This is a genomic window from Ningiella ruwaisensis, from assembly GCF_004798935.1.
GTDB lineage: Bacteria > Pseudomonadota > Gammaproteobacteria > Enterobacterales > Alteromonadaceae > Glaciecola > Glaciecola ruwaisensis.
On sequence record NZ_RAHT01000006.1, the window covers coordinates 173,015 to 230,685 of the forward strand.

Consider the following 57,671-nt stretch of genomic DNA (forward strand, 5'->3'; position numbering starts at 1 on the left):
TATCAATCGATTTTTGATTACAGTACTATTGTAAGGTCAAGCTAGCAAGATGTGAGAGGTTATGCTTCATTTTTAGTTGACCTTTGCTAGATTCAGGCTTATCCGCCCAAAAGACTTAATGTCTGTACTTAATAACAATCATGAAAAAGGATGCTTCAGCGAACCTCACGTGAAGTGCCATCTCGTTGATTAATGTGGCGGTTGAGCACGCGCGCCAAGTACTTATTCGGATTGTTTCGCACTTGTTTATCTAGATTGATAGCGGCTTGAATTTGCGTATCATACTCGGTGGTATCAACATTTAGCTCATCCAATATTTGCGCCGCATGCAATCGTAGCCACACATTCTCATGGGATAAATCGCCTATTAATTCTGGCAAACAGCGCGTATCGCCATTGATGAGGCTAAGTTTAATAGCCTGCTGTTTCACAATGTCATGTGAACGCATGGCTTGAGAAATGATTTGTTGCAAGAATTGCTGGCGCGATTCATCCGCCATGTTTTGCATAGCAGCAAACTCCAAAAACCAATATTGCGCGCTTATACTTTTTGGAAAATCCGCCGTATCCATTTCACCGTTTTGAAACATTGGTCCTTTAAGTATCTGGTCGTGAAAGGCGTATAACTCCTCGAGTGTCTGCGTCATTTCGGGCTTTTGTCTGACGTATTCATAAATACTAGTTTGTTCTTGTGATTCAATTTCTCGCATGAGCGCTTCAGGAATAAGCATGAGATCCTGCGTTTCGTTTCGCCAATCGATATGGGCTTGCCTCAAGCGCAAAAGAACGTCTCGATAGTCAGGGTTGAACGCGAGGTTATTTGATTGGTTTGGGTCCTCTCCAATGTCATAAAGCTCTTCTTTTGGTTTGTATAAATCGCTTAGCAAAGACATCAAATAAGGCGAAAGCTCCTTTGCACCAAATTTCTGTCGCATAACCTTCATCAACTCGCCTTGTTCAGCGGTATTCATAAACTGTAAATAAGGTTTGTTAAATTGATAATTTCGAACGTAATGAAAGTGCTCATCAGTTACGGTTCTTATCATGTCGTATCGCTCATCCATACGATCGCGGTGCGCAAAAACATATTGTCTGGGCGACCAAGCTTCATTTTTTTTCGGCTTAAACGATTTGCCTTGCAAAAATGGTGGCGCTTTAATACCGATTATGTCCAACATTGTGGGGTACAAATCAATAAGTGACACCAACTCTCGAGTCCGTTCGCCAGCTTCATGATAAAAATGAGATTTAAATTCATCTGGAACAGAAACAATCAGTGGAATGTGCAAACCCGATAAATAAGGCCAACGTTTTGCGCGAACAAAACCCGCACCGTGATCACTCCAAAACACGATAATGGTATTGTCGAGGAGATCTGCTTTCTTAAGCTCTTCAATGATTTGCCCTACTCTAACATCTGTGGCGTGCATATTGTCGTAGTATCGAGCCCAAGCCTTTCTAAATTCAGGTGTATCTGGGTGAAAAGGTGGGATGCTTACATCTTCTGGACGGGTAAATTTAAGCTTATCGCCTTGCATATTTTTTAATAAGTCAACATTTTCGGCGTATCGCGACTCATTCCAGATTCGGCTTTCATGACTGGTGGTGAGATTAAATACGGCAAAAAAAGGCGCGCTTGGGTTGGGATTATTGCGCCAATGTGCGCTTTCACTGCTCTCATTCCACGCATTTTTAGGCGTTTTAAAGTTGTAATCTTCTTTTACGTTGTTGGTAGTGTAATACCCATGTTCTTGCAAAATTTGAGGTAGCAATTGCACATTGTCGGGTAAGGTCCCCTGCCCGCGCATGTGCGCTGTGCCAAGTGACGTCGCATAAACACCAGCTATTATCGCTGAGCGACTTGGGGCACACACTGGCGCAGTCGCATAGGCATTTTCGTAAAGCAAGCCACGCGACGCAAGGGCATCTATATTCGGTGTTTCTGCAAGCTGATCGCCGTAAGCACCGATATTGGCGCTCGCATCTTCTATAGATATCCACACGATGTTGGGTTTTTGTGCATCCTGCAGCGTGGATGCACTATTATTACCACTATATTTAACGCTCTGACTACTACCTGTTGAAATGTCGGTTTGAGGCTTCTCTGGCTTCTTTGGCGGCGCTGGATTATCAGCGCATGCAGACAAGCACAAAAACAAGGCCACAAGCAGGCTGTTGCAAAATAAAGCACTTGGCGTTGAAGCTATTTTGAAAGGCGTGTGATTAAGCATCAATAAAAAACGCCTTTTTTAAATTATTTCCCATCATATTGCGTGCTCCTGCTGCTTTATTTGCCTGGCATTTTTTGTCCCGAACTCTTTTCATTGTATTAAGATTGTAAGTTAGCTTGTTCCGGGAAGCTGCGGTAGTACTGACTTAAAAAGCGCAAACCAAATGAGGTAGCAATGCCGCGCACAGCGATTTGAAAGCGTCCATCTCGTCGTTTACGACGCGTCTCTAAAAAGCCGCCTCGAAGGTTTTCATCTGCATGGTCTTCGGGAAAGCGATTTTCCATTACGAATTGCACAGCTGCTTTAATATTATCGTCAAACTCAGAGGTACCAGTACGTGCTTTAAGTTCCATCCATTGCAATGCCGCAAAAGAAACTGCCGATCCAGTAATACTGTCCTCAAGGTTCGATACATCAGTAAACTGAAAATAATAGAGCTCACCCAATCGGTTAATTTCCTGAAGCTTTGCCATAAATTGCATCGTGCGCATTGCAGCTTCCATGTAACCTTTGCCTTGCACATAGTCCTCGCATCTAAGTAAACTCTCGGCATACCAGATATTAAATCTTGGGTGTAAACGATTAAGCGCGGGATTATTTGGTTCATAATCTAACCACAAACCAAACTCATCTTGTTTTTCAACAAGCGAATCACACAAGGCTAAGTGCACTTCCAAGTGACGCTCGTCACCGGTAAATTCATACATGTCGCGAAACAAATAACCTTCATTATTTGGCCGAGCCACTTCATGTAAGGTAATTTTGCCGTCTTCATTGTGCTGTCCGTGAGGACTCTTATCCTTCCAGATTTCACCGGTTTCTGGGTCTACAATGTTGTAAATTAATCCTTCTTCTTTGATATACAAATTGTCAATTGCCCAATTTCCGGCATCGGTAGCCACCTGAGCATAATCAAGTCTGTTTAATTCTCTGGCAAGTTCGAACACGCCGTTACTTCCATCGGATATTGTCGTAAAGTTAATATAGTCACCCACGCGATCACCGTGCTCAGCGCGCAAAAATCCTTTTAAAACAGGATGATCGGTGTAGGTCAAGCTTATCCACCAATCAGCTGCTCTCTTAGCGTTGTCTATCAAGCTTTGTTCACCCGTAACGCGATACGCTTCTGTTAAACCAAAAATCGCCTGTCCGGTATGCCACGCGGGCTCATACTGACGCCATTTGCCCGTAACCCAATCGTAGTCCCCTTGTGAGCGACCGAGATCATCTAATACCACATTGCCTATATAAGCACCGCCAGATAAAAGAGCCTGCCTTATTTCATCTTGACTGTATTTTGTTTCAACATGAGCAAGCTTTGGGTCATAGGCAGGACTGACAGGCTTAACCGAAGTAGGCGCTAAGCGATTCATTTGCTCGGATGACTGTTGAGAACAGGCTGTTGTGCTGACACTCAGTGATATCGCTAAAAATAACGAATAAGCAAAACGTTTAGCTTGCAGTGCATGAACTACTGTATTTTGATGTGATTGCATGTATATCTCGTTTTTCATGTTTAGACGTCTTTAGTGTTTAGGAGTCTTGATTTTAGGTTGTGCTTTGGCTAATTCTGTGGTCAGCACGTTTCCATTCACTCGCACGTTATCCATAACCAGATTTTCGACATGCTCAACCTGTGCAACTACATCAGATTGTTTAATTTCTATATCTCTGAGCGTGACATTTTTAACCGGTGCGGTCTCGTTACCGAAGACGTGGATACCAAGTTTTGAACGCTCGCAAATCACGTCTTCCATTACTATATTTTTAAAGCTGGTTGGGTAGTTTCCGCCGCGATAGCTATGATAATCGTTGGTAAAGATAATTACCGTTTCGGCATAATCTGAACGAATGTTTCGAATATAAATGCGCTCAATTTCGCCACCGCGGTCATTATTTGCTTTAAAGTACAGCATGTGACGACATTCAGGGATTTTATAGTTTTCAACATAGACATCTGTCACGCCACCTGACATTTCACTGCCTATTGCCATACCACCGCCTTTAGAGCCTGTGTATTCGCAGTTTCTAACAACAATATTTTGTGACTTTCTTCCAACTCGCCAACCGTCCTGATCTCGACCTGCCTTAATTGCAACGCCATCATCATCTACATTAAAATTACAGTTTTCAACTAGGACATTAGTGCTGCTATCAGGGTCTACCCCATCGCTGTTGACGTGGCGGCTGTCTATTTTCACGTTACGAACAATCACTTGGTCACAGTACACCGGATGGATACACCAAAACGGAGAGTCCACTAAATGTGGTCCATCAACCAGTACCTGTTTGCACTCATAAAATTGCACGAAATGCGGTCTTAAATAATGACCCGGACCAAATCGACGCTGTTCAACTGGTACACCATCCCGTCCCATGTTTCTTAGCAGTCGCTGGTCTGGTTTTTGTTTCGGTCTGAGTATCAGAAAATTATCGCGCCCTTGGCCGTCAATCTTCCCTTTACCCGTTAAAGCAATGTTATGACAGGCTAATGCATATATGAACGGCGAATAGTTGTAGCATTCTGTGCCTTCCCATCGCGTTTTTACCAGCGGCATATAATGGTGTGGGCCGCCTGAAAACTGAAGGTGCGCATCTTCAGACACGTGCAGTTCCATGTTACTTACAAAGTGGATAGGGCCTTTAACAAACCAAAACCCAGCAGGAATGACAACTCGACCGCCGCCTTGTTCAACGAGTGAAATGATTGCCGCTCGAATTGCAGGTAATGCATCGTTATCTTTGCCGGGCTTTGCGCCAAAATCAGTGATATTAAAGTCACGATTGGGTATTTGTGGCGTTTTTATATTAGCCACAATCTCATCAGCCCTTGTCCAAGCTTGAGCAGGGTTGAACTCTTTTGGAGGCAAATTAGTCGATGTTGTAGAAAAGGTTTGAGTACTCGACATTGTTTTTGACGCGTTTGAAGTGCATGCCATCGTTGCAAGCGCTGTTGTTGAGACCGCTGCAAAAGCAAAACTCTGTTTTAATAGTGAGCGTCTAGACTCATTTATTGCTAAGGATGATTCGCCATCTGCTATGTGCAGGTCAGTATTCGTTTCCAACGGTGCTGTTACATGCCGCTGCTGCGCGTGTTTTGCCATGTTTTATTCTCACTTTACTCTTAAAGGATAATTCAAACAGATTTCGACCTTACTTAAGTGCTTTACATGATTAACGAGTAGCCTCATTAAAGCGTTATGTCGTGCTTAAGATGTTTCGCAGCATATATACAACTGCTACAAGCCAAAATCTATCTGATAGATTTTTGAAAATTGGTAATACAGATAAGATTTACAAAAAAGTATGTGTTAGTCAACAAATCATTCACATATAGACAATAAAACACTAGGTTAACAGTGGGTGAAACAGGTTACCGATAGCGGTAACACTTAAAGCATGTGGCCTTGAACACTGTGATCGACTATTAAAGAAAGTATGTTCTATAGTGCCTGAAAGCGGTTGTGTTGGGGCTAAAAGCTACATTGATTGAATATAAACTTGGCTAAAATCCAAAAAGGCTCGGCAAAAACAGAGTGATAGATGGAATGTATGTTACAAGCATCAATCCAACCAGCATTGCAAAGAAGAACGGCAACATCGGTTTTACCACATCCTGAATTTTCAGTTTTGCCACTGAACAACCAACAAATAAAACGCTTCCCACAGGAGGCGTACAAAGACCAATACAAAGATTAAGCACCATCAGAATACCAAAGTGCACAGGATCAACGCCTAAAGCAGTTACCACAGGCAAAAATATGGGTGTAAAAATAAGTACAGCGGGTGTCATATCCATAAATATACCCACGCAAAGCAAAATGATGTTAATGATCAATAAAATTAGAATAGGATTATCGCTGAGCGCCAGTAAACCTTGTGAGATTGACTGAGGGATATCCTCAAACGCCATGACCCACGACAAGGCGATGGATGTTGCAACCAACATTAACACGATAGCGGTAGTGTGAATGGTCTCCAGACATATTGACGGCAAATTGCGCACACTTACCTCTCGATAGAAAAAGGCAAGTAACAGTGTATAGAGCACTGCAATGGCAGAGGCTTCTGTGGCTGTGAATAGTCCACCCACAATGCCTCCAATTACAATTACTAATAACAACAAACTGGGCACAGCATCAATAAAGGTGAGCGCCACCTGTTTTAATTGAACACGTTCACCGGCCGGATAGCCTTTGCGCTTTGCAATTACCCCGGCAACCAGCATCAATAGCGCACCAATGAGTAAGCCTGGTAAATATCCAGCAATAAAAAGTGCAGCAATGGAAACGCCACCAGACGCTAAAGAATAAACGATAAGGATGTTGCTTGGCGGAATAATCAAACCTGTTGTGGAGGATGTGATATTTACTGAAGCTGAGTAAGCTTTGTCATAGCCTTCTTTTTCCATCCTCGGTCCCATGACACCGCCTATTGAGGATGCAGCAGCCACAGCACTTCCTGAAATTGAGCCAAACAGCATGCTTGCTATGATATTGACAAACGCCATCCCGCCGGGAAGCGAGCCGATAAGCGCTTTTGCAAAATTGATAAGCCGTGTAGCTATACCGCCTCGATTCATCAACTGTCCTGAAAGTATGAAAAAGGGAATAGCAAGCAAGGTAAAGCTGTCGAGGCCTGTTGCCATACGTTGGGCAATTGTGGTGACACCTGCTGTGAAAGGGACATTAATAAGAATAGTCAATGTTGCAGCTAAACCGATGGCAAAAGCGATAGGTAAACCAATACCCAATAGGATGATAAAGCTTAAAAGTAATACGAGTACTTCAATTAAATCCATTTACTTTCCCTCTTTAAGCATTATGAGAATGTGATGAATCGAAAAAAAACTGATCAATAATCCACTGGCTGGCAAAACCAGATATACATAACCAAGCGGAAGTTCAAGGGCGGCTGACACTTGCTCAAGTCGCAAGGTCAAATGGACCAGATTACTTCCTCCGTAGACTAAAACGCCTAATGCAAAACCTAAAATCAACAGTTGTAGTAGTACTTGCAAGCGTATCGCGTAAGCGGGCTTTAGCCGTTCCGACAGTAAATCAATTGCCAAATGGGCTTTAATTGCAGTAACCCATGCAGCGCCAAGTAGCGCAACCCAAATCATCAGATAACGGGATAATTCGTCTGTAAAAGATGAGGGTGAAGACAACAAGAAGCGACTGGCAACCTGCCATAATACCAACATAACGAGTGCCGCTAGTAGTATTACAAGCACTGCTTCCAAGCCCTTTTGAATTAATCCTGCTAGTTTATTCATTACTCTTCAACACGCTCGTTAGTGGTTTTCAATGCTTTTAGCTCTTCGCCCAACGCTCTTATCCGCTGTATGTAATACATGGTCTTGGGTTCGTCTTTATAATTATCAAACATAGTGGCTACAGCTTGAGAAAATGGCGCTTTATCGGGGTATGTAACTGTAACACCAGCTGCTTTGACCTCAGCGAGTGCCAGTGCTTCAGCTTCTTTCCAAAGCTTTCGCTGAACTAACCGGGATTCATCAGCAGCTTGCTGCACCCACTTTTGCTGTTGCTCGTTTAGACTGTTCCAGACATGGGTAGAAATCACGAGCACATCAGGAACGAAAGTATGTTCATTGAGCGTGTAAAAGCGACTTACTTCGTAGTGTCGAGACAAGTAGAAACTTGGAGGATTGTTTTCTGCCCCATCGACCACACCTTGCTGCAGTGCAGTGTACAACTCTCCCCATGCGATGGGCGTGGGCGAGCCACCCATTTGACGCACCATGTTCATGGCAGTCACCGAGGGCTGAACTCGGATTTTCATGCCTTGCAAATCTGATGGGGATTTTATTGGTTTATCAGTACTGTAAAAACTACGGCTACCTGCGTCATAATAGGTTAACCCACGCAAGTAAAAAGGTTCGCTCTCTCGTAAAAGCGCTTTCCCGATTTCGCCATCATAAACCGCATATGCATGCTCCAAGCCAGTGAACATATAAGGCAAACCGAACACTTTCATATCAGGAGCAAAGTTTTCCAGCACCGCTGCTGACACTTTTGTCATGCCCACACTGCCTACTTGCAATAACTCCAGGGTTTGGCGTTCGGTACCTAACTGTTGGCTGGGGTAGATGCTTATTTGCATGTTTCCGTCAGATAATTCGTCCAGTCGCTTTGCCATATGTTCCATGCCTTGATGCACAGGATGCTGCGTATCTAATCCATGACCTAGTTTTATCTCAACTATTGATTGTGAGCGCTCGCAAGCGCTTAGTAAAAACACAGCGCTCAAAATTAATGCTATGCGAAAAAAGCATTTATCGTTCATAGCATTGCCCCTAGCTGCCAGGGAATAAATTCATTGTCGCCAAATCCCCACTCTTCGCTCTTTGTTGGCTTACCTGAAGCGACATCAATAATAAAGTTAAAGATTTCTTCACCCATTTGCTGTACATCAACTTCACCATCAAGAATTTTCCCGCAATTGATGTCCATATCGTCTTGCATATTATTAAACAAAGTAGAATTACTGGCTAATTTGATACTTGGAGCGGGTTTAGCGCCAAAAACACTGCCCCTTCCAGTGGTAAAACAAACCAGGTTCGCTCCAGATGCAATTTCACCCGTAACCGAACATGGATCAAAGCCTGGCGCATCCATAAACACAAAACCTTTGTTAGTTATTTTTTCAGCGTAGTGATAAAAGCCGTTAAGTGGCGTAGTGCCTGCTTTAGCGACTGCACCTAATGATTTTTCTAAAATAGTCGTTAATCCGCCCTTTTGATTCCCTGGTGAGGGATTATTGTTTAGCTCAATATCATGCTTTACAGCATGCGCTTTCCACCAGTTCAGGCGGGCTATTAGCTTATCAGCGGTTTCTTTGTTACTTACACGGTTAAGTAACAAATGTTCAGCACCATAAATTTCAGGGGTCTCACTTAGCACTACGGTGGCACCCGCTTTGACGAGTAAGTCAGAAGCTGCACCTAAAGCCGGATTAGCGGTAATGCCTGAATAACCATCAGAGCCACCGCATTGAAGTGCTAATGTGAGATGAGACAAAGGCGCAGGTTTTCGTACACACGAATTCGCATCTTCAAGCATGGCCTCAATCGCTTTAATACCTCGGTCAAGAGTAGCTCTCGTACCACCTTGGTCCTGGATGGTCATCCACTTGAAGGTATCGGAGCTTTTGTAGTTGAACTTTTTCATCCATGGCTGAATTTGATTCACCTCACAGCCTAAACCCAACATTAAAATATTAGAAAAGTTGGGATGTTCTGCATAGCCGGCCAAGGTACGCTGCAAATTTTCCAATCCCTCAGAGTCCTTTGCTGCCATGCCACAACCACCGCGATGAGTAAATGCAACAACACCGTCGACATTTTTATAAGGTTTAAGTCTTTCATCTGTAAAGTGAGCAGCAATCATTTTCGCAACTGATGCTGAGCAATTCACGGAGGTTAAAATACCGATATAATTGCGTGTACCTACATCGCCATTGCTTCTATGAAAACCTAAAAAGTGCCTGTCATTATTTTCAGTCGAAATCTTATCTGAATCTGATGGAACGATGCGAATATCAGAGTCTACCTGGGCTACAGGCATCGATATATTGTGAACATGAACGTGTTCGCCAGCGCAGATATGTTGTTTGGCCTCACCAATAATTTGACCGAATTTAAGTATGTAAGCACCTTGTTTGATGTCGCACAATGCTATTTTATGACCTGAGTTTATGTCTTCAGATACAAATACCTCGCTAGTACTGAGCCCCTCATTTTTTGCAGGCGCACTTTGGAGTGCGAGTGCGTCGCCTTTGCTTAAGTTTTTTACCGCGACCGCAATATTGTCACGTGGATGCACTCGAATGGCATTAAGCGATGCGCTAGACATAAGCATTTAGACCTTTAAAGACTTGCATAAACGGTCAACACTGTCGATTACGCCATATTGTTTGATGGATTGGTAAGCCTCTGTAATTGCATCAACAAGCTCAGTGTGTTGCAGAAAGCTCGGTTTAAATATTTGCCTTATCTGTAAATAGGCGAGCACCTTTTCGCGGACTTTCTTTTGTGCACTGTCTGCATCCGTGTTTGACTCATTAATCTCATATCGCGCCTCGATTTTTTGAAATTCACCTAACAGAGGATCTTGCACTTCAAAAGTGTTTTTGCCACTAACAGGCTTTTTACCACTAACGGGCTTCTTACCACTGACGTAATGCATCCAGGTTGCCAATACAAAAGCGATGCGCTTGAATGGGTGATTATGTTTCAGTAAGTAATCAAGCGTATTGAGCAATCGCTGGGGCAATTTTTGCGACCCATCCATCGCTATTTGATAGGTACGGTGTTTAAGCGCTGCATTTGAAAAGCGAGAACGCAAGTCGGCTTTATAGGCATGTATATCGATTTTGTCTGGTTCTTTTACTGCCAAACTGATTTCTTGCTCCATAAGGTCGCTTACAAATTGATTAAGAACAGTATTTTCCATCACATCAGATACGTATTCGCAATCGCTTAAAAAGCCAAGATAAGCAATGCTGGAGTGGCTTCCGTTAAGTAGGCGAAGTTTCATATCTTCGTATTCCGCCACATTCTCAACAAAGGTTGCACCTTGTGCTTCCCATTTTGGCCGAGGTGAACAAAAGTTGTTTTCAATAACCCATTGCTTAAATGGCTCAGCTTTTACCATGGCCATGTCTTTAAAACCTAAGTGTTGTTCCAGGGCCTCAATGTCATCAGGCTGAGTGGCGGGCACAATTCTATCGACCATGGTGCATGGACAGGCCACTTCATCTTTTAACCATGTGCAAAAATCATCATTTAGTTCAAAGGCAAATCGTAACAACAATCCCTTAAGCAACTTCCCATTGTCGGGTAAGTTATCGCAGCACAGCACGGTGAATGGAGCTAATTTGTGCTGATAGCGAACATAAAGCGCGCTTATCAGATAACCGATGGCCGACTTTGGTTTGGACAGATTGTTTAGGTCATGCTGGATATCAGGATGAGACAGATTAAGCTCACCGGTCGCCGGGTCGTGACAATAGCCTTTTTCAGTGACCGTTAAAGAAACAATATGCGTTTGCTCATTGGACATGAGTTCTAAGACTTCTTTCGGACTATCCGGTGCCACTAGCACTTTTTTTACAGCCGCAACGAGTTCGTATTGGTTACCATCATTCGACTGCTCTACTAAAGTATACAAACCATCTTGAGGGTTCATTTGTTCGGCAACATTTGGACGTCTCAAACTCACGCCAATAATACCCCAATTTGAATCCTTAGTATCATTCATCGATAAGTGCGTGTAGTAGGCCTGATGCGCCCGATGGAAAGCACCAATACCAAGATGTACTATCCCGCAACGAAGACTGTCTACATCATACTTTGGCAAGCTGATGCTTTGCCCATTTAGTGCTGATAAAGCATTTTTTGACAATCGGCTCATAAATTATAAGCCTTTTTGGCAAGATTATAGGCCAAGTCTTTTGCTACCTCATGTGCGTCTTCCATATCAAGCCGATGCTCAGCAACGAGGCGTGCAAGGTAATTACAATCTATTCTGCGAGCGACGTCGTGTCGTGCCGGAATAGACAAAAAGGCTCGCGTATCATCGTTAAAACCAACCGTATTATAAAAACCTGCTGTTTCAGTTGTCATTTCTCTGAACCGCATCATGCCCTCTGGAGAATCATGAAACCACCATGCAGGCCCGAGTTTCAAACAGGGATAGTGCCCTGCAAGAGGCGCAAGTTCTCTGCTATAAACGGTCTCATCCAGGGTAAATAAGATAATACTTAGATCAGGGTTATTGCCGTATTTATTTAAAAGTGGTCTTAGCGCCTGCACGTACTCAGTTTGAGAAGGTATGTCTGCGCCCTTATCCCGCCCAAAGCGTTTGAAAAGCTCTGGGTTATGATTTCTGAAAGAACCTGGGTGAATTTGCATCACTAAGCCATCATCAAGGCTCATGCCTGCCATTTCAGTAAGCATTTGCCCTCTAAATAGTTCTGCCTCTTTTGCACTGCATTTTCCACTGCGTGCTTTTTGAAAGAGTGCTTCGCAGTTATCCTTTGACAGGTCAGCAGTTAGTGCAGTGCTATGCCCATGGTCTGAAGCAGTTACACCTGTCGATTTAAAAAATGCACGGCGGTCGCGCAAGGCATTTAAATAGCCTTGATAACTGTCACAATTTTGCTTTGATAAGGCTGCGAGCTTATCTATATTGTCTGCAAAGCCTTCAAAATCAGGGTCTACAACCGGATCTGGTCTAAACGCTGAAATAATGCGGCCTTTCCAGCCACTGTCTGCAATGTTTCTATGATGAATAAGCTCATCAAGCGGAGACTCAGTGGTTGAAATGACTTCAATATTAAAGCGTTCAAACAAAGCGCGGGGTTTAAATTCATTTGTTTCTAATTGACTTTGGATGCGGTCATAAAAACTGTCTGCGGTTTTTTCACTGAGCTTTTCTTCAATACCAAACACTTCTTTAAATACGATATTTAACCACATTGCAGAAGGCGTACCTCTAAATAGATAAAAGTGCTCTGCAAACACGCGCCATATCTTTCTGGAGTCAGTTTCGTGCGGCGTACCATCGATACTTTTTACACCGAGAGATTCCATACTGATGCCTTGGCTATATAACATACGCAGCACGTAATGATCAGGCACAAGTAACAGCTTTGTAGGATCAGGAAAGTTTTCATTGCGGTCAAACCAGGCAGGGTCGGTATGTCCATGCGGACTAATAATGGGTAAATCCTTTATTTGGTAATAAAGCTCCTGCGCAATTTTGCGCTGCGTGGGATCAGATGAAAACAAACGATTGTCGTCAAACGCACTCATTGAGGCTCCTGTCTGATAGAAAATTTTAATTGGTAAGGCCAGATTCTGTCAAAGAGATATTAAGATGTCAATGCAAACTCCGCAGTATAAGGTCATTAAGCGTTTATGAAATTTGCTCTATTCACTGTAACAAACTACCCATTATCGGATATAAAGTTATTTCCACGGCTTTAAAAATTAGCACTTCTTATTATCTGATGTTCATGAAGTGCCATAAGATTTATACTAAAATTCAAGTAATCATTTTTGAACGTAGTAAGGTTATCGATCACCGTCACTCATTCTCACAAAATATTAGTTTAATACATTTCTTCACAATATTTATGCACTGATATGCTTTTTCCTGGCTACTTTACTAATACTTTGTTTACGTGCAAATTGGGCTTGGCATCTTACCTATATTACCAGTAAAGCAAATCACCAACTGGGAAAAAACATTTTTAAACGAAAAGAAGTCGTTTTTGTTGCTTTTAATTGACTGAAAAAATTTGTTTTGCCTTACGTTTGTTGCAACTTAAAAGCCTCTACAGCCCGTAAAATAAAGCGTATTCAAAAAGCACCGATATAAAACAAACCCATCATGGTCAAGCACCTTCTTCAATTTTTTACAATATTGGTCAAGCCAATAATTGACTTCACTAATTTTTTGCAGTAATTTAACAAAAAATAAACACACATAAACACTAAGAGGAAGTCAATGACGTATCCAAAAAATCGCGTTTGGCTTGGGGTTGTTTCAGCATTAATGATGTCAAGCCATGCTGTTAACTTACATGCTCAAGAAACGCAAACTCAATCCACTCAGCCACAAATCGAAGAAAATGCTACCGAAGAAGAAATGGTTGAAATAATCGAGGTGGCGGGAAGACGCGGCGCGATACAAAATGCAAATGAGTTAGAGCGCATGGCGGATGAGTTCAAATCAATTGTGACATCTGATGATATCGGTCAATTTGGTGACCCAACGGTAGCTGAGTCTTTGCAGCGAATAGCGGGTGTTTCAATCAACCGCTCTGGTGGTGAAGGCCAGCAAGTCTCTGTTCGAGGCCTCCCCACTCAGTTTGCTACTGTTACATTAGACGGCGCACGCTTGGGCAGCAGCGACCCAGAATTAAACTCTACTAACTTGGATATTTTCTCAGCTGACAATTTATCTTCGATTGAAGTTATTAAAGTCTTGTTACCTGAAATGGATGCAGATGCTATTGCAGGCGCAATTAACTTAAATACAATTTCAGCGATTGCACGTGGTAAAGATTCTTACGGATTTAGAGTTGAATCAGCTTATCAGGAAAAAGCTGAAGCATGGAACCCTAAGCTTTCTGCTGATTTTACCAAGCTAGTAGATTTGGATTCTGGACGATTAGGTTTTGCTGGGGGTATTACCTATCAGGATAGAGAAACTATTACTGATGAAGCCTCAATTGGTGATGGACTTAATTATTTTACCGTTGAAGAATACGAAGACGATGGCGAACTCGTCAGAGAATATTTTCAAGGTGGTGATGTCGATGATTGCACCGATACTCAGGAAGACGGCAGAATTGTGGAGTGCTATCTCATTCCACAAGAATTAGATTTGCGCTCAGAAGAAGAAACTCGCGAGCGTTTATCTCTTAACGGGCAAATAGAGTACCAGACAGATAACCATCTGTTTCAAGTTCGCGGTAGCTATTCTGATAACAAAGAAACGTTTTATACCAATCGTGCAACTTACGATTTTAGCCGTTCAGACGGTGATTTACCCATGGGATTAGGCACAGACGACCCCGATGTAGATGAAGTTGTTGAAATTGGTGTGGATGCCAACGGTGCAGTGTTTGGCACCTTTGAAGATGCACGCTCTGAAAGACGCTTACGCCCGGGTGTTGAAGATGAAAAAGTCTGGACCCTGGGACTGGAGGGTACCAGTACACTTGGAGATAACTGGGAATTAAACTACGGTGCAGATTTCTCTCGAAATGAGGTTGAGCAAGATCGTTCAGAGGCGCGCTTTAGATCCGACAATATAAGCATGACCTTCGCCAATTTAAACGATTCGGGAATTGATATTGATTTAGCCAGAGAATTTTATGATGACGATGATGATGATTTGGACCCTACCACGGGAGAAGGCTTCCCTATTCGTGCTGAAACATTCGATGGTGAGCTTTTAGGAACACCCAATCGCACCTTCGATTCCTCCATCGATAAATTTAGCACCTATTATTTTGATGCAAAACGCTGGATTGAGGTAATGGATACTGACGTTGAGCTTAAGTTTGGTGTAAAGCATCGCACGCGAGAGCGCGAATTTGACTTTTCGCGTGTAGAGTATTTGGTAGATGCTGACATCAGGATGGCAGACTTTCCCAATAAAGCGTTTGCCGACCGAAGCGATTTCCCTATTCCGATTGACATTGAGCGTAATGACTTATTACCCGTACTGAATGAGCTCATTGCCAATGGTCGAGTAGCAACCGTCGCCGAGCGGGGTGATTTCATCACATTGGCAGATTTACAGGATGATTTTACTGCCGAAGAAGATGTGACGGCGGCTTATATTCAATTTAAATTCGAACCGGTAGAGGATTTACAAATAATTACCGGTGTTCGTATGGAAGACACTGAATATACCACAACTGGTAGCTCGGTTCGACAGCAAAGCTTTGACACAGGGATCACCGATACTTTGGCCCAGGCACTGGCAAATGGGGGCGTGGATGAAGATGAGATTGATGCGTTTATTAGCTCAAGACAAAGTCCCGCACCTTTAATTGAACAACGAACAGGTGGTAACGATTATCGGAACTGGTTCCCTCATTTGAGTATGAAGTGGGAAGTCACGGAAACGGTTCAGGTGAGAGCTTCTTACACGGAGGGGATCAAGCGCCCTGAATACGGCGAGGCCGCTGCCATTCAGTTTCTTGATACAAATGAGCTACTTGATGATGATATTTTATGCTCCGTAGTTGTGTCTCAATTTGGTGGTACGGGCTCTACAGAAGAATGTCCGCTTGAAGCAGAGGACTTTGCCGGAATCTTAAGCAGTATTGAAGAGGCAGAGGCAGCACTGGCAATAGCTAATGAAGAGGACAATGGCCCTGCGTTTAGAACCGAAGCAGGGCCTGCCAGAAATCCATTTTTAGAACCTCTTACGTCGCAAAACTTTGATGCCTCGATAAGCTGGTTCCCAAGCGAGTCGGTTGCCTTTACTGTTGCCGCGTTTCATAAGTCTATCGACAACTTTATTGTCCCTATTGTACTAACTGGTGATGATGTAACGCGCTTAGGCTTTGAAGTAGATGATGGCACGGCGACGAGCTTTGGTATCTCTGAAATTGACACCGTTGCAAACGGTGATGAAGCAGAAATTCAAGGTTTGGAAATCAGCTATTATCAGGCCTATACATTCTTACCTGGTATTTTAAGCAACCTTTACGTACAGGCAAATGCAACCTTCGCAGACAGCAGTGCATCATCAGACTTGGTTGACAGGGATTTTCAATTCCCGGATCAGTCTGATGCCATCGGTAACTTTTCAATTGGCTGGGAAGACGAAGTGTTTTCAATTCGAACCGCGATTGTTTATCAGGGAGAACGCCTACGAGCCATCAACGAAGCAGGCCTTGAAGATGATGATCCGGCAGGTGACTTGATTGAAGATGCAAGAACGCAAGTTGATATTAACGTTCGCTATAATATCACTGAAGAAATTCAGGTGTATCTGGACGCAATTAATATCAACGATGCCGAAGACAATCGACTCTTCAGAGGAGGCGCAGCGGGTATCCTTAACAATGGAAACTACTTCGCCACCCTCGAAAATTATGGACCTACTTATCAATTAGGTATTAGAGGGCGGTTTTAAAGACTGACGAAAATAGCGATTATATTTAAAGTGCGCTCAGCCCAAACCTCGGTTTGGGCTTTTTTTTATTGTAAATGCGCAGCTAAAAATTGCTGCAGTTCACTGAAAAACTGATGGCGATTTTCTTGCATCGACAAATAGTGGTCTCCATATTCAAATTCAATATATTTCACCGCTTTGTTCTTGTCTTGGAGGGCGTCAACAAACTCACGTGACTGTTTAATATTGACCGATACGTCTTCTGTACCGTGCATTATTAAAAGGGGTGTCTTAATTTTGCTCACGCCGTAAAGAGGAGAACGCGCTTCTAAATCATCTGCATCATCCCCAAATTGCTTGTCACTTTGCAGGTCACCTCCTAGGAACCAACCTTGCTGTTTGGCCAAAAGTTTTAAATCAAACACGCCTGCAAAAGCCACGGCACACTTGAACAAATCAGGCGTTTTAACGGTTGCCATTGCTGCTGCATATCCGCCATAACTTCCTCCAACAATACAGAGCTTTTCGGCGTTGGCTATTCCTTCTTCCACCAGCCAGTTGGTGGCATCTGTAATATCATCCTGCATCTCAAGCCCCCAGGCTCGCATCTGGGCTTTTGCAAACTCATAGCCATAACCTTTTGAGCCTCTAAAGTTTGGCCTGAATACGGCATATCCTTGGTTACTCATAAACGCTACCCAAGTATTAAAACCCGAATAATCGCGCGCGTTCGGCCCTCCATGTGGGAGGATCACAGTAGGATAAGGAGCTTCGCCCGTAAGCGGCAAGGTTAAATACCCTTCTATTTCCAAACCATCTCGAGCTTTGTACTTTACGATTTTGTGATGAGATAATTTGGTGCCTTCCATTTCTGGGTAAGCACTGAATAAAAAGTCGAGTGTATTTTCGTTTCTGTTGCCAATAAAAAAGTCGTCAGGCAGGTTATCTGCTTGCGTATGCAGTACATAAACACTTTCATCTTTATTAAAGCTCAATATGCGATTAAATGAGGTGGGGAAAATTTTATTGAGCGCGTCGTGAAAGGGCATTAGATAATCATCAAAATAGTATCGGCCGTTTGGTGAATGGGCATCATATACGCCAATAACGTCCTTAAGCTTTCTTGAATAAATTAATCCACCCGAAACATCGTAATCATCATGACGAAGCAAAAGCGTACTTTCTTTTGTAGTGAGATCCATTGAAAACAACGACAGTTTATCGTCCTGATAAGCTTTGTAATACATAATGTTCGGATCGGCATCAAAGCCCAGTATTTGCATGCTCGGTTGTTCGTAAGTCTGGTATTCTATGAGCTTTTCAAAATCATCATCGTTTGTCTTTCGATGATATATCCGAGATTCGCCTGTATTATAATTATAAGAAATTCCAATTCTTAAGTTGTGTTGCCTGTCTAGCACCCAACGGCGAATAGACAGTTTGCCTTTTTCAATACGGCTCGTTCGGCCCGTCCGTACATTGAGTTTATACACCGAAGGCATGTGAGGCACGTCTAAATCGACTGCGATAATCACATGCTCAGGGTCTTCGGGCATGAAATCGAGAACCCTATCCTGATATTGCGATGTGTAGGTACCAAATACCTGTACACCTGCATCTCTTCTGGGTTTTACTAATTGTTTAAGCTGAGGATCTTCTTCGCTTAAGTCAATACTAAATAATCGTGTTTGATAAAAACGCGTCCCCTTTACGTTGTCTTCATAGGCTGCGCTTATCAGTAAAACTTCATCATTTGCCCATTCATACCAATTCAGTTTTACTTTTTTATTGTCTGAAGTAAGCACCATCTGGCTTTTACCATCACTTAAATTAGCGACGGTAAGAAGCGTTAAAGGCTCTGGCTCTATCAAATTTTGAGTGAAAGCCAAGAACTTGCCGGAATAGGATAACTCGGGGTCAGCAAAGGCAGGCAATCGGCTGAATGCGAGGGGCTCAAGAGGCGCGTTCTGCACGTCTTCGCTGGCAAGGCCATGGTGAGCACACAAAAGTGCAATGATAATTAACAAAGAGCTGAAAAAACGCATACTAAAGTACTCCCTTACCTGCGTTAATAACTGTGGTGGTAGATTAAGGCGCTAAAATCACCTTCGTTAACAAAGTTATTACATTATTAATAAAGACGTCAAGCATTTGATCATTGGCGCTCGGCTTATTTTCAGCTTTTCAGACTGGGGTTTTATTTTTAGTCCGATTTTGAGGAGCTTAAATTTGATTTCCAAGCTCTGTTTAAGAGGTAATATTTAAGTTGCGCTAGCTAGAATACAAAGAATCCTGAAAATACTTCACGTAGTGCTCAATAAGTTTGTCGTAGCATTTTGCGTCAAATTCATTCAAGTGCAATCGCCGACTTGTTCTTAGCAGTTCAGAAAACCGTTTAATAGCACCGCCCAATCGATTTCTGCGAATAAGCACAAGGTTGTTGTCCATATCATCGCACTTTAGCCCTATCGGAAACTCATCAATAGGCTCGTCAAGCTCCAAACTAACTACATCTCTTTGCTTAACGACTTGCTGGACTAAGCCATTGTTATATTTTTCACCTTCGCTGCTTAATGTGCGCTCTATTTCTGACTCTAAAAGCAGAATAAAGTCAGCGATGTGAACTGGTACTTCAATCGAAATATGCATGAAATGGGAAAACAACGATTCTTTGCAAAAATTTATGCTAAGCATACGCAAATAATGTCTACAGCCAAGTAAAAAATGAGATTAAGTTTCTTTGCTTATCAGATCGCTCACTTAAAGCCTGCTGACGCTTTGATTTTCTTGCCAAAGACTATGGAAGATATTGATTTAAATACCTAAATAACTGTTGGATTTTTAGGCTCTTGCGCTTAGGTTTGTTTCCTAACGTCTCAGTGTTGTGCTTGCGCTGTGGACTGATTAATGTTGTTAGGCATTTCTGCAAACATTTTAATATCTGCTAAAGAAATCCTGATGCTGAAAAATGTTTATGGCATGGTGTTGAGCCAGCAATTTTTGATATTTGGCTTTGTGAATAGCATGTGCTCCCTCTTCTCAATAACCCAAAAACAGTTTGAGTGCCTTTGATAAATCTAAGAATTAAACCTAATCATGTATTTTCATACCTTGCGGAAATTGAGATTTGATAAGTTCTGGTTAAATAGCGCAAACAAGCATGTATATGTTCAAACATGTAAAAACACTCTCCTTCATCCTTATTTTGTTTATTTTCAGCCTGCTGCTGGCAGTTCATTTAGACAATAACAAAATTTCTTTACCGTCTTTTATATCAAACTGTTTATCATCGATAGAGGCCTTATTTAGCCGTACAGGCGATGTTATCAGCGCTGAGATAGTTGAAGAAGAAACACCCAATAAACAAAGCGAACAAGCGGTGCCACCTGAAGAACTTTCTAAGTCTAGCAAACATATGCAACTGCCAAATGAACTGGGAGCTTATTCGGTTGCTTGTACCGACAAAATTAATGCACCTCGAGCAAAAACTATTTTCACATGGGTAGATGAACAGGGCGTTCGCAATGTAAGCGACACACCTCGTAAAATTGATAATGCGACGGAATTTAAAATTTTAAAACACATTCAACCCCAGAAAGTTTCGATACAGTATTCGGGGGACAGCAATCTAAAAAACATACACTATAAAATAAGCCAACGCATAGTGTCAGCCAAAGCGTTTTTTGCCAAAGTAACGCCTGAGCACTTAATTGTACCAGTGCAAATTAATTTGAGTTTGGTCTCAGATATGCAGGCGTATTCGCGCTTAAGTCATTCAGCTTCGGTTAAAAATGCGCAAGGCTTTTACCAAGCGGGTAAGAATAAAGCGATAGTGTTAGCTCAAAATGATGTGCAAACCATCAACACTGCCGTTCATGAAGCGATTCACGCTATAAATCGTCACTGGTTTGGTCGTATGGCCAGGTGGTTGAACGAAGGTATTGCTGAAAATGCAGAGCTTGATTGGCAGCAAGATGCTTTAAATAGCGAATGGCAAAAGCATTTACACAAGCAGACGCTTGGTTTAAAGCAAGTGTTTGAATCTACTGAAAATGATTGGTCTAATTTGGCAACTCGCCCGCACTTGTATAACACAAGCAGAGCTTTTGTCGCCTTTTTAATGGATAAGCATCGAAGCACCCTGATCAGGCTATTATTGCAAGAATCTGAAAATGGCTGCCAGACTATTAATACAGCAGACATAGAGCGTATCTACGGCGCTTCGGTTATTAACATACAACGAGATTTTGATAAATGGAGGAGGATAAAGGCGTAGGTTTATTAAAAAAATCCCGTCTTTGCAGGATATTGATTATTTGGAGAAGAGAGGCATGAATCACAAAACGCTTATGCGTTTTGTTCCCCTTCGGGCTTCGCGCTAACGCGCTCATTTCAAGTTACTTGATCGCAACTTGTCGAACCTCAGGCTTCAAACCAAATCATCCCTCTCAACCAGATACTAAAAACCCCGCTAGTGCGGGGTCTTTAGTATCTGGCGGAGAGAGAGGGATTCGAACCCTCGAAGGGCTATTAACCCTTACACACTTTCCAGGCGTGCGCCTTCAGCCACTCAGCCATCTCTCCGGAATTTGCTTTGCCTTTTTAAGCGAGCGCGAATGTTAGTCAAAACGGCCTAAACTTGCAAGACAAAATCGCGTAAACCATTAGGTAAATAGAAAAAACAGCAGTACTATATGCACCTTTTTTAGGCATATAGATTAGGCGCTAAATTGAACACTGATGAGCCAGTCTTTCACTATCTTTTTTTGTGAGCCAATTTATCTATGAATCACCCCTCTATCAAAAGCTATTTTGACTCAAGCATTTGCCAGGCTGAAATCGACAGTATGTTTAGCAAAGGATTATCATACGCCGGTCATCAACTTATGGTCCCTGATAAATACGCCTATCAGGTGCTTCCCTATCAGCACGATCGCTACGTGCTATTTAATCAGGGTGAGCATTTCGAACTAATATCAAACGTATGTTTGCACCGTCAGGCAAAGCTGCTTGAAGGCTCGGGCAGAGCGCGAAACATTGTATGTAAAGTACACTGCTGGGGTTATGATCACCTTGGCACACTAAAAGGTGCGCCGCAGTTTAAGCCGCAACCGCAAGGTCAACTCGATAAAACACCTTTAAATGCGTGGAATGGACTTTTGTTTAAAGGGCGCACGCCAAATTTTGACTTGGCGGAACACGGATTAGATACCTATATTAATTTTGATGAGTATTTTTATGCAGGTTGTGAAAGCGCCCAGTATAACTTTAACTGGAAAACCTTTGTTGAGATATATCTGGAGAATTATCATGTTTCGTCCATGCACCCGGGGCTTCGTCATTATGTAACTCCCGACGAGCTGGAGTGGGCGTTTGGAGACGATTTTTCTGTGCAAAAAGTCGGCCTTGGTAAAAACCTGCAAAAACCTACAACTCCATATTACCGCGAATTTCAAGACGCGCTTGTAAAACGTTTTGGTGATGCTTTGCCAAAATATGGTGCAATCTGGTGTTTCATTTACCCAAACATCATGATTGAATGGTATCCAGATGTTCTGGTAATCAGCACCATTTTCCCTAAGGGTCCTCGTCAATGTGTGAACCACGTTGAGTTTTACTACCCTTCGGCGCTGTATCAGGCTTCACCCGATTACTTTGCATCAGAAAAGCAGGCGTATATGGAAACCGCAGCTGAAGACGAGCAAGCTTGTCTTTTATTAGAGCAAGGCAGAGAAGCACTGTATTTATCGGCTGAGGAAGCTCACGGGCCAATTGAAGGCTTTTTAGAAGCTGGTGTGTCGCATTTTTATGCGTTTTTGGCAAAACAATCCTAACTACTGAATAAGCGAAGTGATGCTACCAATTTTACGAATTTTAATTGTTGAATTAAACGAATCTTCATTGGAACTAACCGCTGACAATCTTAAAAATGCCGTTCGTTCTTTTGAACGAAGCGATGTAGACATTGAAGTGGTTTGTGCACAAAAACCCCAGGAAGCACTCGATATTATTAGAGAAGACGGCGACATTCAGGCTGTGCTGCTCGGCTCTAGCTTAAACGATACGGCTGAGCGTTCTTTACCTTTGTTAAATCAAATAAAAGAAATCCGGCACGAGCTACCCGTTTACATAGTAGATGATTCTGACAAGGGCTTAGATATCGTTACTATTTCAAATAAAATTGAAGCGCTGTTTTATCATGATGATGTAGTTTCAGACCCTGAAGCCATCTTGGGCTATATTTTAAATGATTTTGATGACCGCTCTGAAACGCCCTTTTGGACAGCCTATAAAAAGTATGTAGCCGAAAACAACGATTCATGGCATACCCCCGGCCATAACGGCGGCGCCAGCTTTAGAAACTCGCCCTACATCAGCGACTTTTATCGCTTTTACGGACGCAATATGTTTGTCAGCGATTTATCGGTGAGTGTTGATTCATTAGGCTCGCTCACCGACAGTACAAACGCGATAGGCAAAGCACAAAAGAGCGTGGCGCAAACCTTTGAGGTGAATCATTCGTTTTTTGTCACGAACGGCTCATCTACCTCCAACAAAATCATTTTGCAAACTCTGTTACGCGAGGGTGATAAGGTCATTGTTGACAGAAACTGCCATAAATCAGTGCATTACGGCATGATCCAGGCGCGAGCCATGCCGATTTATCTCGACAGTGTCCTTAACAAAGACTACGGCATTTTTGCACCGCCTTCATTAACGCAGTTAAAAGAGAAAATTCAGCAGCACCCTGACGCTAAGCTTATCATTCTGACCGGCTGTACTTACGACGGTTTGCTAACTGACTTAAAACAAGTGGTAGATGCTGCGCACGAGCACGGCATGAAGGTGTTCATTGATGAAGCCTGGTTTGCTTACTCTTTGTTTCACCCTGCATTCAGGCATTATTCTGCCATTCAAGCAGGCGCAGATTATGTGACGCATTCTGCGCATAAGGTGGTTTCGGCCTTTTCTCAAGCTTCCTACATTCATATTAAAGATCCTGATTTTGATTTGGATTTCTTTAAAGAAATTTACGCTATCCATACCAGCACTTCACCTAAATATCCGCTGATGGCCTCACTTGATGTATGCAGTAAACAGCTAGAAATGGAAGGATATAAGATTTTAAATAATCTGTTGCGCAACGTCGAAGAGCTAAGGCAACAGGCTAAACGCTTTAAGCGGATAAAAATATTAGACAAAAGCGATTTTGCCAACGCATTTGAGCATTTTGAGACTGACAATATCGGCCACGACCCGCTGAAAATACTCATTGACGTGTCTCAACTGCAATATTCTAATCATGAAATTCACCGTTTTTTAATGGATGAAGTTGGCCTGGAAATTGAGAAATTTACCCATAGCACCTTATTGGTCTTGTTAACTTTAGGTGGCATGAAAGCAAAAATCGTCAGGCTCTTTAATGCACTTAATAAACTCGATGAAGGCCATGTAGCACTTCAAAAAAGCAAGCGCAAATTTCAATTGCCCGATACCATTCCGCCAATTGACTTAAGTATGTTACCGGCCACCGCATTTTTTGGTGAGCGCGAGTCCATTTTACTGACTGAAAGTGTAGGACGAATTGCCGCAGCGCTTATCACGCCCTACCCGCCTGGAATACCGCTATTGGTACCCGGCCAAAAAATCTATAAAGAGCATGTGGATTACTTGCATTCTTTGTCGAGTCAAAAACTTACCATTCAGGGCGTTAATGACGGTGAACTTTACGTGCTGGCGGGAAATTAATAATGTAATCATTTCCGATTTGCAAACATAATCTCGGCTAACAGCAAGGACAGTATAAAGATGCCAACTGGTGCCGATACTTTACTTACGTCAGCGTAGGAATCGGTCAAAACCTAATATTTAAACAAGTGACTTTGCTCAGCATTAAACCAAAATGCAATTACATTTTTCCTGCATGCTCACCAATTCTATCCCATTGTAACTTCATCTCTTTTAGCACAAGCTTTAGCGGCTGGTATTCTATATTATCCTTGAAAAACGGGGCATGTCTTGTAACAAATGGAAAGGCACAGAAGCCGAGTTTGACCGCGCTGTTTAACCACAAAATCGCTTCGTCAGAATCGCCAATGTGCGCGTAGGCAAACGCCAGGAAGCGAGCAAACATTTCATTTGTTTTGGCAGTCTCAATTTGCTCTTGACTAAGATTTATTTGCCTGCCTGACTGGTCAGGTTCAGTACAAAAAACCCTAGCTAACATAATGGCGAGCGATGGGGCGCATTCATTTTGCATTTGAAGCGATAATACCTTTTGCTTATCGTACCGATTGTTTAAAGCGTAGACCCATGCTAAAAACATCTTCGCAATATCGTTTTGCGTATCCATTTCAAACATTCGCTCGTAATGAACTACGGCGGCATCAAATTCACCTAGTATTATATGATACCAACCGGGCAAGCAGCGGCTGACAGGCGTGAGAGGATCAATTATTTGTAAACGCCGTATAAGAGGAAGTGCAAGTCTGGCATGACCACTGATCAAATAGCAATTTGAAAGCAGTCCAAGTACGTCGGGATCATTATTGTGCTTGTATACTGCCAGTTTCAGCGATTCAATGGCCTTTATTGTTTTTCCACAGGCATATTCAAACCAACCGCTAAGCATAAAAGTGTAGTATTCATTTGCTTTGTCAACCTTAAGTTGTTCAAGGATTGTTTCGACTTTATTTAGCGGCGTCAGAGAACAGTCAATGCCCGCTTCTCGGAGTTGTAGATATGTCCTTCCCAAGTTTGCCAGAATGATACCGTTTTTACCCACCAAATGCTGTGCACAATGCAATAACTCCAATGCTTTTTTGATGGATTCTGGTTGCCATCTCATCGATTCTTGTCTGGCTTGGTGTAAATATTCCCAAGCACTCTGATTAAAAATACGATTATGAGATTGTGACAGGAATTCTCCCTCCACATCAGAAATTGCTAAACATGATACAATGTCGGCCGTTGATCTTTCTCGCAGTGCTTCATAGCTTGATCTTGTTTCACTATAGGACTTGCTCCACTGAACACTATGTGTAGTGGCATTTATTAAACGAAGCTTTAGCGTTATCTGCTCTTTATCAAGCCTAATGCTTCCTTCGATAAAGAAGTTTAGATTCATTTGTTCAATAGTTGCCTTTCGTTTTTCGTCATCAGTAGGTAAGTATTTCATAGAAGAATAACTAATTACGGTGAAAGACTGCAGTGAAGCAAGATCGCTGATAATATCTTCGCAGAGCGCATCACGTATGTATGACTGCTCGGTAGCAGCATCTCGCAATTCAAAAGGCAAGATCGCGACTTTATATGTTGACTTATTAAGACTTACAAGTTCGTTGCTTTTTGAACTTTTGGATTCAAACCAAATGTCCAGTTCATGCTGGTAAGCAGCAATCCTGGCCCCCCTTATATGACTGTGGCGATGGACTGGCATTCCTTCATTCGCTTCCCAGCGCCGCACAGTTCTTTCACTGCAATCGAAATAGCGAGCAATCGCTTTCCAGGATTGAAGCTTTTTATTCATCTTAATTCGTGTCCATTTCGCTAGGTTTCCGCTTAAATTATGCATTAATCTCAGGTTTTTCTTTCAACCTTTATCATATAAAGAAACGAAAAGAGTGACTACCATTTGTCCGCTTGTGTCCGCTCTTGTCCATTTTAAAGAGCCTGCATCGGCGTTAATGTATTCATAATCAACTATGATCACAGAGCAGGAACTAATATGTTGGATTCATTTGGTATAAAAAAATTTTTAGTTTTTTCAATCGCGCTTTTTTTTGTTCAAAGTTCGATGTCTCAAGCTGAAGAGTTGTCGCGCTTTCAGCGAGCGAAATGGCAACTAGTGTCTGGCACCGCCACACATTATTTTCCAGGAAGTATTTTGCACAGCTCAACGGCCACGGAGAGAGGTAAAGTAGATATGAGTACCGAAACAATTGATCTCTTCGGTGATCTAAGCGGACGTATTTTATATCACGTTCGTTCAGAGTTTGATTTCGTCAATGGCACCTTAAAAAATACAGGGATTCAAGTGTTTTCAGGCACAGTGAATGGCTCAGAACCCATACTACTTCTGGACGATGACTTTATCTTTAAAGTTAATCTGGATTCAGGTGAAACGCGAGGTAAAGTTTTTCTTACTAAACGCCTAGATGGACATAAAACAGAATGTTTTCTGAATGTGATTGGCGTTGGTTTTGATGATCAGGGCAACGGCTTGGCAAACTACTCCGGGCGGTGTCGTGTTAAATAATCAAATTATGGCAGATTAACACTGCCTTTATTTCGGATCGCAATTTACTGCGGATTGGCGTGGTTTCTCATTTAACAAGGGTAATATGTTTTCAAAGCGAATAATTTCAGCGTAAACCAGCGCAATGAACGGCAGGTTGACAGCGTTAGTTAAAGTTTTGTACTAGGGTAAGTAAGCTGCTTTGATCACTTGCTTCCGTCAATCAACTTGATATTGTAAGCGGGAAAAGCCGCATCACAGGTCATCAGCTCCAGACCCTCAGCTTGCGATTGAGCTACAACATTCGATCGAAAGGATCTTTGTGTATTCTGTTTGTTTTTGGGTGGATTACATCAAGCATAGAGCCTGCTTTTTGAGCATGGAAAAACGAAATAGGTAATTTTAGAAAACCTTTGTCCTCGCTTATCTGCTCAATATCTTCAGGCGCATTTAGTGCACCAAGATCCGTTTTAATTCAAATTTCCCACACACTTGCAGCACTCAAGTAAACCTCATTTCTAGGGTTAGCAATGATTGATTTTGAACGTGTCCCTAGACGCTCATGCTCTGAGTTAGATATCCACCAGAGAAATATGTGAGTATCCAATAGCACTCGCTTCAAAGCTTATTCTCCCGAAAAGGAAGCCGCTATCTCGTCATCCTTACTTTCAAAGCTCGACATATCAATATCATATCCACCAGGAGTTCTTTCTTTAACTTCGGTATGAGGCACAAGATCAACAAACGGCTTGCCAGCCTTAGCGATGACAACCGTTTCACCGGAATTAGCAAGTTCCGCCAACTGAGACAGCTTGCTTTTTGCTTCATGCATATTTGCTTGCACAATGATAAACCTAACTTCGCTATACTTAGCTACAATATAGCCTGATCGTTCAATTTGTTCAGTAAATTATTATGACGAGCATGAACAAAAATCATTAACTCGATAAAAGCTATTCTCCACTCTACGCATTTTTTTGCCAGGCTCTGATTTGTAGATAAAAATCAGATGGGGAGAGAACCAACATGTAATCGCCTTTGCCATCCATTCCACTTTTATGCTTCAAAGTCAGACAATGGCGCTTATATGAGTCTGTGTTTATGCTCAATAATTAAATTAGTCTTTTTTAACGATCTAGTCTTTAATTAATATCGATTTATAAAAGGAGATGACTATGAGTTACACAGATGGTTTTGTTGCCGCCGTGCCAACAAATAAAAAATCCGAATATATTGCCTTTGCTAAGAAAGCCGCTGATATATTTAAGGAATATGGAGCACTATCCGTTGTTGAGAATTGGTCGGATGATGTGCCGGAAGGAAAAGTGACGGACTTTGCTCGCGCAGTAAAATTAGAAGAAGGTGAAGCAGTCGTTTTTTCCTGGGTCACCTGGCCAGACAAAGCCACTCGAGTGACTGCATGGGAAAAGGTCATGCAGGATCCAAGAATGCAAGATGATGAAATGCCTTTTGACGGCAAACGCCTTATATATGGTGGTTTTGAAAACGTTTTGGACGTGTAAACGCTTCTAATATGCTAGCGTTTAGCTCGAAACAATGAGTTATCGATAAAGCGCAGCGCCATACAGTCGCTGTCTTTATTGATGACTTTTTTTGTGTCCACTCGAGTGCAAGCACCTGCATAGGTGCCACCCGCCGTAAATGTGCAAAGCTGTACATAATGCTGCTCCAGTTTAGGTAGTAGATAAAAAGCCTGATAAATCTGATCTTGTGAGTCGAATTTGCCTCCGGTACTTTCAAGCACTTGTTGATTGGCATCTACTACTGAAATATTTGCGCCACATCGGCCCACTATTGGCTTGGCAACATAACCGCTTTGTTTGAGCTCCGGAGTCAATTGAAAGCTTGCGTTCAAGAGCCACTGATTTTGTGGAAACAACTGCGAAAGTATGGGCAAAATCGCCTTGTTGCTGGGTATTAGTGACCATAAAGGCTCATACACCATAATATCATCATGAAACAGCACATCACTTAACTTCACAGCGTTTGGATTGGCTAAATGCGATGATACGGGCTTTGTCGATGCGCTTTGAGAACTAATGTCACTTACACTTGCGCTGTTTGCAGTCAACTCTTCTCGAATTTGATCCAGGGCGGTTTCCCAGGCCCACGTTTTCCAAACGCGTTTTACTTTACGCTTGTTTGCGTCAACAATGTCCCCATCAATAAGCGCAAGACCTTGCGTTTTAAGTACCATCGTGGTTTCAATACCGGCGCTTTCAATAATACTTTGCATGTAATATGCGTGATAAAGCTCTTCAGGGTCATCATCATACATAATATGCACATGGCCTTGCTCTTTACTTTCGCGCCATTTTTTAATTAACGATTGCGATAAACCAGCCCCTGCATCAGTACCGGTATCCAAGTGATGATGCTTAGCCCATTTGCCCTGTATTTTCGCTGTTTCCATGTAGCAGGAAGCAGAGTCACAGTTATACTCATACACTTTTAAACCTTGATCCGACAAGGCAAAGTCAAAGCGACTGGTAACAAGCTCTTCTTGCCTGTTTTCCCAAGAGCGACGCAATTTGGGCAAAATTTCTTCTGGTAAATTAAACTTCGACAGCAAATGAGCTTGCGACAATACGTAGTGCGTCGCATAAATAAACATCTCATGCAATTCATTCGTAGCGTGTTCTAACTGCGTCGCAGTACGCCCAGAGACACAAAAAAATGCATGTTTTCGGTCTGGATGCTCAGATAAGCCATGAAACCCGTAAGCTTTAACGTAAGCATCTTCATCTTCGTTTGCGATGTTGAGCCAACTGTTATTTGAATTGGGATTTGCCAGTCGGTGCAGCTGAATGCCCTGAATGCTTGGATCTTGCGTCTCATTTTGCGTGCTAAGGCTTGCATCGCTGGTTTGCAACATCCAGCCCAGTATTTCAGTATCGGCAAAAGTACAGGATATCCAATATCGCCCCTGCTCGTCTTCTTTAGCCCTAAGCTCACGCGAATACTTGGTGCCTTTCGCCCAAGGTGTAAAATGAACGTTCTGTTCAGCCACACGCACAAAATGATCACTTACCTCAGTGACAATCGCAACATGGCCGGTATGTTCAAATTCACCGCCTTCTTCCCAAATTAACAGAGCGCCAGCTTGCGGTCGCTTAAGGCTTCCGTTCTCATAAGCCTGAAGCGGCAGTTTTTGTTGGGTTTCGACGTGGGTAAGATGCCTGAATTTGAAAATTTCGTAGGCCATTCCCACATCATCAAAGATGCAACCGGTATTGACATACAACCAGCGTCTTGCAAATTCAACGCACTGCCATTTATAGCCGAAATAGAGATTGCCCGCACAGTGGCGAAGCGAAGACCGTGAAGGATATTGTGATTCATCTAGCGTATCATAATCGCAGCAATAAGCTTCCACACCGCCTGGCGCGATGCCCAAAACCTCACCAAATTTGGCATCAGCCTTTGTGTGTTGAGTCACTAAGATCTTAAGCTGGCAGAAAAATCAAGCATGCGATTGAGCGGGATCATCGCACGTTTGCGCAAAGCTTCATCTACAAAAATTTCTTTGCCTTGGGCATTTAGTAAAGCTTGATGCATGGCCTCTAAACCATTCATTGCCATCCAGGGGCAATTTGCACAACTTTTACAGGTTGCACCATTACCTGCGGTAGGCGCTTCAATAAGCGTCTTATCAGGCGCTAGCTGCTGCATTTTATAGAAAATGCCCTTATCTGTTGCAACAATAAAAGTATCGTTAGGAAGCGTTTGAGCGGCCTTTATAAGCTGAGAAGTAGACCCTACGGCATCAGCCATCTCCACCACGCTAGCTGGCGATTCAGGATGCACCAGAACAGCAGCATTTGGATAAAGATGCTTTGCAGTTTTAAGTGCTTGAGCAGAAAACTCATCGTGCACAATACACTCACCGTTCCACATGAGCATATCCGCGCCTGTTTCTTTTTGAATATAAGCACCAAGATGCCTGTCAGGTGCCCAAATAATCTTTTTGCCCTGGCTGTCGAGATGCTCAACAATCTCCAGTGCTATTGAGGAAGTAACCACCCAATCAGCACGCGCTTTTACGGCTGCTGAAGTATTTGCATACACAACAACGGTTCGGTCTGGGTGTGCATCACAAAACTCGGTGAACTCCTTCTCCGGGCAACCTAAATCAAGCGAGCAAGTTGCTTCCAGGGTTGGCATGATCACTTTCTTTTCAGGACTCAGTATTTTGGCCGTCTCACCCATAAACTTAACGCCTGCCACCACAAGCGTTTCTGCACTATGGTCTCGACCAAAGCGCGCCATTTCAAGCGAATCAGACACACAACCACCCGTTTCCTCAGCCAAGGCCTGGATAACCGGGTCGGTATAATAATGCGCAACCAGCGCAGCATTGTTTTGTTTAAGAAGTGCTTTGATATCCGCTTTTAAAGCATCCGCCCTATCCTGAGTGAGCTTTTTAGGTTTTTCAGGGAAAGGAAATGAAATAGGCGCAATGCGCTCAGCTACATTCATAATCAGTAAATGTTTTTAAGTGGTCCGAGTATTATACCCGTGTGTCATAAAAAGTTCACCTTTAGCGCTTTAAATTTCATTTTAATTACCGCTGATAAATGTAATTAGAAGAAATGCTATTAAATTGTTAAAGGAATGCGGGATAAATGCGGCAAGAACAGCTATCCAGAACCCTTTGGGATACCAATTCACAAACGCATAATTAAAAATTATAAATCCACACAAAGTACCTAAAAATCGCTCTACATCAAATAAACCATGCAATATAGCCCATAAAAGAGCTGATAAATAAATGATTTGAGTGGGACTTAACTTACTTCGAAGGAGAAGGCAAACAAATAAACCGAGCAAAACCGATTCAAACATCGGTGCAAAAAGTATTAGCTCAATAAAACTTAATTCAAATAAAGGTTCATGATCTGCCGTTTGCACTTGCGTTGTAAATACAAGATGTGTAACCAAGGTCGCAAAAAAAGAAGCTAACAAGTTGCCTGCTACAGCCAAAATAGAAGCGACACAAGCATACTTAAAAAAATATTGCTTATTTTTATTTTGAGTTGATTCAAGAGTGATGCAGATCATATTTAGTAATTTTGAGTGTTTTAAAATATAAAAATTAAAGTGCGGTACAAACCGCACAACTTGGATCTTTACTCAATTCCATTTGATACGTCGATTAAAGTTGTCCATTTGACCTCCACTACTTCGACGGGGAGGCGGAGTTATCTCACTTATAGCTGTCTCTAATACACTATAGGCTGCTCCGCTACCCAACCATTTAAAGAAATTCTTTACAAGCGCAGCGCGTGCACCAACTACCTTCTCTATATCTGCATGTTGAATAATTTCCATATTGATGTTTCCTTATTTAATCCACTGTTGGAAAAAGCATAATAAGCCAAAAACAGTATGATTAAACTGTACCAAATAATTGAAATCATGATCGCTTAAGAGACCACTTTCTTGGATGGACATAGATGGTGCAATAAGAACGTTAAGAACGAGCGTATTCCATTTTAATGTGCCTCATTGCATTTGAATGGAGCGCTGAAAATCACTTATTCGCTATAAACAGCCTAGATATAAAAGTGTCGAAGTACATGGATGTACTTCGTCAAGCGGTCATGGACGACGCATAGCGTCTTTTATATCTAGGCTGTTTATAGCGAATAAGTGATTTTCATAAGCGGAATGAGTGGTGGGTCGTGCTGGATTCGAACCAGCGACCAATTGATTAAAAGTCAACTGCTCTACCAACTGAGCTAACGACCCACTTAAATCTTTGCGCAGGCTGCAAAGGGCTTGCATACTGCGTTGGTTGTTTTAGAAGTTTCTGGCCTTCGCCACAATGACGAAAAGGTACGTCAAACAATGCACTTCTAGAGATTGGTGGGTCGTGCTGGATTCGAACCAGCGACCAATTGATTAAAAGTCAACTGCTCTACCAACTGAGCTAACGACCCAATCTTTGTAGTGAATACGAGGCTACTTCTTAGCGGTGTATAACTACACGTTTCAACATCTGCCGCAACGGGCGCATATAATACTTAAAACGAACCTCGGTGCAACCTTTTAATGCGATTTTTACGATAAAAATCAGCAATCGTGCGGAAAGTGAACAAAGCACTTGGCTAATCGATTAACCGTTAGCCAATTGCTCGTTGGATAAGCGTGCAGGTGTACTGTTCGGATATTCCGATACAACCTGTTCAAAATAGCGCTTTGCCAGCGCCGCATTACCTTGAGATTTGGCAATCATGCCAAGCTTCAACAAAGAATCTGCCCGCTTTGGTGAGTCTGCAAATTTATTTGCTACTTGCTCAAACTGTACCTTTGCTTCTTCCCAACTCTGATTATTGTACAACAGCTGGCCGAGCCAATAATGCGCATTATCGGTCAAGTCAGATTGTGGATATCGAGATAAAAAACTTTGAAAGGCAGGAATTGCTCGTTCGTAATCGCGCTCTTGCAATATTAAATTTACTGCTGCTTGATACGCATCTTGCTCGCTTTGTGCAGGTACAGACACGGGCACTTGAGATGCGCTTCCTTGTCCACTGCCGGCAGAGCCGATATTGCCAGCAACGTTAGCGCTTTGTTGCTGCAAATTCTCAAAGCGTCTGTCGAGTTCTAAAAATAACTCTCGCTGTCGCTCCAGAATTTTTTCCAACTGATGATTATGGAGCTCAATTGAGCCTCGTATACCATCTACATCAGCTTGGAGCATATCTAACTGTTGTTGCATACGTTGCTGCGTATTTGAACGGGATTCGACAATTCGCTCAATTACGGCCAAGCGGGTTTCCAAATCAGAAACTGTTGGCGTCGCAGAAGTATTTACGGAACTTGCAGGTGTTTGGCTTTGACTATTGACATCAACAACCGGTGCCTGCGCAAGGCAGGCACCAGAAGCGAGTAACAATAGTGTACTTGTTATAGATAACTTCATCTATTACTGGTAAACCACTACAGCGCGACGGTTTTGAGCAAATGCATACTCAGAGCTACCCATTACCGCAGGCTTTTCTTCACCGTAAGATACAACAGAGATTTGTGAGCCAGATACACCTTCATTCATCAAAAAGGTTTCAACGGCTTGTGCTCGACGCTCACCCAAGGCAATATTGTACTCAGGCGTACCGCGGCTGTCGGTATGACCTTCAATTACCACGTTTTGATTTGGATTTTTTACTAAAAACTCTGCGTGTTTTCTCAAAACCGGGAAAAACTCAGATTTAATAGTAGAGCGGTCAAAATCAAAATAAACGGTTTGTTGCGCTTCAAGCTCAGCTTTTTCTTGCTCTAACATTTCTTTGGCGCGACGCATTTGTTCTGCTGCAGCGGCTTCTGCCTGTGCTTTCGCTTCTGCAGCTTCACGCTCTGCCTGAGCAGCTTGTTCAGCGGCTACGCGGTTACGTTCTGCTTCTAGCTCTTCTTCAGATGGACCTGATGAACACGCCATCAAGGTAATGGCAGGTAGCGCAATTAAAAGCGTTTTAAATTTGTTTTTAGTAAGCATGCTAATAAGTCCTTATTTCTAACGTTCTTTATATTGTTTGCTATGATGTTTTTATCATAACAATATTATAATAAAAATGGTGACCAACTTGGCGATTTTACCTGCCCATTCGCTGCCGGTAATAGCGCTTTAAACCGACCATCTAATGATACAAGTGATAACACTTGCTTCCCTTCATGCAACGTAGAGTAAATAATCATACTCCCGTTTGGTGCAATACTGGGTGATTCATCCAGATAAGTCCTAGTTAACACCAACATATTACCATTTTGCAAGTTTTGTCGTGCAATATGATAATCGCCTTGCGTTCTATTTACGACAACTAAATTCTGGTTGTCGGGTGAAATAGAAGCGCCAAGATTCATTTCCCCTTCAAAAGTAAGCCTCCGCGGACGCTTAGTATCTAAATCTACTTGATAAATCTGCGGTTTTCCACCCCGTTCGGAACTAAATATGAGGCTTTTACCGTCTGGAGACCAACTTGGTTCAGTATCGATGGTCCGATTTCGCGTAATTCTTTCCAATTGCCTGGTGGCCAAATCCATCACGTAAATTTCTGGATTACCGTCTTTGGAAAGCACCATCGCAAGCTTTTTTCCATCCGGTGAAAAGGCCGGTGAACCATTGATACCCGGAAAATCCGTTACCAACTGTCGCTGCGTCGTATAAATATCCTGAATAAAAATCTGCGACTTTTTGTTTTCAAAAGATACGTAAGCCAGTTTATTGCCATCTGGTGACCAAGCAGGCGACATGAGCGGCTCAGGCGATGATAATAAACGGGTTTCGTTTTCACCGTCGTAATCTGAAATGACTAATTGGTATGGTAAGGCATTCGTTTCTCGGTCTCGAACAATGACATATGCAATACGTGTTAAAAATGCTCCGCGCTCGCCGGTAAGCGCTTCGTAAACCACATCGCTGATAATATGTGCGTACTGTCTGAAATCTTCCGCATTGATAATTTTTTCACGTGATTCAATGATGTGATCTTTACTCATCACCAGCTGGCCATTTTGTAATGCTTTTGATTGCCCGCCTGTAATTTGTGCACGAAGCACATCAATCAGCTGAAACGACACTCGATACTGATTATTGCCGCGCGCTTCTATGCTGCCAACAAGTACGGTATCAATACCCTTATCTGCCCAGGCATTGTAGTTCACCTCATCATCTGCTGTGGGGAATTGAGGCATATCTGACAAACCCATTGGGTTAAATTTGCCGCTGCGACGCAAATTGTTTGTGATCACCTCAGAGATATCCTCGGGCAGTGTAGAAGTGCCATTCCATTTAAACGGCACAACTGCAATAGGACGGGCATTGTTCATCCCTTGTGTGATCACAATTTCCAATTTGGCATTGGAAAGATTCGAAAAACTCAACAAAGACAAGACGCATAGCAGCATCAACAATGGTAGAGATAAGCTAGCGCGCGAAACCCCTTTTGTATTCATTATAACTCCGGACTCACTGTAATATTAAAATCTCTAAACTCGGCATACACGGCAGGGTCTTTCGACATCGGCAGTGTAGCAGGACGCAACACGGCGGCACTAGAGGCGCGACATAAGGCGTCGTTACCATCAAGCACACGCACATCTATGACCAATCCATCAGGCGCAAGACGCACATTCAAACGGCAGGTTCTGCCAACAAAGCTCTCAAAATCAAATAAATTCTGAACAATCGTTTGATGAATAAGCGCTTGGTACTTCTCAACCTCACTCATTACCCTGCGCTGATTCGCTGCATTAAGCGCAGCTTGCTCTTGAGCAAGCTGCTCTTCCATTTCGCGCTGTTGCTGCGCCTGGCGCTGTTTTTCTTCTTCTAATTTCCGCTGCATTTCAGCTTCACGCTTGCGCTGCTCTTCCAAGGTTCTTTGACGCTCGGCTTCAGCGCGCTCTTGTGCCTGTTTTTCTTTAAGCGCCTGTTCTTCTCGCTTCTTCTTGGCCGCAGCTTCTGCCTTGCGTTTACGTTCACGCTCGGCAGCTGCTTGTTGCTCTTGCTGACGCTGTTTTTCCAATGCTTTTTGCCTGGCGGCAGCTTCAGCCTGCGCTTGCTGTCGCTTTTGATCCGCAATAGCCTGCGCATCTATAAACACCGCTTGAATCGGCTGGGCAGGTGCCTGGGATGCAAAACTTACGGTGGCCTTTGGCGAAAAACTAACAGACACCACTAAAAGCACCACAACAACAGCATGAAGCGCAATAGAAATCATCAGCGCCTTATTTTCATTCATGAATGAAGCACTAAATAAAGAATCTTTTACATAAGATGAGTCGTCCGCAAGCTCTCTCTCAACCGGTTCACTTATGACCGATTTTGGCGGTTTATTCATCTCATTTAGCTTATCGCTCATTGCGTTTTTGCTTATCGTTTAACATATATTGTTTGCGCCTGCACTCTCGTACACTCATATCCATTTAGGGATTATGCATTCGGGTCGGTCATCAGGCCAACAGAAGGCGCGCCTGAATTTTGTAACAACACCATCAAATCAATCACTTTCTCGTAAGAAATATTTCTATCGCCGTTAACCACCACTGGAATACTCGGATCAACCTGCAAGCGGGTTTTGACAATAGCTGCAATATCTTGGGGCGGCATGGGCGATTCAGGGTTGTCGCCCACATTGATGTAATACTGACCTTGCGCATCAATAGAGACAATCATGATGGTTTCTTCGTCTGTTTCAAGCGTTTGTGCCTGCGCTTTTGGCAAATCGACATTTACGCCTTGAGCAATAACCGAAGCCGTTGCCATAAAAATAATTAGCAATACCAACATAACATCGATATAGGGCACTACGTTCATTTCTGACACTGGGCGGCGTCTGCGTCGTTGATACATGGTAATAGCCTCTGCTTAGTTTCGGCTCGCCATGGCTTGGCGATTAAGAATGGCAGAAAACTCTTCCATGAAATTTCCATACGCGTTTTCAAGCTTTTCGACCTTGGTCGAGAAACGATTGTACGCTACATAGGCCGGAATGGCCGCAAAAAGACCGATGGCGGTTGCGATCAGTGCTTCTGCAATGCCCGGCGCAACCATTTGTAGTGTTGCCTGTTTGACTTGCCCAAGCGCAATAAATGCAGTCATGATCCCGTAAACCGTACCAAGCAAGCCAATATAAGGAGAGATAGAGCCAACCGTCGCTAAAAAGGGTAAGCGAGTTTCCAGCTCGTCAACTTCGCGCGACATTGCAACGCGCATCGCGCGATATGTGCCATCTGTTATCGCTTCTGGCGTTAAATTACCCACCTTTCTTGCACGGACATATTCTTTGAACCCTGAGCAGAAAATGAGTGAGCAACCGAAAATATTGTCTCGCTGTGATAAGTCTGCATAAAGGTTATTGAGGTCGGCTCCCGACCAGAATGAATCTTCAAATTCCCGAAGTTCTGCCTGCGCGGATTTAAGCGCGGCATTTCGCTGAAATATAAACGCCCAGCTAGTAATTGACATGCCCAACAATAAAAGCATGATAAGTTGAACAACAAGGCTGGCTTCCAGTATTAGACTGGCAATTGACATATCAGTGGTCACTGCGCATTTCCCTCAAAAGTTCGCTTGGTATCTTACAGGGCAATTTGGTGCGAGTATCAATGCACCCAATTTTTACCCTTGCTTCAACCAAACATTCATTTTTATTGTTATAAACAGCCTGATCACAAACCAGACTGACACGCTTAATTGTAACTGGCTCACAAGTAACTGTTAAGACCTCATCCAACACAGCGCTTTTACGATAATTAATATTGAGTGCTTTGACGACAAAAGCGATAGATTGTTCCAACAATTTTTGTTGGTCTCCACCGATTGCTCTCACCCAGTCTGAACGCGCCCTTTCAAAGTAGCGCAAATAGTTAGCGTGATACACAATACCACCGGCATCTGTGTCCTCAAAATACACCCTAAATTTTGTATCAAATTTTTTCATGTAAAATTTTTAATAATTTCTGGAAATATGTTAATAAAATGCTAATCACTTTACTATATGCGGACTAGATGAAATTTAGTATTTTATTAGCATTAGATTTTTTAATATCTAAATTAAAATTTATTCACTTGTCTGACCATCAAAAATTCGTAATATACGCATCAAGACGAAGTGAGCAGCTATCTGTTTGTTCGTGTTTCATGGATTCCCTTCCGTTGATTATTTTTAGCCCGCTTTTTGCGGGCTTTTTTTGCGCTTTCTTTGCTCTTTTTTTACGCCTTATTCGGCACACCTTGCTGCGTTTTGGATTTTTGCGCGATTCATAGAGGTTTCAGAGCCTTATCTTCACGTAAAATCAACGCTCTTAAGATCAAGGCTTTTTAATATCAAAGCCTAAATGCAGATACGCGTGATCGGTTGCTATGCGACCTCGGGGCGTACGTTGCAAAAAGCCTTGCTGAATGAGAAAAGGCTCAATCACATCTTCAATGGTTTCTTTTTCCTCACCAATCGCAGCCGCTACGTTTTCTAATCCCACCGGACCACCCGAAAACTTCTCGATGATGGCAAGCAAGAGCTTGCGATCCATAAAATCAAAACCCTGCTTATCAACATCCAGCATATTAAGCGCACTGGCTGCAACTTCGCTGCTTATCACCCCATCAGATTTGATTTCTGCATAATCCCGCACCCGTCGTAATAAACGATTTGCGATTCGTGGTGTTCCTCTACTGCGCTTGGCTATCTCAACCGCGCCTTCCTGATGCATATTTAAATTGAGATAAGAGGCACTTCTGATGACAATGTTGGTCAAGTCTTTAACATTGTAAAATTCAAGTCGCTGGACAATACCAAAGCGATCTCGCAAGGGCGAGGTCAGTGAGCCTGCGCGCGTGGTTGCACCAATAAGTGTAAACGGTGGCAGTTCCAGTTTAATGGAGCGAGCGGCGGGACCTTCACCAATCATAATATCCAGTTGATAGTCTTCCATTGCAGGATATAGCACTTCTTCAACAACCGGACTTAAACGGTGAATTTCGTCTATAAATAATACGTCGTTTTCTTCAAGGTTTGTTAAAAGCGCGGCTAAATCCCCTGCTTTCTCGAGCACCGGACCGGAAGTAGTTTTAATATTCACGCCCATTTCGTTAGCGACAATATTAGCAAGCGTCGTTTTACCTAAGCCTGGAGGGCCAAAGATCAAAAGGTGATCAAGCGCATCTTCTCGCTTGCGTGCCGCTTGAATAAATATTTCCATTTGCTCGCAAACATGATCCTGACCGGCATAATCTTCGAGCATTTTTGGCCGGATGGCTCTGTCAACGGCTTCGTCTTCACCTTGAGCATTTGGCTGGATTAATCGATCCGCTTCTATCATGCATGTCTCACTGTATATTCACCAAAACTTTTTCGCCTAATGTTAGCCGCCTAATGTAAACATCTTAAGGTTTTTTAAACCATCGATTTTAGTGCATCTCGAATAAGCTGTTCACTCGACGCATCATCATTTTCATAAGCACTCTGCGCGTTAGAAACTGATTTTTCTGCCTGAGGGCGTTTGTAACCTAGCGCCATAAGTGCACTGATTGCTTCCTCTTTTGCAGATGCCATCGGACTAAGAACAGGCGCTGTCTGTCGAGGAGAAAGCGATTGCTGAGAAATCGCCGTCGCACTCGGCGCATCTAAATCTTTTAATTTGTCTTTTAGTTCTACGACCAAACGCTCCGCAGTCTTTTTCCCCACGCCGGGCATTTTTACCAAGGCGGTGATATCTTCAATCATCACTGCATGTACAAATTGAGAAGCCGACATGCCTGACAAAATCGTGCAAGCAAGCTTAGGTCCAACGCCGTTGGCTTTAATCAATACACGAAACAAACTCCGCTCTTGCCTTTCAATAAACCCAAATAAGAGCTGTGCATCCTCCCTCACCACAAAATGCGTATACAGGGTAGTTTGCGCTCCGACTTCAGGCAATTGATAAAAACTCGTCATCGGCAATTGGATCTCATAGCCCACGCCATTCACATCGAGCAAAATATCGGGGGGCAGCTTTTCTAAAATCGTTCCGCGCAATAGTCCAATCATTCTATCCCATACCAACTTATTCTTATCGTTTTACTGTTTTATTTTACGCCAGCAAGTTATACGTTTAGCTCATATATAAGGGTTGAGTGCGCCTAAGCTCTCACTCAACGAAGCCTTCGGCGTACGGTTTTTTTCGCCTGCCCTGCCATGCGCACAAGACTTTGCTCAGTATGCAAGTGACAAAGCGCAACTGCAAGCGCATCTGCAGCGTCTGCCTGCGGCGTTTTTGTAAGCTTGAGCAAATACGTGACCATGTGCTGCACTTGTGTCTTATCTGCCGCCCCAATTCCTACGACAGACTGCTTAATTTGCCGTGCAGAATATTCCGCGACCGAAAGCCCTTTATTGGTCGCCGCAACAATCGCAGCGCCTCTTGCCTGTCCAAGTTTTAGGGCAGAATCCGCATTTTTTGCCATAAACACCTGTTCGATAGCAAATTGCTCAGGTTGGAACTGCCGAATAATTTCGCTCACTCCCGTAAACACATTATGTAAACGTTTGGGCAAATCATCATCCTGCACACGAATACATCCGCTTGCGACATACACCGCTTTATTTGCCACGACTTTAATAATGCCATAACCGGTCACGCGAGAGCCCGGGTCAATGCCTAAAATGATACTCATTGCGTCTGTGGCCCCTTAAAGGAATTATCAGCATCCATCAGGGAAGGCTCTGGAACGAATTTATCAATAGCTATACGATTGGATTCGGACCATGCTTTGTTAATGGCAGAGCGTTTATTTGTCCATTGATAGCTTAAGTGCTCAGTGAGCGTAATGCGATGAGTTTTATCGATGCAGGCGCAGAAGACGTGCTCGTTGTTGTAGATAGTGCCTTTAGGGTAACGGTATAGCCATTGTTCCCGTATTTTATATTGATTGATATGACGACAGTCTAAAATGGCGTTATCTTTGGGATTGAGTATCAATCCTGTTTCTTCCTGCACTTCACGGTATGCCGTTTCAATTGGACTCTCACCAGACTCAATCGTCCCCGTTACCGATTGCCAAAAGTCGGCATCATCGTCACGCTGTAATAACAGAACATGAGAATCCGTGCTATAAAGCACGACTAATACCGACTCAGGCCGTTTAAATGCCACCTTCTATTCATCACCCGTTGTTGACGGGTTTGCTTGACTCTCGGTGAGAGTGGCTATGGCAAGTTCTTTTAACTGCTCCGGGTTCGCTTTTCCTGGCGCACCGGTGAGCGGACAGGCTGCCGTAGTGGTTTTAGGAAAGGCCATTACGTCGCGAATGGAATCGGCACCGAGCATCAGCATCACTAAGCGATCCAGTCCAAAAGCCAGTCCGGCATGAGGCGGCGTACCGTACTTTAATGCTTCAAGCAAAAAGCCGAATTTTTCCTGTGCTTCCTGCTCGCTGATGCCAAGTAAATCAAACACTAAAGCCTGCATATTCATATCATGAATACGCACAGAACCACCGCCTAACTCAACGCCATTTAACACCATATCGTAAGCATTGGACAAGGCCTTCTCAGGCGATGCCTTTAGCGCATTTAAATCATTGTCTCTTGGCGCGGTAAATGGATGATGCAGCGCGTATAAATGTCCATCTACTTTTTCAAACATTGGGAAATCCACCACCCAAAGCGGCTTCCACTCACCTTCCAACAAGTCAAAGTCTTTGCCAAGCTTCAATCGCAATGCGCCTAAAGCTTCGGTGACAACATTGTATTTGTCTGCGCCAAATAAAAGAATGTCACCATTTTTAGCCTGAGTTGCGTCAATAAGCTTTTCAATACTTTGCGCATCGAAAAATTTAGCCACCGGCGACTGCACTCCCTCTGCTGGGCTTGCGGCATCATTTATTTTCATCCACGCAAGGCCTTTTGCTCCGTAAATGCCAACAAATTCAGCGTAGTTATCCAATTGTTTGCGCGAAAGTGATGCCCCATTAGGCACACAAATTACCGACACACGACCTTCCTCATCGTTGGCCGGGCCACTAAATACTTTAAACTCTATGTCTTTAACAATGTGATCCACATCGACAATTTCCAGTGGATTACGCAAATCAGGCTTGTCGCTACCATAACGCTTCATTGCTTCTGCGTAGCTCATGCGAGGAAATTCGCCCAAATCGACCTGGAGCATTTTTTGGAATAAATCGCGAATAAGGCTTTCGGTGATCGCCATCACGCCATCAGCATCTAAAAAAGAGGTTTCGATATCAATTTGTGTAAATTCTGGCTGCCTATCTGCCCGTAAATCCTCATCTCTAAAGCATTTAACAATTTGATAGTATTTGTCCATGCCGCTCATCATAAGAAGCTGTTTGAACAACTGTGGGGATTGCGGCAACGCAAAAAACTCGCCTTTATGCGTACGGCTAGGTACGAGGTAATCACGGGCACCCTCTGGTGTGGCTGCAGTCAGAATGGGTGTCTCAATATCTAAAAATTCATTGTCTTCCAAAAAGCGTCTGACGGCAGCAGTGACTTTGCTTCTAAAGACTAAGCGCTCGGTCATAATAGGGCGACGCAAATCCAGATAACGGTACTTTAAGCGCTGCTCTTCGCTATTTTCCTGATTCCAGTCTAAGGGCAAGGCAGGCGCGCGATTGATGATGTTGACTTCTTTGCCCAGTAATTCAACTTCACCGGTGCGCATCTCTTTGTTAATTTGGCTATCAGGACGCGCGCGCACAAGACCAATGATTTCGACACAAAACTCATTGCGTAACTGAGAGGCATTTTCGAAAGCAGATTGTGTATCAGGGTCAATCACCACTTGCAAAATGCCTTCACGATCTCTCAAATCGATAAAAATAACGCCTCCAAGGTCGCGGCGCTTGTTTACCCATCCTTTCAGGGTGACCGTTTGTCCAATGTATGCTTTATCGATTCGTCCACAATAATTCGTGCGCATGTATCTGCCTTGTTTATTTTTATTTATTTACTTGCCATCGCGTCTGTGTGACTGCTTTCTGGCGTAAGTTGAATGGTTAAAATTGCAAGCGTCGCATTATAAACGAAAGCGCTAATAGACAAAACCTTATTACTTGGTTTACGGTTTGTTTTGTTAAAGAAACGTCTGTAAAAAATCGCTGTTTGTTAGACTTTAGCTTAGTAAACAAGATGAAGGGGCTACCGAAATAAAGACGCTGCAAGCTCATCCATGAGGCGCTTGACGAAAAACATCCTTGTTTTTCGACACTTTATTTCGGTAGCCCCTTCATCTTGTTTTTCGCTCGAAATCCAACAGACAGCGATTTTTTAAATACAGAATATAGTTTAGCCTTCAAACACTATTTGAAACAAATGACATGTTGAATACTCATGCGGATACCAAATGACTCACCAAGTTCATGGTCGTGATGACTTGGCGCTAAGCAAAGAACCTGCTCATCAAAATTCGGCAAGGCCAGCCGGTACAGAATATTGGCTCCTCTAAATCGTTTATCAATCACCGTCGCTTTTAAAGGGCTTGCGTCCTCATGAGTAATATCGTCCGGTCGTACAAGCACCTCAACTCCTTGTCCCTCAACCGCATTGGCAAGCACCGTGGCATTTTGAGAGGCCTTTAACATGAATCGACCAAGCTGCGTATTAACATACCAGTTTGGCGAGTCATACAGCATTTCGCCTGAGATAAAGGTGCTTTCACCAATAAAATTGGCAACAAAACGCGAGGCGGGCTTATGGTAGAGCGCATAGGCATTATCCCACTGCTGACAGGCCCCTTGCGCAAAAATCCCAATAATATCAGCCATGGCAAAGGCTTCGTTTTGATCATGCGTAACGAGTAACGCGGTGATCCCCAGTTTTTTAATGATTCGCCTAATCTCAACGGCAACGCGTTCCCTAAGCTCAGGATCAAGACTTGAGAATGGTTCATCCAATAACAACAATTTAGGTTTTGGCGCAACCGCTCTGGCAATCGCCACGCGCTGCTGCTGGCCGCCAGAAAGCGAGTGTGGATAAGCATTTGCAAACTTTTCAAGACCTACCAGCGCGATATTCTCTTTTGCAATTAGCTTTCGATCTGTCTTGGATAAATCTTGCAAACCGTATTCTACATTTTGCTGCACGGTCATGTGAGGGAACAAGGCAAAGTCCTGAAATACAACTCCAACACCGCGCTTGTCAGCACTGATGAAGTGGTTTGCATCGCTTACGCAGCGCCCGTCAATATTAATCGCTCCTTGCTTAGGCTGCACAAAACCGGCAATTGCCTGGAGCAATGTCGTTTTTCCACAGCCCGAAGGACCTAAAATGCAGCCAATATCGCCGCTTTGAAGCGTAAAATTGATATTGTTAAGCACAGCCGAATCTGAGTAGGCAAGACACAAATTAGAAACATACAGCATAGGTTCAGACATCTCAGGCGCTCAATTTATTTAGTTGACGAGTTAACAAGATAACCGGGATGAGCCCCACTAATACAATGCTTATGGCAGGAAGCGCTGCATCAATTAATCGCTCATCTGAAGCAAGTTCAAACGCTCTCACTGCCAGCGTATTAAAATTAAAAGGCCGCAAAACCAAGGTCGCTGGCAGCTCTTTTAAAATATCCACAAACACCAATAACGAAGCGCTTATCAAGCTGCCCGAAAGCATAGGAATATGAATTCGTCTAAGCATTGTCCACGCGCTGCCCTGAAGTGAAAGCGCGGCATTATCGACTTTGTTTGGAATGCGGGCCATTCCTGTTTCTGTGTTTTGCAAAGCCACGCTAACAAAGCGAATTGAATAGGCAATAAGCAAAGCTCCCAAACCACCAGATAAAATCAAACCTGGTCGATAGTCAAACCATGTCATTGTGAGACGATTGATATTCTGATCAAACCACCCGCTTAATATTAAAACGCCAACGGCAATAACAATACCCGGTAGCGCATAGCCAAGGCTCAAAATGCGTTCAGAAGCTGACACCGATTTTGGCGAAAATTTATCGCTAAGACCATTATGCGTCCGGATCTTATTTAACTGCATTCGCTTGGCATAGGAAACAATCAAGGCAATGATCACAATAATAACGGCCCCCATCAAGGCGAGTGTGAAACTGTTTTTCACAACATCAAAAAAGGCAGGCCAGTCTCCAATGTCTGCGTAATTAATACTCCAGATAAGCAATTGTGTAAAAGGAATGACAAATCCAAACAGGACTGGCAGTAAACATAGCAGGCACAAGACAATACCTTTTACGCCGCTCGTTTTTTTTGCCCGAAGCTTTTTATTCAGGCTTGTTTGGTACTGCTGTGCATCTTTACGGCTGCGCTTTTCAATTACCAATAAAACAAGCACAAACATGCAAAGCACGGTAGAAAGCTGAGCCGCACCCTGAATATCTCCCATTCCAAACCAGGTTCTAAAAATACCGGTACTAAAGGTGCTTACGCCAAAGTATGCCACTGTGCCATAGTCAGCAAGCGCCTCCATCATCGCCAGAGAAGCCCCGGTTAGAATGGCAGGGCGTGCAAGTGGAAGGGCCACCTGACGAATATGCTGCCAACGCGTGCGCTTTGCAAGCGCGCTTACCTGCTCAAAGCTGCTGGATTGCTCGGAGAATGCCGTTCTCGCTAAAATATATACATAAGGATAAAACACCAAAATCATCATAATGATAGCGCCTGATAGCGAGCGAACATCCCAAAACCAGTACTCGCCTCGCTCCAGCGAAAAAAGTTGTCGCAAGGTACTTTGAACCGGTCCTGTAAAATCCAGCAATCCGGTGTAAGTGTAGGCAATGATGTATGCCGGCATGGCAAGAGGAAGCAGAATAAGCCATGACAAAACGCGATGACCAATAAAACGGTAATTGACCATGATATAGGCGAGATAGCTGCCAATGACAATGCTACCTAAGCCAACAGAAATGGCGAGGATCAGACTGTTTGTTACGTACTCTGCAAAAACGGTGTTAAGTAAGTGCGACCAAAGCTGCGTGTCGATCGAAAAAAGTGAAAAAGCAACAATACACAAAGGCATCACAAGCACAGCAGTGATGCTTAAACTCGTGCCTGTGAGCCAGTTTGTTGCTTTCATGTTTCTCTAAGGGTTCGTATTAAGTCGAATTAACGCCAACCTGCTTTATCCATCAGCTTAAGCGCATCACCGTTAAGCTCACCCATTTTTTCCAAATCCACTTCTTGCGCTTTAAACTCGCCAAAGCTGAGTAGCTCGTCGCTCCATTTAACACCGTCAATGACGGGATATTCGTGGTTAATTTCTGCATACCACTGTTGAGATTGTTCTTCTAACATAAAGCGTAATAAAGACTGGGCATTGTCTTTATTTTGCGCATATTTTGTGATGCCAGCTCCAGACACATTGATGTGAACACCAGTCGAATCCTGATCTGGCCAGATAACGCCAACCTGTTGTGCTATTTGACGGGTTTCTTCATCCGGCGAATCTAGCATTCCGCCTAAATAATACGTGTTGGCAACTGCCAGCTTACATTCGCCGGCAACCAGTGCTTTTATCTGATCTCTGTCACCACCTTTTGGTGTGCGCGCAAAATTCTCAACGAGATCTTTAGCCCAATCAAGCGTTTTCTCTTCACCTTGCAAAAGAATTAAAGAAGCCACCATCGACTGGTTATAAATGTTGCTCGACGAGCGAATACAAATCTCAGACTGATACTTGTCGTCACCTAAATCACTCAATGAATCAATCTCGCCAGGGTCAATGGCCCCTTTCAAATACATAATTGGACGAGCACGTTTTGTCAGCGCAATCCAGTTGTAGTTGTCAGCAGCAAATGCTTCGGGAACGCGCTTTTTTACAACGTCGCTTTCAATGGATTGCAACAAACCCAATTCATTGGCGCGGGTTAAGCGTCCTGCATCTGCCATTATAATCAAATCAGCGGGTGTTAGCGCGCCCTCTGATTGCAAACGACTGATGAGTGCATCCCCCTTGCCGGTGACCAAATTGACTTTTACCCCGGTTTGCTCAGTAAACTTATCGAGTAACGGTTTAATCAAGGCCTCCTGGCGTCCTGAATACACATTCAGTTCCTCTGCCAGGGATTGAGAAATTGTGCAAGAGAGCAAGCTTCCTAGTAGAAGGGTTTGCACTGCTTTTCTAAATGCTGTTTTTTTAAATGCTGTTTTTTTAAATAAAGGTTTAATAAACACCTCCAATATCCAATGTAGTAATCAGATGGTATTGATAATACTTCTCAATTGCAACAAAAGACCTATGGCTTACAAAAAGTTAATTTTAAATCAAAACGCTTTTGCTATCATGACGTGCTCTAACGCTAGTGCAAATTTATCACGAGCTAAGCGAGTTCTGGCATCAATTTTGTATATTTGTTAATCAAGGCAGTACAGGCCCATGAATAATTCGAGAATTGTTTACTCAAGCGACCAAGGTCGTATTAAAGAAGAAAAAAGCACCTCAACTACGCCGCCTGCAGGAGACGGTATTGTGCGAATTAAGCGCATTACCAAAGGCAAAAAAGGTAAAGGCGTAAGCAGTATTGAAGGCCTAGGTTTAAACCAAGCCGAGCTTAAGGTGCTTTGCTCTGAGCTTAAAAAGCAATGCGGCTGTGGTGGTGCGGTTAAAGACTTTTCTATCGAAATTCAAGGTGATGTACGAGATAATCTAAAGCAAATACTTGAAGGCAAAGGCTATAAAGTGAAGCTGGCTGGCGGTTAATTACTTCGCCACATCACAATAGCTGCATGCTGGTAGTATTTTTTATATGAGACCCATACATGCAGCAACTGTCTATTTCTGACTTACATATTTTGTTAGTAGAACCCTCTGATACGCAAGCTAAAATCATTAAAGGATTATTGACGAACGCCGACGTTCACGGTGTGGATATTGTCAAAAATGTGGCGCAAGCGACTGATGAGCTAAAAAAACACAATGTGGATTTAGTCGTCAGTGCCATGTACCTGTCTGATGGCTCTGGACTGGATATTTTACAACGACTAAAACAAGACGACGCCACACATAATATTCCTTTTATGTTAGTGTCTAGTGAAACCAGTCCACGCAAATTAGATGAGTTTAAGCAGTCGGGCGTTGCAGCAATCCTACCTAAACCATTTGAACCCATTCACTTGCAGCGCGCACTTAATGCAAGCCTTCAATTGTTAAATACGGAAGAACTTGATTTATCTCTTTTTGATATTAAAAGCGTACGAGTACTCCTTGTTGATGACAGTCGTTTAGCCCGCAACCACATCAGGCGTGTGCTGGAGAACATGGGCATTGAACAGATTACAGAAGCAGAAAACGGCGCACATGCCCTTACTTTTCTAAAAGACCAGGAATTTGACCTTGTGGTCACTGATTACAACATGCCTGAAATGGACGGTCGTGAACTATCTGAGTTCATTAGATTTAACCCGCAAACCGCGCATATACCTATTATTATGGTGACCTCTGAAGCGGCAAACTCCACACATATGACTAATATTCAGCAAACGGGCGTTAACGCTTTATGCGATAAGCCATTTGAGTCGGATGAGGTTCGCGCCATATTGGCGACTTTGCTAGATAATCGAAACGAGTAAAATTAAATATCAAATTGTCTCAATTTAAATCCTTGATTGCCTAATTGTGGATTGACATTGCCTCTGCCAATGCACAAAATTGCCAGTCTATTTAGGGAAAACAGGGAAGCATCTTGACCAACCAAGATTTAGAGGCACTTCGCAAAGCCATTACTGAAACTGACTATGCACTTTTAAAAATCATCGCAGAGCGACAAAAGCTCACGATGGAAGTGGCGCGAACAAAAGTGAAGCATCACATTCCAGTGCGCGACCACGCTCGTGAAGAGCAATTGTTAGTCCGCTTAATTAAACAAGGCGCCGAAGTTGGTTTAGATGCCCATTTTGTTACCAAGCTCTTTCATGTCATCATTGAAGATTCTGTTTTAAACCAGCAGTCAATGCTTGCTCAGTGGGCCAATCCCGATGCGCAACTTCCGTTAAATCGCGTTGCCTTTTTAGGTGAAAAAGGGTCCTATAGTTATCTTGCTACACAAAAGTACTTCTCGCGCCGAAGTGGCGAATTAATGGAAATTGGCTGCAGTAGCTTTGCCGAAATTATCCAAAAAGTGGAGTCCAATGAGGCAGACTATGCTGTTCTACCCATTGAAAATACCTCGTCAGGCAGTATTAATGAGGTCTACGACCAGTTACAGCATACTCGTTTGAGTATTATTGGAGAGCTCACCCATCCAATTAATCACGCATTGCTTGTTCATCAGGATGTTGAGCCTGGCAAAATCAAAACACTTTATGCGCATCCTCAAGTATTCGCTCAGTGCAGTCACTTTTTAGCTGAGCTTGGCAATGTTGAAGTGAAACCCTGTGACAGCACCTCTGCCGCCATGCTTAAAGTCAACGAACTCAAGCGGGATGATGTTGCCGCAATAGGCTCATCCGCAGGCGGAAAGCTCTATCATTTGCGCGCAATTAAATCGAATCTCGCAAATCAAAAAGAAAATCATAGTCGCTTTATTGTGGTAGCAAGTAACAGCATCAAGGTGCCTTTACAAGTGCCTGCCAAAACAACGGTTGTGATGTCTACCGTTCAAACGCCTGGGGCATTGGTCGATTGTTTGATGGTGCTTAAAGAAAATAACATCAACATGACAAAGTTAGAATCGCGTCCTATCAATGGGAATCCGTGGGAAGAGATGTTCTATGTGGATATGCAGGGCAACATTGAAGATGGGCCTATGCAGACGGCCATTGATAAGTTGCGCGGTATGACGCGATATTTTAAGGTGCTCGGTTGCTACCCAGTGGAGGAGGTATCACCTACCCGAGTCGCTGCGGTAAATGCATTAACCGACAAATAGGGTCTATTGAAAGCAGAATAGCCTTGTTCAACAAAAAAGCGAGGCGCTTATTCTATTTTACGTAAGAGATGACTGTCGTCTGCTTTAAGCAGCATTTTTTTGCTATCGCTTAAACATATTTGCGCATAATCGCCAAACCACGCTGCCGCCTGGTCAAATTGCTGAACAAAGCCCGCTTTATCACCATTTTCAAGCAGTTTTATTGCTTGCTCAAAACGCTGGCTAAAACGCTTTAACAACAAGATGCTATCTTTGTTGCTGAATATAATATCGGCATAAAGCTCTGGAGATTGCGCAAACAGGCGGCCTACCATCGCAAGCTCTAAGCGATAAATAGGTGAACTAAACGCGATAAGCTCATTAAGTGATGGATTTTCCTGCTCTAAGTGTTGACCATAAACAAAGGTCGAGAAATGGCGCATCACCTGAATATAAGCCATCGCATGATCATGCTCTTCGCTGCTGCTATGGTATAAATAAGCGCCCCATAGCTGCATTTGCTCAAGCACCCAGGAGTAGGACGCCGGAAAACGCCCTTCGCAAACAACAACCACCTGCTTGATCATACCCGGCGCATCTGGACCAAACATCGGATGCAGCCCCAAAACAGGCCCTTCGTGAACGTCTAGCATTGCCTCGAGTGGCTGACTTTTAATGCTGGTCACGTCGGCTAAAATACAGTCTTTGTTAAGCTTGGGTAACGCTCTGATAACCTCAATAGTGGAATTTATTGGCACTGAAACAATCACAAGGTCGGCATCTTGCAAAATGGTATCCGCTTTAGGCCAGTCCTCTTTTTCTAAAACTGTGACAGGATAGCCACTGTTTTTAAACAAAGACACAAACACTTTACCAAGCGCCCCGTCTCCGCCAATAACCACAATTTTCGATACCTTCGGGTTGATACAGGCATATTTTGCGTGTTGCGAGTGATAGGAATCACGCATCATACGCCGCAAAATATCTTCCACAAGATCAGGCGATACCCCGATTTTTTCTGCTTGCTCCCGACGCGCTGATATCAAGACTTTCTCGCGCTCAGGAACATACACAGGCAGGGCATTTTCACTCTTCAGTTTGCCAATGTTTTTAGTGACTTGAGTGCGCTTTTTTAAAAGAGAAACCAGCTCAGCATCTATCTCGTCAATTTGCTGTCGAAGGCTACCAAGCTGTTTTTCTAAACTCATGTTGACGTAAGTCTCTTTATTTTACATTTAATTATGAGGCAGCGCGTTTTTTCATACGAAGTGGCAAAACGGTAATGAGTTTTTCCCGCGCGCTCATGATACTTTTGTGCGTTTGCTCCCAGCTGATGCAACCATCAGTGATAGAAATCCCATAGTCTAATTCTTCTGCTTTTTTACCCTTGGTACTTTGATTGCCAGCCAACAAATGACTTTCCAGCATAATACCGATGATAGATTGATTCCCTTCTAAAATCTGATTAACCACATTTTCTGCTACCAGAGGCTGACGACGATAGTCTTTGGCAGAATTTGCATGGCTGCAATCCACCACAAGTGCAGCTTTTACTCCCGCTTGTTCAAGCTCTTCTTCACATTGTGCAACGCAAACAGAATCGTAATTAGGCTGCTTGCCGCCGCGCAGTATGATGTGACCATCGGGATTACCTTCGGTTTTGATTATGCTGACCTGGCCTTGTTTATTTATCCCCATAAAGCTGTGACCAGATGCAGCCGATTTAAGCGCATTAATTGCAATATCCAAACTGCCGTCAGTACCGTTTTTAAACCCGACTGGCATCGACAAACCGCTCGCCATTTCGCGGTGTGTTTGCGACTCGGAGGTACGCGCACCAATAGCCGCCCAGCTGAAAAATTCGGCGAGATATTGTGGGCTGATGGGATCCAATGCTTCCGTTGCTACCGGCAATTCCAGTTCAGCCAGCCAATTGAGCAGTTCGCGAGCTCGACGAATGCCGGTTTCAATATCAAAGCTATCGTCAATGTGCGGGTCGTTGATAAGCCCTTTCCAACCAGTGGTGGTTCGAGGTTTTTCAAAGTAAACGCGCATCACAATAAACAAGGTATCTTTGCATGATTCGTGCAGCTCTTTGAGTTTGAGCGCATATTCTTTAGCCGCTTTTACATCATGAATCGAGCAGGGACCGCATACCACCAATAGTCGATGATCTTTCCCGTGAATAATATCAGAAATGATACCGCGTGCGCTTTGCACGTAATGAATCGCTTTTTCGCTTACCGGTAATTCGTTGGCAAGCTGCTCAGGTGTAATTAGCACCTTTTCAGAGGCTACATGAAGATTATTGACGCTATCTTTTTGCATAGTAAATTCTTAACAATAACTGACCCACACTGAACTTCTCAATGTGCAATCGATAATTAACTTGTAGTAAAGACACGTTATTTTAGTGTAGCGCGAAATGTTGTTGCTACAGCGCGGTGAACCGCGTTCTGTCGGTGTTGTTGCATCCCTTACTGCGAATCGATGATTAGCTCAAGACTCACTGTTTAATCTGGTGAGCCTCGACACTTTATTTATTATGTTCATCGTTATGAGCGTTTTAACAAACCTTAGCCTTAACAGCAATCATTTTATTGTCTTATCATGCTCTGATTACGCATTTTAGACCGATGATTAACGTCAAGGCTTAAGAATTTAAAATAATTGCTTAACCGCCATAGATATAGCTTGATTGTACCCCAAGTGGTAAACCTAAGCTCCAATAAAGCAAAAGGAATGCAGTCCAGCAAACCAGTAAGGTGATGCTAAAGGGCAGCATCATGGATAGCAAGGTACCGATACCTGTCGATTTCACGTAGCGCTGACAATAAACCACTACTAAGGGGAAATAAGGCAAAAGCGGTGTAATGATGTTACTGGAAGAGTCGCCTACTCGATAGGCCACCTGGGTCAAATCCGGTGATATTCCTAAGCCCATGAGCATGGGCACAAAAATAGGACCTAATAGCGCCCATTTGGCGGAGCTTGAACCAACGAATAAATTAACAAATGCAGTTAAAAATACAATTCCCACGATCGTAATCATGGCAGGTAGCTGTAATGATTTAAGAAGCTCAGCACCTTCAAGCGCCAGCAGTGCTCCTAAGTTTGACTTACCAAACGCATCAATAAACAGCGCACAGAAAAATGCCATAACCACGTAATAGCTCATTCCCTGCATGGCCTTAGTCATGCTGTCAATCATATCCTTTGTGGATTTATAGGTACCCGAAATATAGCCATACACAACCCCGGGCAACAAAAAGAGCAAGAAAATGATAGGCACAATGGATTGCATGACGGGCGCCTGAAAGGACGTCAGTGCTCCGTTTGCATCACGCATTGGGGACGTTTCTGGTATTAATACCAGCACGAGTGCGACAATGCCTAATAACAAGGTTGCTGTTGCCCAACGTAGCGCCTTGGTCTGTTGCGCATCCAGTTCATCAAATTTGGGGATTTCTGCCGGGTCCCCGTCAACTTCCACATTTTGAAGCCTCGGTTCAATCACTTTATCGGTGAGATACCAGGCAATAAGAATAACTACAATGGAAGATGCCGAATTAAACCACCAGTTATTGAGCGGGTTAATCATTATGGTGGGATCCATGATGCGGGCAGCTTCCTGGGTAAAGCTTTGCAAGAGTGGGTCAATCGCAGAAGGGATAAAATTGGCCGAAAATCCGCCGCTTACCCCGGCGAATGCGGCAGCTATCCCTGCAAGTGGATGACGTCCCATGGCATAAAAGATTACACCAGCCAAGGGAATAACAAGCACATATCCAGCATCTGTTGCGGTATGGCTGACAATGGCGACTAATACCACCATAGGAGTTAGCAACGCTTTAGGTGTAGCGTCTAACATGCGCTTTAAACCGGCGCTTATAAAGCCAGAATGCTCTGCTACGCCCACACCAAGCATGGCAACCAAAACTACCCCTAGTGGCGCAAACCCTGTGAAAATTGTAACCATACGACTCAGAAAATCTGCAAGAGATTCACCGGTGAGCAGGTTATTGATGACGATTGCTTCTTTCGTTCGCGGATCGATAGCATCGAACGAAAATTGAGAAAAAATAGCCGATAAGGCCCAAACGATTAGTAAACAGATAAAAAAGATAATGGCTGGATCTGGTAGTTTATTACCAACGCGTTCTACCTTGTCTAATGAACGCGTCACCCACGTGGATTTAGCTTGCTCCATCGCTCTTGCTCCGATTGTTATTATAATTGTGCTTTTAAGCAAAGCATGTTGTTCAAAACCTTAGCGTACTTCTGATTGTGCCAGTCTTGATGTGTGGTTTAAGATTATGCGAGTTGCTGAGCTAATTGCAACTGTTTGCTTGTAAGATTTAACTGAAGCTTTATACAAGGCTTAGTCAACGTACGGTAGTTCCTGCTGCTATTACGCTGCCTGAAGGAATGTCAATTCCACCTAAAATGGTAACATTGGCGCCTATCCAGACATCATCTCCGATAGTAATTGGTTTAGAACGACACAAACCTCTAGCCCGCTTATCAGCATCCATATGATGTGAAGTTGTCGCAATTACTGTAGAAGGCCCCACAAACAGATTTTTGCCCAAATGCACAGGAGCGCCGTCAAGAATGCTTACGTTATGATTGAAAAATACCGGACCAGGTGAATAAATATGGACACCGTAGTCGCAATAAAAATTCGATTCAATAAAGCCACCTTTAACGTGAGGTAAAAGCAATTTAAGCGTCGACCTTTTAGCCTGCTTGTCGTCCGGAGCACTCTGGTTGTAGACATGGCAAAGTCGCTTTGCCTGAGAACGCATGTTGACCAGCGTTTTATCAGTCGCAAAATACCACTGTTGAGCCAGCATTTTATCCAATTCACTTATTTGCTTGTTCACTTGCTTGTTCACTTGCTTATCATTTGTAAAAACACCTTGCAAAAACACCGCCACTTACCACTATTAACCCATTTCCCAGCTTATAATGTACTTTTGCTATCTTGAGCTATCTCAAGCTATCTCGCTATCAGCGATTTAATTATGCCTTGTTTGGTGAACAGTTTGCGAGGTAATTTTTCGTAGTAATAAGATGAGAGAGTCAAATATTAAGGCAATCAAAAACCCAACAGCAATTGCCCAAATAAGCGCTGTTAATGACAATGGAATGTTGTATTGATAGGCATTCAAGGTTTCTTTAAACAAAGGAGAGTTTACTTGTTTTGCAACAAAGAACACTGCATGAATTTGTCCTTGCGCGCTGCTGGTTTCTGACAAGATAGAAGATTGTGACTCAAGCATTGCCACTCGCTGTGCAATATAACGAATCGTTTTCGCATCGTCTGAAAAAACGCGGTCGGATGAATTCGCATAATGACTAATTAAGGCGTTGAGGTCTCCTTTGAAGTGGCGTTCTGCTGTATGTATAAACCCGGCAAGATTTAAGCGCGCCTCAGCCAGATGAGCATTTACATGCTGCTCATACTGATTTACAAAGTTGGGGATTTGCAAACCAATCAGGACGCCAAAAGCGAAAATAAAAAGACGTATGTAATTCAATAAAAAGCGCAGAATTAGTTTTATCATAAAGTTTAATTATAAAGTAAGGGCGGAAAAATTTTGTTTAATCATAGTCACAAGCGTCCTTTAGTTTCTGCGCGTGTATAACTGCGTTCAATAAAATGTCGATTGATACTTCGACTCGTCAGTCCCAAATAAGTTTTATACGCATGGCGAGCAAAATAACAAGTTGAGAAAGACCTTTGTACTTCAGATATCATGCATTTTACCGATAAGGTTTTATTAGATGTACAAACCTTTAACTAAATTAAGCAAAAGCGGTAGTAAAAGGTATTGATGAAATAAATTAATTTTGTGTAAACAACAGGCGAATATGTCCACACTGCTTTCTTCAGTTGACCAGCGCACTCAACTTGTGGGTGAAAATAGACTAGAACTTTTATTATTTAAGCTCGGTACGCGACACACCTTTGCTTTAAATGTATTTAAAGTAAGAGAAGTGATCACCACGCCTTTTCTAAATAAAATGCCTGGCTCTCATCATAATATTACTGGCGTGTGCAATTACAGAGGTAAATCCATCCCAATTATAGACTTGAGGATGGCAATCGGATTATCGAAGCAAGAGGATGCCCAGTCAGAAAGCAATGTTATTATTACCGAATACAATCGTAGTGTTCAGGGCTTTTTAATAGGCAGCATAATGAACATCATTAATACCTCATGGAGTGAAATACATCCACCTCCCACCACTGTAGGAAAGAATCATTATCTGACGGCCATTACAAAATTAAAACAAGATAAGAATGAGGCGCTCGTAGAGATAATTGATGTTGAAAAAGTGCTGGCTGAGATTGTTGATTACGATACGCATATTTCTGAAGATTTGTTGGATCAGAGCATACTGGAGCACCTGAAAGGCAGAAAAATATTAGTTGTTGACGATTCTGCTACGGCTCGCTGGCAAATTCGGGAAACAGTCGCTCAGCTTGGTGTTGAAACCATAGAAGAGAAAAATGGCCTTCGCGCACTTAAGCTTTTAAAGTCTTGGGCGGATGAAGGGCGTCGAGTGAACGATGAAATAGTAATGATGTTTACCGATGCTGAAATGCCTGAAATGGATGGCTACAGACTGACAGCTGAAGTGCGAGAAGACCCTCGCTTGCAAGATCTTTATATTGCACTTAATACTTCCTTAAGTGGCAGCTTCAATGAAGCGATGGTGAAAAAGGTAGGCTGCAATAAACTGATTTCAAAATTTCAGCCTGATTTATTAGTGCAAGTACTGCAAGACAGAGTTAGGCATATCCTGGGTTAAATTCATTTCATCCTCTTAGTTGCCCATGCATTCTTGACCCATTTTTAATAATGGCATGGAGATATTTACTTTTAACGTTCAAGTGATATATATTCAACGCAAGGATGCAGTTCGCTCACAAAACAGTAAGCGATTAAACACGGAGTCGTTATATGTTAAACACATTTTTTAAGCTTTCATTTTTCACTTTTCTATTCATCAGTTTTAGTGTCATTTCATTCGCTGTAAAAGCAAATACAAACCCTCAGCTCCCGGTAGAAGAATTTGTAAAACACGGTGATTACCTTGACATGCAACTGTCGCCAGATGGCAAGCATATAGCTGCCAGAGTGCGGGTAAACGGCATGGTAAATCTGGTGGTGCTTGAAACCGCAAGTA

At 43.1% G+C, this 57,671-nt stretch carries 48 protein-coding genes and 3 tRNA genes (1 of these 51 cut by a window edge); 11 read left to right on the top strand and 40 right to left on the bottom strand.

The genetic code is table 11. The features are described from left to right. Window positions 1-155: 155 nt before the first annotated feature. From D6V41_RS13385 to uxaC, 9 genes are all read right to left on the bottom strand, one after another. Complete coding sequence (locus tag D6V41_RS13385; RefSeq protein WP_136252035.1) at window positions 156-2,231, bottom strand: sulfatase family protein; 2,076 nt, start codon at window positions 2,229-2,231, stop codon at window positions 156-158. Between the two features lie 98 nt (window positions 2,232-2,329). Further along, window positions 2,330-3,727, bottom strand: coding sequence for a glycoside hydrolase family protein (locus tag D6V41_RS13390; protein WP_136252036.1), 1,398 nt, complete (start codon window positions 3,725-3,727; stop codon window positions 2,330-2,332). 30 nt (window positions 3,728-3,757) lie between these two features. Next, window positions 3,758-5,335 carry a glycoside hydrolase family 28 protein gene (locus D6V41_RS13395; RefSeq protein ID WP_136252037.1) on the bottom strand — a complete coding sequence of 526 codons (1,578 nt, stop codon included), beginning with the start codon at window positions 5,333-5,335 and terminating at the stop codon, window positions 3,758-3,760. Window positions 5,336-5,736: 401 nt separating this feature from the next. Beyond that, window positions 5,737-7,032, bottom strand: a complete 1,296-nt coding sequence (locus tag D6V41_RS13405; protein WP_136252038.1) for a TRAP transporter large permease — start codon at window positions 7,030-7,032, stop codon at window positions 5,737-5,739. Next, the gene (locus D6V41_RS13410) at window positions 7,033-7,509 is read right to left on the bottom strand and encodes a TRAP transporter small permease (protein WP_136252039.1); all 477 of its coding nucleotides are present in this window, start codon (window positions 7,507-7,509) and stop codon (window positions 7,033-7,035) included. Further along, window positions 7,509-8,540 (bottom strand): TRAP transporter substrate-binding protein, encoded by a 1,032-nt coding sequence (locus tag D6V41_RS13415; RefSeq protein ID WP_136252040.1) that lies wholly within the window; start codon window positions 8,538-8,540, stop codon window positions 7,509-7,511. The genes D6V41_RS13410 and D6V41_RS13415 overlap by 1 nt, the downstream gene beginning before the upstream one ends. Further along, window positions 8,537-10,108 (bottom strand): UxaA family hydrolase, encoded by a 1,572-nt coding sequence (locus D6V41_RS13420; protein WP_136252041.1) that lies wholly within the window; start codon window positions 10,106-10,108, stop codon window positions 8,537-8,539. The genes D6V41_RS13415 and D6V41_RS13420 overlap by 4 nt, the downstream gene beginning before the upstream one ends. Before the next feature lie 6 nt (window positions 10,109-10,114). Further along, window positions 10,115-11,668 (bottom strand): mannitol dehydrogenase family protein, encoded by a 1,554-nt coding sequence (locus D6V41_RS13425; RefSeq protein WP_136252042.1) that lies wholly within the window; start codon window positions 11,666-11,668, stop codon window positions 10,115-10,117. Then, a complete protein-coding gene (gene uxaC / locus D6V41_RS13430; RefSeq protein WP_136252043.1) occupies window positions 11,665-13,071 on the bottom strand; it encodes a glucuronate isomerase in 1,407 nt (468 codons plus the stop codon). Before uxaC ends, D6V41_RS13425 begins: the two co-directional genes overlap by 4 nt. Before the next feature lie 697 nt (window positions 13,072-13,768). Between uxaC and D6V41_RS13435 the strand changes: the two genes are divergently transcribed. Further along, on the top strand, window positions 13,769-16,921 hold the full coding sequence (locus D6V41_RS13435; protein ID WP_136252044.1) for a TonB-dependent receptor: 3,153 nt from the start codon (window positions 13,769-13,771) through the stop codon (window positions 16,919-16,921). A 65-nt stretch (window positions 16,922-16,986) separates the two neighbouring features. Here D6V41_RS13435 and D6V41_RS13440 read toward each other — a convergent pair whose 3' ends face one another. Beyond that, a complete protein-coding gene (locus tag D6V41_RS13440) occupies window positions 16,987-18,945 on the bottom strand; it encodes an alpha/beta hydrolase family protein (RefSeq protein WP_136252045.1) in 1,959 nt (652 codons plus the stop codon). A gap of 226 nt (window positions 18,946-19,171) precedes the next feature. Then, window positions 19,172-19,564 (bottom strand): hypothetical protein, encoded by a 393-nt coding sequence (locus D6V41_RS13445; protein ID WP_136252046.1) that lies wholly within the window; start codon window positions 19,562-19,564, stop codon window positions 19,172-19,174. Window positions 19,565-20,066: 502 nt separating this feature from the next. On the opposite strand from D6V41_RS13445, the gene D6V41_RS13450 reads away from it, so the two are divergent. Further along, on the top strand, window positions 20,067-21,176 hold the full coding sequence (locus D6V41_RS13450) for a hypothetical protein (protein ID WP_136252047.1): 1,110 nt from the start codon (window positions 20,067-20,069) through the stop codon (window positions 21,174-21,176). Between the two features lie 217 nt (window positions 21,177-21,393). On the opposite strand, the gene D6V41_RS13455 is transcribed toward D6V41_RS13450, so the two are convergent. Next, window positions 21,394-21,484, bottom strand: a tRNA-Ser gene (locus D6V41_RS13455). Window positions 21,485-21,684: 200 nt separating this feature from the next. Here D6V41_RS13455 and D6V41_RS13460 point away from each other — a divergent pair. Together D6V41_RS13460 and D6V41_RS13465 are read left to right on the top strand one after the other, a co-directional pair. Beyond that, window positions 21,685-22,734: an aromatic ring-hydroxylating oxygenase subunit alpha gene (locus D6V41_RS13460; RefSeq protein ID WP_136252048.1), complete on the top strand. Its 1,050-nt coding sequence runs from the start codon at window positions 21,685-21,687 to the stop codon at window positions 22,732-22,734. A gap of 19 nt (window positions 22,735-22,753) precedes the next feature. Beyond that, window positions 22,754-24,649, top strand: a complete 1,896-nt coding sequence (locus D6V41_RS13465; RefSeq protein WP_136252049.1) for an aminotransferase class I/II-fold pyridoxal phosphate-dependent enzyme — start codon at window positions 22,754-22,756, stop codon at window positions 24,647-24,649. 160 nt (window positions 24,650-24,809) lie between these two features. Here D6V41_RS13465 and D6V41_RS13470 read toward each other — a convergent pair whose 3' ends face one another. Further along, entirely contained in the window at window positions 24,810-26,429 is a 1,620-nt protein-coding gene (locus D6V41_RS13470) for a hypothetical protein (RefSeq protein ID WP_136252050.1), read from the bottom strand. 198 nt (window positions 26,430-26,627) lie between these two features. Here D6V41_RS13470 and D6V41_RS13475 point away from each other — a divergent pair, with 198 nt between their 5' ends. Next, the gene (locus tag D6V41_RS13475) at window positions 26,628-27,158 is read left to right on the top strand and encodes a hypothetical protein (RefSeq protein ID WP_136252051.1); all 531 of its coding nucleotides are present in this window, start codon (window positions 26,628-26,630) and stop codon (window positions 27,156-27,158) included. A 604-nt stretch (window positions 27,159-27,762) separates the two neighbouring features. On the opposite strand, the gene D6V41_RS13485 is transcribed toward D6V41_RS13475, so the two are convergent. After that, window positions 27,763-27,981 (bottom strand): type II toxin-antitoxin system Phd/YefM family antitoxin, encoded by a 219-nt coding sequence (locus D6V41_RS13485; RefSeq protein WP_206663264.1) that lies wholly within the window; start codon window positions 27,979-27,981, stop codon window positions 27,763-27,765. A gap of 331 nt (window positions 27,982-28,312) precedes the next feature. Here D6V41_RS13485 and D6V41_RS13490 point away from each other — a divergent pair, with 331 nt between their 5' ends. Then, entirely contained in the window at window positions 28,313-28,660 is a 348-nt protein-coding gene (locus tag D6V41_RS13490; protein ID WP_136252053.1) for a DUF1428 domain-containing protein, read from the top strand. Between the two features lie 14 nt (window positions 28,661-28,674). Here the strand turns inward: D6V41_RS13490 and D6V41_RS13495 are convergent, their stop codons facing one another. From D6V41_RS13495 to D6V41_RS13595, 21 genes are all read right to left on the bottom strand, one after another. Beyond that, complete coding sequence (locus D6V41_RS13495; protein WP_136252054.1) at window positions 28,675-30,597, bottom strand: glutathionylspermidine synthase family protein; 1,923 nt, start codon at window positions 30,595-30,597, stop codon at window positions 28,675-28,677. Next, window positions 30,597-31,637: a quinolinate synthase NadA gene (nadA, locus tag D6V41_RS13500; protein WP_136252055.1), complete on the bottom strand. Its 1,041-nt coding sequence runs from the start codon at window positions 31,635-31,637 to the stop codon at window positions 30,597-30,599. The genes D6V41_RS13495 and nadA overlap by 1 nt, the downstream gene beginning before the upstream one ends. A gap of 81 nt (window positions 31,638-31,718) precedes the next feature. Next, window positions 31,719-32,276, bottom strand: a complete 558-nt coding sequence (locus D6V41_RS13505) for a hypothetical protein (RefSeq protein ID WP_136252056.1) — start codon at window positions 32,274-32,276, stop codon at window positions 31,719-31,721. 15 nt (window positions 32,277-32,291) lie between these two features. Then, the gene (locus D6V41_RS18280; RefSeq protein WP_136252057.1) at window positions 32,292-32,489 is read right to left on the bottom strand and encodes a hypothetical protein; all 198 of its coding nucleotides are present in this window, start codon (window positions 32,487-32,489) and stop codon (window positions 32,292-32,294) included. Window positions 32,490-32,833: 344 nt separating this feature from the next. Continuing rightward, window positions 32,834-32,909, bottom strand: a tRNA-Lys gene (locus tag D6V41_RS13515). Between the two features lie 115 nt (window positions 32,910-33,024). After that, window positions 33,025-33,100, bottom strand: a tRNA-Lys gene (locus D6V41_RS13520). Window positions 33,101-33,276: 176 nt separating this feature from the next. Further along, entirely contained in the window at window positions 33,277-34,086 is an 810-nt protein-coding gene (ybgF, locus tag D6V41_RS13525) for a tol-pal system protein YbgF (protein ID WP_136252058.1), read from the bottom strand. Window positions 34,087-34,089: 3 nt separating this feature from the next. Continuing rightward, window positions 34,090-34,656, bottom strand: coding sequence for a peptidoglycan-associated lipoprotein Pal (gene pal, locus D6V41_RS13530; RefSeq protein ID WP_136252059.1), 567 nt, complete (start codon window positions 34,654-34,656; stop codon window positions 34,090-34,092). Window positions 34,657-34,721: 65 nt separating this feature from the next. Continuing rightward, complete coding sequence (gene tolB / locus D6V41_RS13535; RefSeq protein WP_241664551.1) at window positions 34,722-36,065, bottom strand: Tol-Pal system beta propeller repeat protein TolB; 1,344 nt, start codon at window positions 36,063-36,065, stop codon at window positions 34,722-34,724. A 47-nt stretch (window positions 36,066-36,112) separates the two neighbouring features. Then, the gene (gene tolA, locus D6V41_RS13540; protein WP_136252061.1) at window positions 36,113-37,018 is read right to left on the bottom strand and encodes a cell envelope integrity protein TolA; all 906 of its coding nucleotides are present in this window, start codon (window positions 37,016-37,018) and stop codon (window positions 36,113-36,115) included. A gap of 71 nt (window positions 37,019-37,089) precedes the next feature. After that, on the bottom strand, window positions 37,090-37,509 hold the full coding sequence (tolR, locus tag D6V41_RS13545; RefSeq protein WP_136252062.1) for a protein TolR: 420 nt from the start codon (window positions 37,507-37,509) through the stop codon (window positions 37,090-37,092). 15 nt (window positions 37,510-37,524) lie between these two features. Next, window positions 37,525-38,205: a protein TolQ gene (gene tolQ, locus D6V41_RS13550; protein WP_136252063.1), complete on the bottom strand. Its 681-nt coding sequence runs from the start codon at window positions 38,203-38,205 to the stop codon at window positions 37,525-37,527. Next, on the bottom strand, window positions 38,195-38,599 hold the full coding sequence (ybgC, locus tag D6V41_RS13555; protein ID WP_136252064.1) for a tol-pal system-associated acyl-CoA thioesterase: 405 nt from the start codon (window positions 38,597-38,599) through the stop codon (window positions 38,195-38,197). Before ybgC ends, tolQ begins: the two co-directional genes overlap by 11 nt. A gap of 370 nt (window positions 38,600-38,969) precedes the next feature. After that, on the bottom strand, window positions 38,970-39,977 hold the full coding sequence (gene ruvB, locus D6V41_RS13560; RefSeq protein ID WP_136252065.1) for a Holliday junction branch migration DNA helicase RuvB: 1,008 nt from the start codon (window positions 39,975-39,977) through the stop codon (window positions 38,970-38,972). A gap of 74 nt (window positions 39,978-40,051) precedes the next feature. Further along, window positions 40,052-40,687 (bottom strand): Holliday junction branch migration protein RuvA, encoded by a 636-nt coding sequence (gene ruvA / locus D6V41_RS13565; RefSeq protein WP_136252066.1) that lies wholly within the window; start codon window positions 40,685-40,687, stop codon window positions 40,052-40,054. Between the two features lie 104 nt (window positions 40,688-40,791). Further along, window positions 40,792-41,313, bottom strand: coding sequence for a crossover junction endodeoxyribonuclease RuvC (ruvC, locus tag D6V41_RS13570; protein WP_136252067.1), 522 nt, complete (start codon window positions 41,311-41,313; stop codon window positions 40,792-40,794). After that, entirely contained in the window at window positions 41,310-41,792 is a 483-nt protein-coding gene (gene nudB, locus D6V41_RS13575; RefSeq protein ID WP_136252068.1) for a dihydroneopterin triphosphate diphosphatase, read from the bottom strand. The genes ruvC and nudB overlap by 4 nt, the downstream gene beginning before the upstream one ends. Window positions 41,793-41,795: 3 nt before the next feature. Further along, a complete protein-coding gene (gene aspS, locus D6V41_RS13580; protein ID WP_136252069.1) occupies window positions 41,796-43,583 on the bottom strand; it encodes an aspartate--tRNA ligase in 1,788 nt (595 codons plus the stop codon). Window positions 43,584-43,962: 379 nt separating this feature from the next. Next, a complete protein-coding gene (locus tag D6V41_RS13585; RefSeq protein ID WP_136252177.1) occupies window positions 43,963-45,024 on the bottom strand; it encodes an ABC transporter ATP-binding protein in 1,062 nt (353 codons plus the stop codon). A 13-nt stretch (window positions 45,025-45,037) separates the two neighbouring features. Next, window positions 45,038-46,702 (bottom strand): ABC transporter permease, encoded by a 1,665-nt coding sequence (locus D6V41_RS13590; protein WP_136252070.1) that lies wholly within the window; start codon window positions 46,700-46,702, stop codon window positions 45,038-45,040. Between the two features lie 29 nt (window positions 46,703-46,731). After that, window positions 46,732-47,670: an extracellular solute-binding protein gene (locus D6V41_RS13595; protein ID WP_136252071.1), complete on the bottom strand. Its 939-nt coding sequence runs from the start codon at window positions 47,668-47,670 to the stop codon at window positions 46,732-46,734. A 331-nt stretch (window positions 47,671-48,001) separates the two neighbouring features. Between D6V41_RS13595 and yciH the strand changes: the two genes are divergently transcribed. The 3 genes from yciH to pheA all read left to right on the top strand — a co-directional run bounded on the left by yciH (window position 48,002) and on the right by pheA (window position 50,492). Continuing rightward, a complete protein-coding gene (gene yciH, locus D6V41_RS13600; protein WP_136252072.1) occupies window positions 48,002-48,325 on the top strand; it encodes a stress response translation initiation inhibitor YciH in 324 nt (107 codons plus the stop codon). Between the two features lie 59 nt (window positions 48,326-48,384). Next, window positions 48,385-49,194, top strand: coding sequence for a response regulator (locus D6V41_RS13605; RefSeq protein WP_136252073.1), 810 nt, complete (start codon window positions 48,385-48,387; stop codon window positions 49,192-49,194). Between the two features lie 113 nt (window positions 49,195-49,307). Then, window positions 49,308-50,492: a prephenate dehydratase gene (pheA, locus tag D6V41_RS13610; RefSeq protein WP_136252074.1), complete on the top strand. Its 1,185-nt coding sequence runs from the start codon at window positions 49,308-49,310 to the stop codon at window positions 50,490-50,492. Between the two features lie 47 nt (window positions 50,493-50,539). On the opposite strand, the gene tyrA is transcribed toward pheA, so the two are convergent. The 5 genes from tyrA to D6V41_RS13635 form a co-directional block, all read right to left on the bottom strand. Then, entirely contained in the window at window positions 50,540-51,679 is a 1,140-nt protein-coding gene (gene tyrA / locus D6V41_RS13615; protein WP_136252075.1) for a bifunctional chorismate mutase/prephenate dehydrogenase, read from the bottom strand. Between the two features lie 31 nt (window positions 51,680-51,710). Then, entirely contained in the window at window positions 51,711-52,799 is a 1,089-nt protein-coding gene (locus D6V41_RS13620; RefSeq protein ID WP_136252076.1) for a 3-deoxy-7-phosphoheptulonate synthase, read from the bottom strand. Between the two features lie 346 nt (window positions 52,800-53,145). Next, window positions 53,146-54,681: an AbgT family transporter gene (locus D6V41_RS13625; RefSeq protein ID WP_136252077.1), complete on the bottom strand. Its 1,536-nt coding sequence runs from the start codon at window positions 54,679-54,681 to the stop codon at window positions 53,146-53,148. A gap of 175 nt (window positions 54,682-54,856) precedes the next feature. Continuing rightward, entirely contained in the window at window positions 54,857-55,369 is a 513-nt protein-coding gene (locus D6V41_RS13630; protein WP_136252078.1) for a sugar O-acetyltransferase, read from the bottom strand. A gap of 123 nt (window positions 55,370-55,492) precedes the next feature. Continuing rightward, the gene (locus D6V41_RS13635; protein ID WP_136252079.1) at window positions 55,493-56,041 is read right to left on the bottom strand and encodes a DUF2937 family protein; all 549 of its coding nucleotides are present in this window, start codon (window positions 56,039-56,041) and stop codon (window positions 55,493-55,495) included. A 307-nt stretch (window positions 56,042-56,348) separates the two neighbouring features. On the opposite strand from D6V41_RS13635, the gene D6V41_RS13640 reads away from it, so the two are divergent. After that, window positions 56,349-57,293, top strand: coding sequence for a chemotaxis protein CheV (locus D6V41_RS13640; RefSeq protein WP_136252080.1), 945 nt, complete (start codon window positions 56,349-56,351; stop codon window positions 57,291-57,293). A gap of 152 nt (window positions 57,294-57,445) precedes the next feature. Beyond that, window positions 57,446-57,671: the beginning of an alpha/beta hydrolase family protein gene (locus D6V41_RS13645; protein WP_136252081.1), read on the top strand. It continues 1,775 nt past the right edge of the window; 226 of the gene's 2,001 nt are visible here — the first part of the coding sequence; its start codon is at window positions 57,446-57,448; the stop codon falls past the right edge of the window.

What these genes read in the sequence shown, in the direction of transcription:
- D6V41_RS13385 (WP_136252035.1), bottom strand. Translation starts at nt 2,231, where the DNA reads ATGCTTAATCACACGCCTTTCAAAATAGCTTCAACGCCAAGTGCTTTA.
- D6V41_RS13390 (WP_136252036.1), bottom strand. Translation starts at nt 3,727, where the DNA reads ATGCAATCACATCAAAATACAGTAGTTCATGCACTGCAAGCTAAACGT.
- D6V41_RS13395 (WP_136252037.1), bottom strand. Translation starts at nt 5,335, where the DNA reads ATGGCAAAACACGCGCAGCAGCGGCATGTAACAGCACCGTTGGAAACG.
- D6V41_RS13405 (WP_136252038.1), bottom strand. Translation starts at nt 7,032, where the DNA reads ATGGATTTAATTGAAGTACTCGTATTACTTTTAAGCTTTATCATCCTA.
- D6V41_RS13410 (WP_136252039.1), bottom strand. Translation starts at nt 7,509, where the DNA reads ATGAATAAACTAGCAGGATTAATTCAAAAGGGCTTGGAAGCAGTGCTT.
- D6V41_RS13415 (WP_136252040.1), bottom strand. Translation starts at nt 8,540, where the DNA reads ATGAACGATAAATGCTTTTTTCGCATAGCATTAATTTTGAGCGCTGTG.
- D6V41_RS13420 (WP_136252041.1), bottom strand. Translation starts at nt 10,108, where the DNA reads ATGTCTAGCGCATCGCTTAATGCCATTCGAGTGCATCCACGTGACAAT.
- D6V41_RS13425 (WP_136252042.1), bottom strand. Translation starts at nt 11,668, where the DNA reads ATGAGCCGATTGTCAAAAAATGCTTTATCAGCACTAAATGGGCAAAGC.
- uxaC (WP_136252043.1), bottom strand. Translation starts at nt 13,071, where the DNA reads ATGAGTGCGTTTGACGACAATCGTTTGTTTTCATCTGATCCCACGCAG.
- D6V41_RS13435 (WP_136252044.1), top strand. Translation starts at nt 13,769, where the DNA reads ATGACGTATCCAAAAAATCGCGTTTGGCTTGGGGTTGTTTCAGCATTA.
- D6V41_RS13440 (WP_136252045.1), bottom strand. Translation starts at nt 18,945, where the DNA reads ATGCGTTTTTTCAGCTCTTTGTTAATTATCATTGCACTTTTGTGTGCT.
- D6V41_RS13450 (WP_136252047.1), top strand. Translation starts at nt 20,067, where the DNA reads ATGTTCAAACATGTAAAAACACTCTCCTTCATCCTTATTTTGTTTATT.
- D6V41_RS13460 (WP_136252048.1), top strand. Translation starts at nt 21,685, where the DNA reads ATGAATCACCCCTCTATCAAAAGCTATTTTGACTCAAGCATTTGCCAG.
- D6V41_RS13465 (WP_136252049.1), top strand. Translation starts at nt 22,754, where the DNA reads ATGCTACCAATTTTACGAATTTTAATTGTTGAATTAAACGAATCTTCA.
- D6V41_RS13470 (WP_136252050.1), bottom strand. Translation starts at nt 26,429, where the DNA reads ATGAATAAAAAGCTTCAATCCTGGAAAGCGATTGCTCGCTATTTCGAT.
- D6V41_RS13475 (WP_136252051.1), top strand. Translation starts at nt 26,628, where the DNA reads ATGTTGGATTCATTTGGTATAAAAAAATTTTTAGTTTTTTCAATCGCG.
- D6V41_RS13490 (WP_136252053.1), top strand. Translation starts at nt 28,313, where the DNA reads ATGAGTTACACAGATGGTTTTGTTGCCGCCGTGCCAACAAATAAAAAA.
- nadA (WP_136252055.1), bottom strand. Translation starts at nt 31,637, where the DNA reads ATGAATGTAGCTGAGCGCATTGCGCCTATTTCATTTCCTTTCCCTGAA.
- D6V41_RS18280 (WP_136252057.1), bottom strand. Translation starts at nt 32,489, where the DNA reads ATGGAAATTATTCAACATGCAGATATAGAGAAGGTAGTTGGTGCACGC.
- ybgF (WP_136252058.1), bottom strand. Translation starts at nt 34,086, where the DNA reads ATGAAGTTATCTATAACAAGTACACTATTGTTACTCGCTTCTGGTGCC.
- pal (WP_136252059.1), bottom strand. Translation starts at nt 34,656, where the DNA reads ATGCTTACTAAAAACAAATTTAAAACGCTTTTAATTGCGCTACCTGCC.
- tolB (WP_241664551.1), bottom strand. Translation starts at nt 36,065, where the DNA reads ATGCTGCTATGCGTCTTGTCTTTGTTGAGTTTTTCGAATCTTTCCAAT.
- tolA (WP_136252061.1), bottom strand. Translation starts at nt 37,018, where the DNA reads ATGAGCGATAAGCTAAATGAGATGAATAAACCGCCAAAATCGGTCATA.
- tolR (WP_136252062.1), bottom strand. Translation starts at nt 37,509, where the DNA reads ATGTATCAACGACGCAGACGCCGCCCAGTGTCAGAAATGAACGTAGTG.
- ybgC (WP_136252064.1), bottom strand. Translation starts at nt 38,599, where the DNA reads ATGAAAAAATTTGATACAAAATTTAGGGTGTATTTTGAGGACACAGAT.
- ruvB (WP_136252065.1), bottom strand. Translation starts at nt 39,977, where the DNA reads ATGATAGAAGCGGATCGATTAATCCAGCCAAATGCTCAAGGTGAAGAC.
- ruvA (WP_136252066.1), bottom strand. Translation starts at nt 40,687, where the DNA reads ATGATTGGACTATTGCGCGGAACGATTTTAGAAAAGCTGCCCCCCGAT.
- ruvC (WP_136252067.1), bottom strand. Translation starts at nt 41,313, where the DNA reads ATGAGTATCATTTTAGGCATTGACCCGGGCTCTCGCGTGACCGGTTAT.
- aspS (WP_136252069.1), bottom strand. Translation starts at nt 43,583, where the DNA reads ATGCGCACGAATTATTGTGGACGAATCGATAAAGCATACATTGGACAA.
- D6V41_RS13585 (WP_136252177.1), bottom strand. Translation starts at nt 45,024, where the DNA reads ATGCTGTATGTTTCTAATTTGTGTCTTGCCTACTCAGATTCGGCTGTG.
- D6V41_RS13590 (WP_136252070.1), bottom strand. Translation starts at nt 46,702, where the DNA reads ATGAAAGCAACAAACTGGCTCACAGGCACGAGTTTAAGCATCACTGCT.
- yciH (WP_136252072.1), top strand. Translation starts at nt 48,002, where the DNA reads ATGAATAATTCGAGAATTGTTTACTCAAGCGACCAAGGTCGTATTAAA.
- D6V41_RS13605 (WP_136252073.1), top strand. Translation starts at nt 48,385, where the DNA reads ATGCAGCAACTGTCTATTTCTGACTTACATATTTTGTTAGTAGAACCC.
- tyrA (WP_136252075.1), bottom strand. Translation starts at nt 51,679, where the DNA reads ATGAGTTTAGAAAAACAGCTTGGTAGCCTTCGACAGCAAATTGACGAG.
- D6V41_RS13620 (WP_136252076.1), bottom strand. Translation starts at nt 52,799, where the DNA reads ATGCAAAAAGATAGCGTCAATAATCTTCATGTAGCCTCTGAAAAGGTG.
- D6V41_RS13625 (WP_136252077.1), bottom strand. Translation starts at nt 54,681, where the DNA reads ATGGAGCAAGCTAAATCCACGTGGGTGACGCGTTCATTAGACAAGGTA.
- D6V41_RS13635 (WP_136252079.1), bottom strand. Translation starts at nt 56,041, where the DNA reads ATGATAAAACTAATTCTGCGCTTTTTATTGAATTACATACGTCTTTTT.
- D6V41_RS13640 (WP_136252080.1), top strand. Translation starts at nt 56,349, where the DNA reads ATGTCCACACTGCTTTCTTCAGTTGACCAGCGCACTCAACTTGTGGGT.